We start from the raw sequence: 56,665 nt of genomic DNA on the forward strand, positions 1-56,665 counted from the left end.
CGCCTTCTGCGCATGGCCGCCGCATTCGAAGACACCACGATCGAATACACCCAGCGAGTCCGCAGCCTCATCGGCACGGTACTCGATGGATGACGAAACAATGGCCGTCCGCGGGTTGCCGGCAGACCCCGGTCACCCCGCGACGCCAGCGCCCCACGTCGAATTAACATGGACTGAATCATGATCAAGCCGCCGCCTCAACTCGATCCCATCCGCCTGGAACTGGCAGCCGGACTGTACGACTCGGTGGTGTGGCAACTTGAGGTGTACTGCGATGACACTCAGCGCTATTGCCTCGTAATACAAGACGCGGCAAGGCTGCAAGGCCTCGCCGACCTCATCGCCTGGCAAGCCGATAATTTTCGACGGCGTGCAACGATCATCCGGGCCACCAACCAGATGTACGCCAACTACTTCGCAGGCGAGGTCGCCGTCTGCGACGACGCCGCCGGATTCGAAGCGTCGATGCGTGTGCCACCTGCACCACCGATCCCAGATCGGTCCAGCACCATTGATTTCACGCTGCTCGCACCCGCACGCCAACTACTCGAAGAGGCGCACGGTGTGTTGTCCCGTGGTGGCCAGTCAGAACTCACCGAGTGGGCCGCCGAGCAGGCCCGCGCCTTCTACGCCTGGTGCCATCCGCCGGTCAACTTGTAGCGGACCGGACATTCGCACCTGAGCCGGGCGTGGCTGGCAGCCACCGCTTCGCCTCCATCACCGCGCCATCAACGGCCTTGTCGCCGACCAATCACATGATCCAGATCTTGGCGTGAATCTGTTCGTCGTGGTGTGTAACTTTCCCTGTTGACCTGCGGTTTCTGTCAACGTGGCGTGTACTTGTTGGCCTACCTGCGTGTTTGCGTTGATGCCTTGTAGGTGGGGGGTGCCTCGGAGACCCCCTCGGCGTGCACATGTACACACGCGTTCTGGCCGGCTTTGCCTCACGTAACGGGTAAAACAAATAATTAGCTAAACTAATTACATATATCTACCTGGGGTTTCTTTATAGACCTACCGTGTGGGCAATTTTATGAAGCCAGAGCCGCGCCGAGGCACCCCCCACTTACAAGGCATCTCCGTAAAACCGCTGGTAGGCCGAGAAGTGCACGCCTTGTTGACCATTTACGCAGGTCAACGCGGCGAGAAACCGTGCACACCGAAACGATCGCACCACGAAAAGGTGTGCACATCGCAGCGGCGGAAATGTGCAGCAGTGGCGAGCGGGAACGGTGCGGATCACTCGGTGATTGACCGCTGGAGAGCTGTGTGGCCCGCACGTATCGGCGTGGCGCGCGTCTCAAAGGGCCTCAATCGCCGGAGAGGTCCACACTCCACGGCATGAATGTTGTCGGGCTCGATCTATCGCTGACCGGATCTGGAATCGCGGCCATCGACCCACACACGCGCGAGCTCGCCACCGCGGTGCACTCCTCTGCCCCACCCGCCGACGACAATCTCACCTGCCACACCAGGCGCCACCGCACCCTTGTCGACGGCATTGTCAGGCAGGTCCTCGCATGCGATCCCGTGCTGGTAGTCGTTGAAGGGCTGCAATTTTCGGTAAAGGCAAAAGACAGCTCACTTACCCGGCGCGGATTCCTTTGGTGGGCTGTCATCGAAGCACTCTGTGACGCCGGGGTTCCGGTCCTGGAGGTATCTCCTTCGCAGATCAAGAAGTTCGCAACCGGAAAGGGCAATGCCAGCAAGGCTGAGGTCGTGGCGGCCTACGCGGTCGCGTGGCCGAATGCCGCACATACCCGGGGTGTCGAAGATCGCGCGGATGCCTCATTCGCAGCGGCGCTGGGTGCGGCATGGTTGGGGGTGACGGGTCTACCCCTCCGCAACACAGCAGCGCGTCGACAGGTACTCAAAGGGCTATCGAGGCCGTCGTCGCCCCTGCGGCAACTTCGTATCTCCAATGCCAGCGACACCGCGGCCTAAACCCGGCGTGTTGCCAACGCGCCCCGCGATTCGTCGGTGCAGGTCGCTACCGTCAAGGCCATGTCTGCACCCGCCGCACTGCGGCCTGCCCCAGCCATCGGAGTCGTTGCGTCTTCCGGCGCATTGGCCGCTCCTGTCGGCGTCCCCCAGTTCGGCTCGGTTTCAAATCACCCGACAACGCCGGCGATCTCGGCGGCACCCAGCATTGGCTCAGTTGCCCTGGCGTCAGCTGAAATAGCGCCGCCGTCAGCACCGCTCATCGGTTCTGTCGCTCCGAGCATCTCGCAGCGCATCGCACCCGTGGAAGATCTCTCGCCCGTGCGCCCGCCGTATGAGCCGCCGACCGCGTCCATCCCAAACCCTCCCGCTATTCCCGGAAAGTGGGTACCGCAGTACACCCGCGACAAGAAGAAGTACGTGGTGCCGGGTCTTGAAGACATGCGCCAGACTGCCACTTTCATCCGCGCGACTAGCCACGCCAAGACCCTCGACGACACCACCTCGCTGACCGATTGGCGCCTGCGGGGCACTGTGCTGGGACTGGCGCGTAACCCCGAATTGCTCGACAGCCTGGATGTTGACGGCGCTGAACACATAAGCGAACTCAACTTTGGAAACAAGCTGGCCCTGAGCGGGATAGCCAACAAGGCGATGCGTCGTGTCGGTGGCGATGACGGCAGCGACTTCGGCGACAAGGTGCACGGGTATCTCCAAGTCGTACTTGAAGGTGTAATCACATTCGAGCAGGTGCCCAAGGAAATCCAGCCCTATCTGGCTGTGCTGTTCGCTGCGATGCGCCACCACGGTTTGAGCTTCGTGCAAGGCATGGTCGAACGCACCGTCTTCATCCCATCCACGGGCCTGGTGGGCACGTTCGACTTCTTGGTCCAGGGCGCCAACGGTGAACTGCTCATTGGAGATTTGAAGACCAGTTCATCGATCGACTTCTCCTGGCTGTCGATCGCAATCCAGCTGGCGCAGTATGCGAACGCTCAACTAATACTGTCCTGGAACGGGTCTCATTGGGAGGCGATGCCTCCAGTTTCCAAGGTCTATGCCGTAGTGGCCTCCGTGCCCAAGGATGAACCGTCGCCGATGTGCCGAATCTACGTCGTCGACATGGTGCTGGGTACCGAGATGATGGATACCGCCACGCGCGTCCGAAACATCCATGAGGCGGCTCTTCGGGCGACAAGCAACGCCGCTCTCCTGCAGGACGGCGACGAGTTGATCGCCTGGGCAGCTGGCGATCCGGTGTCGCTCCCCTCTACTCGTGCGATTGCCTGAGGGCGCTGTCTTTGAGTCTGATCCCGTTGGGCATGAGGTATAGCTGACCTCCCCCGCTACCGCTCCTATTCGCGCCGCAGGCACCGATAATCGTCCCCGCCAGCCACCGTGTGCTCGCAGCGGCGCACCTACCGATGCAACAACGTCGGATGGCATAACTCGAAACGAAAGAGGACCAGTGAATTTCGGCAACCCGCCAAACAGCGCCACCGAGGGCGCCAGCAGCCTTGCAGATCATGCGTGGGCCCGGCACATCGACGCGCTGATGCGGGCGGACCGCGCGCCGGGCCCAGACACCGAGATGTACACCTGGCTGGTGTGGCAGTGGTGTCGCTACGGACGCGGGTTGCTGACACCTGACCAGCGCACAGCTCTCGACGCGCTCCCTGAATCCGTACGCAAGCTGCGTCAAGACCCATGGGTGTGCAGGTTTGTTGACCTGGCCGACCGCGAATATGCAGGCCTGCCGCTAGCCGGAGGCCGGCGCACTCCATGGCTGACCTATCAGCGCCGCTTGCAAACGAGCCGAATACTTCCGGCCAGCCGAGCGGCCCTCCTCGAGCGCCTGGACTCGTTCCACTGGAAGCCCGGAGACCACCAGTGGTGGAGCACATTCGAGGAAGTCTCACGGTTCGCGGCACAGCACGGACGCCTGCCCACTCGCCGCGACAACGAACAGCTGGCTAACTGGGTTGCTGTTCAACGGTTCCTGCTGCGGTCTGATCGCCTGCGCTACGACCGCGCCAAGGCGCTGGCTGCCCTTCCAGGCTGGGCCCAGGCGCTGGCGCAAACTCGCTCGCGCAGCCCGTGGGAGCGCCGCTGCGAGCAGCTGAGGGTGTTCATTCAAACCCGCAGGCGCTATCCGTTGCTCGACTCCGCAGATGCCGCAGAAGCTGCGTTGGCGCGTTGGGTCCTCACGCAACGCGAGCAGTACCGCCGGGACGGACTGAGCGCGTACCGGATCAAAATGCTCTCTGCTCTCCCGTTTTGGCGCTGGGGTGCCCGCGAGCAAGCTTGGGACGCACGATTCCGGCGACTGGCGCGCGATGTGCGCCGGAGTCGCTTCGGCCCTGGGCACCCCGACTACACCTGGGTGATCGCCCAGCGGCGGCAGTACCGTATCGGCCGGCTGACGACCGAACAAGCCAACCAGCTGCGGTCACTGAACCTGCTCGGATCACGGCTATCGCTAGCCGCCTGATTCGGCGACAACTCCAATCAGGCCCGGCAGCCTCGCGAGTTGCCGTCCGTTTTGCATGTTTCGATGCCCCGCATCTCAAACACGCATGCCAGAATGCAAGGGACGTGACGCCCCGCTAGAGAGGTCTACGAGCCCATGTGCCGCTCCTATGCCGACTTCGACCCGAACATTCGCGACCATCGCCGATGCAAGATGACTGAGCACAAACGTGCTGCCGCGACCGCCTCTCGACAAGAAAATCGAACCACGATGCGCTGCGTGAGCTCGAACGTGCGCGATGTGCTCGGACCTGCAGGAGCGACTGCCGTAGCGGCGCTGCCACCATCGATGCTGAGCAATCTGATGGTCAGCCTTGAGGCTGTCTCTCCAGGCATCGCCGCTGAACTGCTGCGTTCCCCTTCGGGGGCACTGCGCCGCGTTCCCGGCATGCACAACAACGTTTTCACCGAGGTACGGGAGCGCACAGGAGATGCGTCCGAGAAAATCAACCGCGGCAAATCCGATCCGATGGCCGTCTCCAAAGTGCAACTGGCCTCGGCGTTGTGCGAGCGCGGTCTGATCGTCAATGGCGTGGTGAACAAGTACCCGCTATCAGCCAATGCTGACCCCTTGGAGGCCTCCGCGGAACTCGATCGCATCGATACACGCATCGACGCCATCGCCTGTGGAGCGATCGTGCCGCCTGCTCCAGGCACCAAGTTCGAGGATCTGCCGGCACGGGTGCAGAACTTCTACCGCCGCCACACGCTTGACGAGGTGGCGTCGCTGACGGCTGTGTCCCAACGCATGTCGGACAAGCTGTTTGACGACGTGACGGAGCAGGCGCAGGTGGCCGCCGCTCCCCGCTGCCCCGATCCGATCATCGAACAGATCGGTGGAGATCAGGCTCATGTACTCACCGTTGGTGCGCTGATGGCCCGAGCCGACAGCGGCGACAACGCAGTGCAGATCGCTGATGGTGTGGTCCTGGCCCGCGGTGAGAACGGAAACCTCAGTGTCGCAGTCGATGGACTGCGTCTCTCGGTCGACAGCGACACGCGGGTCAACGAGTTGATCGCCCGCATCCCGGACGTCGACTTCGATCAGTTCACCAGCGTTCCCGCCGGCGGCAACTCCTCCGGGATGAACACGGTGGTGCAGTCGATGATGGTCGGCAAGAGCCCCCGGGCGCTGTCGATGCGACTGGCGGCCAAACGCCGCGTGATCGAACGCACCTTCTTCGGCGACACTCCCATGGGATATGCCATGGGAGCCGACGGTCATGCACACCTGCTCGCGGGAAAGGCACGGGCGCACACAGCTCAACGGCTCGCCTCGCGCCCGCACAGCTCTCGCCACGGTGCAGACGAGTTGGCCCAGACTTCCCGCATCGAGGGCTTCGACGTCGCCCGCAATCTGCGGTTCGCACGTCAGGCTCGAAAACAGTTCGTAGATGCGCTACCCGACACACTTCGCGCAATGCGCGCACCTGAAGCCAAACTCAAGCGCTATGCCGGGCCAGTTACGTCTGAGGACCGTGAGTCCGCGGCCCGGGCGGGCTTCCAGGTGCGGCACCCCTCCAACACCCTGCAAGCTGACTACCCGGCCGCCCGTGCGTCACTGGCGGCCGTCGATTGGAGCGCCGCCACGGCAGTACCGGCTGATCCTCCAGGGCGCGCATTGGCACCGGAGCATATGGACGTGCGTGCCGAGGGCGCGCGAATGGTTGCAGCTGCCAACCAAGTTGCGCGATACGGCCGCAACCCCGAGTTGGTCTCATCGGATGCGCTGGTGGCAGAAGCCAAGCTCGGCCAGGCCTTCGAACTATGGAACATGGCGAGAGCGCGCAACCACGCCCCGCGGGTCCTCACTGCCGCACACCCCGTGCCTGTGTCATACCGAGGCCGCGAAGCCCAGTTCGTCAATGATGTATTCCCCACCGGCGGTGCGTTCACCACCAAGGGCTACACCATGGCTCGTTCCGACGGCGCGGTGCGCGGTGGCTCGGGACGGGTGCGCGTCAAATACCTGACCTCCGACGGAATGCCAGTCGCCGGAGGCGACGTCATCGAGTCCGGGACAACCTTCCGGGTGGTGGACACCTCGGTGGCAGCAGACGGGACGATCGAAGTTCGGGCGGTTGCCGAGCAAGTTGCAGCGAAAATGCAGCAGACGGCGGCCATTAGCCGCAACTGATTCCGGTGCGCGCCACCGCCTCCCCGATCCCGGCCCCGAGAAGCTGTGCGCCGCGGTCGGCGTGTCGCGACAGCTCATATGGCGGACTCTGATTGCGCCGATAGCGTCGTTCCAGACGTCCAGCGCGTGCCACCACAGCACACGCAACCGGGCGCAGACCAGGGAGTTTGCATATGACCAGTATCGAATCGACGCCGCCGCTAGCGGTACCCGAAGGATTCTTCGACGAGATAGCTTCACAGCTTGAATCCGAGTCGGCCGAGGAGATCTCCGAAGTCGTGATCGGCACCTGCATCAGTCGCGGAATCTTGCATCCAGACCTCGAAGATGAACCCGATGACGAACTCCGCGCAGAAGAGATGCGTGAGGTATTCGGGCTTCTGGAGCTGGTGACTGCCGCTGTCGCCGATGGAACGATCGTCCCCAAGCGCGTCCGGTTCGCCGACACCATGGATCCGGAGATGGAGCAGGCTTGGGATGCGTTCACCGAAGCAGCAACAGATTCCGAAGACGCGGAGGCAGTGGCGAAGATGATCGCCAACGGCGCAGTCGAATCCGGTACGGCGACCGCAAGCTGACCTGCCAACTGGAATATCTGTCAAAACATCTGGAGGAGAACAATGGCCTATATCGAGTCGACCTGTGACGGCGTGTGCCCTGAGTGCGGCACTGAGACTGAGATCGTGCACGACATGGAGATATGCCAATTTCCGTGCGGGTGGGAAACGGCTGTTTAGTCATGACCCCGCTGATCATGTTGTGGACCTTAGTGGTAACTGTCGGGCTCCTGTTGATCACCTGGCGCATCGCTGCCGGAATTATGGGCCTCGTACAGACAACGCTAGGAGCCCTCAGCAGCGCCCTGGGTATCACCCGAGATTCGAATCCCTACGAACCGGTGAAAGTCTTTGCCGCTCTTCTCTATTACTTCGGTCATGCCATATGGCTTTGTTTCGCGAGCTTGGTATTCCTTTGGGCAGCAACCAGACCGCTCGCCCCAGGGCAGGTCGGACACGAACTGCTGGATGTGGTGTTGGGGCTCGTTGTGTTCGGCGTTTTGTGGGCAGTCGACAGGAAGCTGTGGCCAGACGTCCACAAGTCCAGGCTCGCAACATGATCAGAGAAATGCGGCGGCCCCTCATCGGCCGCCATGCGCAGAAGGCGCGCAACAATCCGGACTGGAGAGACACAACGCATGGACCCCACTGAACAGCTGACACAGGTTAGCAAGCTCGTCGAGCCGCATCTCACGCGATGGGGGCGCACTGAGATTGGCGATCTCGCAAGGTCGATCCGAGACATCATCAAGGACAAATCATGACCCCGTGTAAGTGCGGGAGCGGTCGAATGAATGCGGCAGGACACCAATCAGGTGCCGCTATGTTCAATGGGCCGTTCTTCCATGACGAGATGACCGCACTCGCTGGGTTTGAGCAAAGCTATGCCGATCGACTCACCGCGATGGGCCGCAAGGCCCCCAAACTTCTCACCGTCGAAGTACCGGTCGAAGACACGCTGCGATGGCTGGGCATCGATCCAGATGCCATAGGCGATCTAATCGAGCGCGTAACAGCACAATTCGCCGATGAGACGTATTCGCAGCGGAGCCCTCATGCCGCTATCACCAGCTCACCGGGTGACTGGAAGGCGTTTCGGTATACGTCGGAGCTCACCGCCTATGCGGTGGCCGGCTGCACCGTCTCATCGGACGGATTCGGCGGTGTCACCGTATCCAGGCCAGAAGGAATGAGCGTAGAGGAGTTCCGTGAACTCAAACTGCGTGTAACCACTTGGTGAGCCCAACCAGATCAGCTCCCATCACCGCCAGACACCCGTCACGTCCCCTAGACCAAAAGGCCAGTTTCAATCGCCCTGGTGCGGGGACGACGCACTCTCCGGCGCCATCACGCAACGTGCGTGATGCCGAACCCCTTGAGGATGTTGGCGGTGGCCCCCAGGATGTCCTCAGCTTGTAGTTGAAGGAACTGTTCGTCGCTCAGCTCGGCCAGGTCAGCACCGCCTGTCATCAGTCGGCGAGAGGACAAGCCCTGGGCCTGCTCGAAGACATTGCGTGCGAATCGGCCGTTGCCTGCCACGTCCAGGACTCGTTGTCCTCGTTGGTCTGTCCCCCACATGATGTCGACGGCCTGTTTGAATTTGTCCTCAACTGAAGGATCGACGGTCCGTCCTTCCTTCTTGGCCATGCCGGTCAAGATGCGCCACATCTCTTCGGGGCTGTAGGTGGTGAAAGACAGCGAGTAGGCGAACCGTGATTTCAGGCCGGGGTTCTCACCCAGGAACCGCTCGATGGGCGCCTCGTACCCGGCGATGATGACGATGATGTCGTCACGGTGGTTATCCATGTATTCAAGCAGCGTGGTCAGCGCCTCTGACCCGAACGGGTCAGTCTGTCCCCCGCGGTTCTGCACGACTTCGTATGCCTCGTCGATGAAGATCACTCCGCCTCGGGCCTCTTTGAGGCGGGCCAGCGTCTTCTGTGCCGACTCGCCTTCCACCTGGCCGACAAGGGCAGCGCGGTTGGCTGAGATCAGCGTGTGGTTTCGGATGACACCCAGGCCGTAGTACAGGCGCACAATCAGATTCGCGATCGTGGTCTTTCCCGTCCCCGGCGGCCCCTTGAAGATCAGGTGCCGCGTCTTGGGTTTGACGTTCATGCCGCGACGGCGTTGCTCGTTCTCGAACATGACCTCCGAGCTCAGCGTGCGCACCTGTTCCTTGATGCCGTCCATGCCGTCCATGGCTTCCAACTCGGCGAGCGCTTCCTTGAGCACTTTCGCGCGGTCTTCTTGTGAGCTCTGCCGTTGGAAATCAGCGATATCGGGCTCAGACTCGCGGTCCCAGTAGCTCTCCCGCGCGGCGATCACTTCTGCGGTAGACACCCGCAACGTGACGCTCTTGTGCTGAATCGCATGCTGCAGCTCGGGCAGCGTCTTGTACTGCATGCCAGCGGACAAGGCTTTCTGCGCGGCTTCTTCATCGCCGGCCGTGCGGTGCGACAAGCCCAGTTGCAATGACGCCCACGCCGAGACCTCCGAAAAGTTCCCGGCGATTGAGTACTGAAGCTTGCTCTGGGCCGCGTCGTGGGATCCGAGATGCGCCAGCGCGGCTCCACTGAACGCGTTGCCCAAAGAGGCAAATACCTGTTCGAGTTCATCGGTGCTCACAGCGGAGGTGAGTGCCGACGCTGCACTGATCAGGTCGTCCCACCGGTCTGTGCGGTAGTAGAGGAGGCACTCGACCGCCGCGATTTCCTTCGCGGTTGTTCCCGCAAGCGCCTTGTTGAACAGCTTCTCGTTGCGAGCTGCCTTCAGCTCATCGAATGCCTCGTCATATTGCTTGTCTTCCACCAGCTGTGAGGCGTATGCGGCGCGAACCTGCCCACGCGTCGCTAGCGGGAAAATCACAGGAACCAGAGGCATCGACCAGTTGATGGTGAATGAATCCTCGACTGATCCTCCGGGGATGCTCGCGATCATTTCATCGAATGTGCCCAGGGCAGCGCGAATCTTGGCGATTGCGCGCGCCTCGGTAGGAACCTGCAAGCGGCTCTGCCGCGAATACGCCAGTGCACGGTGGACGTCGCATTGGTCCGGCCACTCCTCTGCTGCATACGCCAGATCGCGCTCAGCAGCGGCGTGGTTGCCTTGTTCCAGCGAGGCGATGGCGCTGGCGAGGCGCTTCATGGCTTCGGGCTCGATCACGTGTCGCGTTCCTTTCCGGCGATAAACCGCCGTCAGCTGTGAGGTCGCGGCAATGGTGGGGGCAATCAGCCACTAGAAGAGGTGCGCGGCGCGAGAAGCGGCGCCGCTGGAACAGCTGTTGTCGGAAGCTGCCACCGCGGCGCGTCGCTGAAGGCGCCATGCTGATGCGCCATCGCGATTGCGAGCCAGATCAACAGGAGGATCAGCGAATTGCGGCGAAGCCGGCGGGGCGTGGTGAACATCCACAGCAGTCGCATGCTGCGGCCTCTACCTGCCCGCAGCGGGAGTCAAACCGCCGCCATCGGATTCGACAGGGTAGCCCGTGATCACGATCTTGGAAACAGCTGTGGTTTCGTCTACCTTCTTGGGATCCTGCGCGTCATCTGCTTCTCCGATGCCGCCCTTGTTCGGGCCCTTTCCAACCGGTGGCCGCGCACTTCCGGTGATCGTCATCGACATCATCAGAGTCCGCACGTCGGGAAACTTCTGCGTCACGCCCGTTCGAGTCGGAGCAATGTGCTCTTGCGGGTACAACCCGCCGCCCATCCGCCAGCTGACGTCGGTAACCACGCGATGGCGCGACCATTCATCGCGGCCATCGGGTGCAATGTAGTTGAATCCAGGGACGATGGTGATCGAGGTGATCACCACAGGCTTGTTGAATGTGAGGTTTAGGACGTTCAGGTCCAATCCGTTGAGCCGGTTGCACTTCCACGCCCGTGTCTTGTCTCCAGAGAACGGAGCCACCGCATCGGAATCGTTGCCGCAGCTAGTCGACACTGTGGCTGGAACCAGCGTCACTTCCTTCATTGGCGCGGTTGTGTTCTCCACCTGAGGAGGGGGCTCGACAGCATCTGCGGGCTCGGGCGGCTTTCCCCGTCCACCACCTGTGAACGACAGGATGATGACGGATACCAATACCACAGCTGCCAAGGCGATCCCGATCTTCTTGGCAGAGGCTTTGGGATCGACGCGAAGCTGACGCCACTGCCCCGACAAAAACTCGGAGACGCGGGACTTGAGTGAGAGGCCTGGGTCCGGTTCAGGTTCTTCGAAACTCGCTGGAGGCTCCGTGGCGCGGGCAGATGGGGCTGGTGAACGTTCTGTCACGTCCCCCTGCGGCTCGTCGGATTCGGGTGCCTCCGCTGACGCGGGAAGCGACGCCACGAGTTCTTGCGCTTCACCCCATGGCGAGGAGTCCTGTGTACCGGGCGGTTTCGGGCTCCATTCCCATTGAGGAACCGCGCCGACTTCCGGGCCCGCTGCTCCATCGACTTGCTCGCAGTCATCGGCGCCCTGGGTCCCCAAGGTTTCTGCGGGCCCTGCCTGCACGTTGGAGTCGCCGTCACCGTCGGCGCCGGCAAGATCCGGGCTTCCGCCAAGTTCCACCGCGTCTGCACTGCGCGGTTCCGCGACATCCGGCACCCATTGAGCCGCGCTGCTTTCGACCGATCCATCCCCATCGGCGTCGGTGGCGGTGGCGGTGGCGGTGGCGGTGGCGTCCACATCGTCCTCGCGCGTTTCGATCGCAAGATCTCGCTCAACTGCGCCGCGGCTCTGATCATCCTCGATGTCATCGCCGTGAGCGGAATCCAGTAGGTATCGAGCATCAGAGCGGTGCGTGTTCGGCAGCAGCGGAATTCCGCCGTCGTCATCGAATGTCTCGATGACCTGATCGTCAAACTGCTCGGTATGGCCAGGCGCAGGCGCCGCTACCCGCGGCGCCTTCTCTTCGGCGATCTCCTCGTTGACACGGGTCAAGGTGTCTGTAGCTGCCAGGAACGCCGAAATATCAGGCACATCATCGCTTGTCGACAAAGCCACTGCGACTGCTTCAGTGAACCGGCGCGCTTCTTCCTCGGGACGCCGCTGGGCGTTCAACAGCGCACTGGCGATACTCACGTTCGACTCCTCTTCGATCCCCGCGCCGTGAACGGCCGCCCTGCTTGAGCGCGGCTACGGTACGGCCGCACCGGGTGCATGGCCCGGCCACGGCGCGTCCACCGCGGGACAACGCGACAGGTGGCGACACGTACCAAGGAACGAGGACAAGATGCTTTCGACTCTGGGCAAGCTGTTTCACATATCGCAGTGGAAGCCGAAAGCACGCGAACGAGGGCTGGTGTTCGCGATGATCTCCGGCCCGCTGGCACTGATTCTGGTCGTGCTCATGTTGCTCAACACCGCGCGCATCCTGGCGCATCTGCCCAAGCCGGTGGACACCTACAAGGCGATTACCGAGGTGACTCGGGTGCAGAACTACGCCCGGAACTCGTTGTTGCTGTGGTTGGGCGGGTCGAGCTCGGCTCAGGTGGCACTCATGGCGCGATCATCAGCTGCGCAGTCAATCGAACTGTCAAAGGTGCCTTTCGAGGTCCGTTCGATAGACCCATCCGACATCGTGCGCTTTCAGGGAGCGAACGCCGTGGAGTGGCAGGCCACGTTCGCGGTCACCTTCGTGGCCCCGGGATCGAGTTCGGCGCAGATCAACCGCTTTCTGCTCACCGTCCTGGACAAGGATGGGAACTATCAGATGCTGCTGTGGCCGTCGATCGTCAATCCCGATACCCAGCCATTCAAAGTGGCAACCAAGTACACGGTCCCCGTGGAGTCCAACGGCTCTTTGGGGCAGTCCCTCAACCGATTCGTCACGGCCTATCTGACATCTACCGGCGGAGCCACGTCCCTCGGGCAGTACGTATCGTCGAAGTTCTCGGGCTCGGCGATCGCGGATAGCCCATACTCACTTACCGAGATCCAAGAGATCAAGGCATCTGCGGGAAGCCCGGCAGCAGCTAAGGCCGAACCGGGTACCGAACTCAAAGTGCTGGTAAAAGTCAAAGCCTCTGCCTCGCTCGACACTTGGTCGATCATGCACCTGCCTTTGCGGGTAACTCTCGGATCAAACAAGGTCTGGCTCGTCGACGGAATTGATGCCCCAGTTGGCTGGGGCGAAATCACCGGACGCTAACGATGCGAGCAAGAAGTTGCCACCGATCACAAACATAGCTACATTATCTATAGTTACGTTTTGATGCCAGAAAGGAGGGGCGGACACATGGACGAGTTACGCGTATATCTGCGCGATCTGACAAGCGGAGAATGGACCGCTTACGCCCCCGGCACGTGGATCGACCAGTACTTGAACCGGATCGCCGCGGCGATTGAACGGCATGCTGACACAGTCGGCGGATCACTCGCGCTCACCGGTACCCCGGAGCGTGGCCGAATTACCGTGTGCGACGCACAGGATGCGGTGGTGCTGGACTTCGACTGGCAGACGATGACCGTCTCAGCTCAAAAGCACGTGTATCCCTGACTATTAGCCTGCCTGGCATCGGAGTCGATCCTGCAGCGTTACGCCATCAGCAGCTCGCGCAGGCGGTTGATCAGTTCGACTCGTGTGGCGGGCTCAAGGAGTACCCGCGGATCCGCTCCGTCCCAGGGAGCCGACTTCGCGTTCGACTCTCCCGGCCTTCGTGGAATCAAGTGCGCGTGCACATGGCGTTCTCGATTTCCGAGAACCGCCACATTCACCCTCTGCACATTCAGCAGCGACCGAAGGGCCCTGCTTGCCCGCTGTACGTCGGCCATGAACCAGCCAAGCTCGTCCGCCGGCATTTCGTCGAGATGGTCATGATGTTCACGTGCTGTAACCAGCATCCGGCCTGGGAACCGGCCGTCGTCGTAAAGCCCAGCATCACTGGCTGACAACTGCGCAATCGGGAGCCATAGGCCGAACCCGCAGACACCGCATCCGGTCATGTTCAGGTTCATCCTGCGGCAAGCGCCGGTTCGTCGGCTGCTTGTGTGTCATCGTCCTCGGGATCGCTCAGGAACGGGCCGATGTCGCGCAACGACGAGATCTTCTGCACGATCGGGTCTGTGATTCCCTCAGCCACCTGGCTGATTCGCTGCTGAGCTGCTTTGATTCGGCCGAATTCATCTAAACCGATGAACGTGGTGAAGGACTCGAGATTCTCGCGGATCACCTTGTGCATGTGCGGTCCGGTGCTGCAAGCCATGAGGTCGAGCCCACGCACGCCGGCATGGTTGCGGGAGAACTGAGTCGGGGTATGCAACTGCGGCCGGCGCTGGACGCTGTTGGCTTTCAGATCTATCGCGCGCATCGAGCCGTGGTCGATCTGGAAATCGTGCATCGCGTGATGCTGCGCCCCGAATTGGGCCCGCATACGTGCGGTGTCGGTGTTGCGGAACGCAACGGCCACAGTGTCATGCTCACGCGCAGGCATAGGCATGTCAGTAACCGAGAAACCGTGACTCGGAGAGCGTGATGTGTCGTTGGCGACGCGGCCCCAGACGATTGAGTTCCGAGTAAGCCGAACCCACCCAGCTGACGGGACATCGACGAAACGCAGGAACATGGATGTGTCCGACAGCACCCAGAGTGCATTGGGCACATCGAGGTTCGCCCACACTTCGCTGCCCGGGCCGATCACGCCGAACTCGTAGAGATCGACGATCTGCGTAACCAACACCGGCCCGGCCGACGCCGGGGTTCCCGGCCGGATGAAAGCGTGCACGGTGATACCGCTTGCTTGGTTCATGGCGCGCACCGTAGCGCCGCTCAAAGCACGCAGACGCACGCGCCACGACATCGGCATCTGAGCAGATGTCGAATTTGAACCCAGGTTTGATCGCGTATTTGAGCATCGTCTTGAGCGAGTCGTTGAGCCGATACCTGATCCGATTCTTGAGCGCGGTTTTGAGCACAAACGCAATGCCTGCTCCCCCACACATACGCGCACGTTGGGGACGAGATGTGTCGGTGTTCAGCGAGCGGTGATGTTCGTGTCGCGTTCGTCGTATCTGAACGATCCCTTCCACACTGCCGCCGACCCACACCGAAAGGCCTTATTGGCCCGATCCCAAACGGGAAGGCGCTCATGCTCGTACAGACGGCACAGACCATCACCTATCTGGCGGACCTGGAAGATCCAACCAATGACGGGATTGTCCTGACGCTCATCAATTTCGCGATCGGATTTTTCGCGCTGGCCACCATTGGAGTTGGAGGAAAGTTCGCCTTCGACGCTTGGTCTGAGGCCAAAGGCCGGGCCGCTGCTATCAAGGGAATCCGCGAAGTCGGTGTGGGCGTGCTTGCGCTCGAGGTCTTCTACGGCATCGTCTTCGCGCTCGCCAACTACGGATCGAACATCCTGAGCATCATCCCGGGTCTGGGCTGATGGTGCTTTTCGTCCGGGGCGCACACCTCGATGAGACGTCTGCGACAACGGGGCGCGAAGGACGGGTTCGCCTCAGCCGCAGGAGATCTTTGCGGGGACGTGACACGACTTTCCTGTTGTCTTCGACGATGCCCGTTCCCGCCCTGGCGGTGATCTGATGCGTTCCTTCCGGGTATTCAACGACGTCAAAGGTGTACCGATCGTCTGGAAGCTCGGCGGTGTACGCCTGGGTCCGTACGGGCAGATCGCCATATTGCTGCTCGGCGCCTTGTCGGTACCCCTCTCCTTTGTCTCCGTGGTTCTTCCGTTTGTCGTTTTCGGATTCGGATTCCTTGTGGTCGCCGTCTATGCGGTGACTCTCTCGCGCCTCGATGAGAGCGGAGCCCTCTCCGAGCGCACACAGGTGCGTCTCCTGCGAAGAGGACTCAAACACCGCTACTCAGCCAACTTCGACCTCCCAGGCATCTAGGAAAGGACCCACCCGTGGGTGAACACGTTCCGCCGCTGCGTCTTCGCGATCGAAATCTGACCTTCTCCGCAGACGGCAGCGTCTGGTGCAACTACCTGCTGACGGGAATCAACGTCAACAGCTATCAGCCCGATACGGCCACAGCTGCGCAAGACAGCCACGAACTCCTATACGCCGCGCTCTCCCAGATCCCCACCGACGACATCATGATCACCGGGTTCAAGTACCGCAAGAATCCGCTGGACACCATGAACGCCATCACTGGCGGCATCCCCGACTGGGACCCGGTACGCTACCGCTACCTCGGCAGCCTCCTGGACGACCTCTACCGGCGCATGTGTTCCGGAAAGGAGTTCGTCGAATTCGATCGGCTGTACTGGATCGCGATCAGTCAGCCCACGAGCCGGCGGATGACAGAGCGGCTGGTCTCAACCGTGGTAGATGTCGATCCCCTCGAAGGAATGGATTGGGCAGACCTCGAAGAGTTCGAGAAGCACTGCTTCAACTCTCTGCCAATAGAATTCCGGCCACGAAGAGCCACGCCTGAATTCGTCGACTGGGCATTCGAGCGAGCGACGACACGAGGGTTGTCAATCCCCATGCTCCCTCCGCTAGTTGACCCCGACGACCCCAACACTCCGCGGTTCAAGCCCACCGAAAAGGCATACCCCGAAGTCATGTTCGATGAGGCAGCCGAGGCCACCGCGCTGTACTCGACCTATTTGACCGACCTCGAAAACGGACGCAAATACACCCAGAACCTGTCGAAAGTTGACCGTAAACGATCACTATTCAAGCGGTTTCGCACACTCGCGGGCGGCAAGATCATGTCGATCTCCCATCCGAGTAAGCGCACCGCCTCTCTCCCGGACGGGCCGGTGTCGTACCAATCTCTGTTCGGTATCGCCAGGTACCCCGCCCGTTTCGATGAGGCCGTATCGAAGTTCACCTACATCGTCGACCAGGCGATAGACGCTGACGCAGACTTCACCCTGCGCGTGCGGTTTAGCCAGGACCTCGTCGAAACCCGGTCCGTATCGAACACCGAGAAGGACTTGGTCTCCGAAGGCACTGCAAATGCCAGCGACGAGTTCGAAGCGCACGAGTACGACACCAAACGCGCCGAGCTGCGCCGATTCCACACCGCCATCCGGGATGAATCGGGCCCGATCGGCATGCAGATGGCTGCGATTTTCGCGTTCGGCTCTGATGACCTCGATCACCTTCAAAGTCGTGTGTCGGCACTGCAGATGAAGTTCCGCAAGAACGGATACACACCTCTTCTGCCCGTCGGCGGCCAGAAGGACCTGTGGACGATGATGATGCCTGGTTCGCGGCGCACCAAACTCGGCGATGACCTACTGCAGACGTCCACCGCCCATTGGTTTTCCGGAGCGATGCCGCTTCGGCGCAGCTTCGCCGGCGACCCGGTGGGTATGCCGATCGCGATCAACAAAGAGAATGCGCTCGGGCAGATCATCTTGCTCGACATCCTCAATGCCACCAACCAGGGCAACGCGTCGATGGCCTTCACCGGCGCCCAGGGGCGTGGCAAGTCGCATGCCCTGAAACTGATCTTCTTGTTTGTTACCGCCCTGAACCGCTACGCCAGTGTGGTCGACCACTCCCCACACGGTGAATGGGCAGTATTCGCGCTTCAAGTCGCACGGACACAGGTCGTCAACGCCGCGACGGGATTCACCTACGCCGGCTATCGATCGATGGACCCGCTCAAGTGCCTTCCCTCCCCAGAAGCCGAAATCGTCATGCAGGCTCACTACCTGCCGTTGTTCGAAATCGACAGCAAGACGTCGGAGGCGGCCTATTTCGCCAAGATTCTGAACGCGGATTTCCGGAAAGTGCGCGGTATCACCAGCACTCGACGACTCATGGAGTGGCTGGCCACCGCTGGCGAACCGGAGGCGCGGCTGCTGCTGTTCAACTTCGAGCACTGGGCCGCGCTGCCTTACAGCCGCGCGTTCATCGATCCGCCACGCAGAAGCCACGATGACGATGGCTATCCACCATTTGACAACATCGCCGAGCTTGCTCAGCGCATGGAAGACGGAACCACCCCTCACGCCACGGTGTTCCGGACCAACGGCCTTCCTGTGTACCGCGGAAAGAACCCGAAGGGTGCTACCGATCAGAACAAATGGGCCGCGGCGGTCTATGGCTCGATCGCTCGGATGACGGCGTTTCGATTTAGCCAAATTCGAGGTACATGCGTCTTTTTCGCCGACGAGATCAGCTTCTTGAAGGGCAATGAGGACGTCGTGGAACTCCTCATCCGCAGCCCTGACCGCATCGGCCGCAAGGACGGCAACTTCCTGGCCGCCGGATCCCAGCACGCCGATGACTATGACGAGAACTACGCGATGATCGAAAAGAAGGGAGCACTCGGGCAGAAGACCCGGGAGAACGCGATCGCAGCACTGTCGCACATCGATATGCCCGTCCTGGACTCCCTGATCGACATGATCATCAACCAGACGTCACCGCCTGATCCCGACAACCCCAAGATCGTACGTGCCGGCCGCCACGGAGAAGGTTGGTGGAACGACGGAACGATTACCGTGCGGTGCCAGTACTTCCCGATCCTGTCCGCCGTTCTCGCGCGCTTCGCCGACACCACGACCTCCAGGATGATTCGCGAGTCCGACTTGGATGAGCACGGGAGCCTGCGCAGCGCAGCAGCCGGCCGCCACGCGGCCAATGCGGAAGCGGCGTAACACATGGCCTCATTCCTTGACCTGTTCCCCGCCATCGACTCCTTTGGTGCGCGTGCTGCCCGCTACAAGCTGTATTACCTGGGCGGCTACGCGCATCTGGAGTCGTGGATCTTCGGAATGCTCACCGGACTTCTATATGTCGGATACAAATACGCCACAGTCACCGCCAACGGCCTGCTCGGGTTGGTGCTCTCTTCAGGGTCATGGCTTGAGCCGCTGTCACAGGCCTATCAACGTGTCACTGCGCCGCTGTATGCCTTCGCTCCCCCGTGGGCAATCGCCTGCGGAGGGATGGCCGTCGTCGGTTTTTCGGTGATGCTGTCGCGGCCGAAGGCAACCGCGGGCGGCTTCTTCGATAGCGCATCTCTCAACCGGATCCATACCGGTCTGGCGATGATGGCCATGGTCATCATTCTCACGCACGACCCGTTCGCCGCCATCATGAAAGTGCTTGAGGCTGCCAACAGCTTGTCGGTGAGCGGTTCGGCTGCACTGACACACAGCGCCAACGACACCACTATCACCGCCGGGCAGTCCTTGGTGGACAACTCAATACGCACACCCACTATCGCGCTGAACTACGGTGGCGAGTTCAGCGACGATTGCGAGGCGCAGTTTTCTAAGGCTATGCAGGAAGGCCACGCGCTGTCGGAGTCTTCTGGTTGCTTCGTCCAGGGCCAGAACGTTGCGAGCCCGGACACCGCCGGTACAGCGCTGGTGATGTTGTTCCTTCCCGCACTGCCCATGCTGGTGTTCGCGGTTATCGGCGCGTGGAAATACGTTCTGCACCTGACGATGTCCGTCATGTGTGCCGTGGCACTGGCATGGGTGGCCGCCTCCAGCGTGCACAAGCGCCGCGGTTTCGAACAGCTCTCCGAAACCTTCGCCCGGGCCGGTGCCCATCTGCTGATGGCTGTCATCACCTCCGTCGTCGCTGTCGGGTTGCCCTCGCTGGTATCTGGTTTGGCCACAAAGCTGTTGGGGTTGTCCACAGATTCCGATCTTCAGGTGTTCGTGCTGATGGTCTCGATGGGTATCGGGTTCATGGTGTCCACCTATGTCATCTACCGAATCACGTCCAAGCACGGCGCCCTGGTCCGGATACTCAAGGCCGATGCCAATACAACGCTCAACCGCACTCTCGGCATAGACACACGCCCGCTGCAACTGGAGATCAACCGGCTCAATCCGTTCTCGAAGCGATTCGGAGAAAAGGAGGCAGCCTCGGCATTGGCTGCACCGAGCACCGTGCTGGCAAGTAACCCACTGGCCGTTCAGGGAGAGGAAGGTGCGGCAGCGGTGAAGCGACAGCCCAGTGCCAAAGACGCCGCAGACGTCGAGCAACTGCTGGCTCCGGCCGAGTCCGTTGCCGCCGCGGCTGGAGAGCCAGACACCCGGGAGCCGGTGCATGTAGTTCTGCCGCAAACCGTCTCGCAAAATGCCGACAGCCGGACGTGGCAGCAGGCTCTTTCACCGGACCCAGGAGGCGAACCGTGGCCTGCCGACGTGTTCGGGTACTTCGCCTCCCCGCCTCAAGACACAGATCTACGGCGCATTGAAGAAGCCGCACCAGACCATGTTTCTACGCCGGGGACTTCAACAGCACCAGCCGAGCCAGATCGGCCGCTGGTCAACAGCGAGCCTGCCACCGTGGGTACCACAGACCCCGAGCAGACGCACTTGGCCGCCCCACGAACGGCTCCTGCCGAGCAAGTCGCTGACGCGCAAATCGTGCCGGTCCAGGGAAACTTGTTCGCCGACCCCGCGCTCAACGACGCCGCGCGTAGCGCCGCGGCGACTTTCGCAGCGGCGGACAAGCCGCTGGCGGCCAAGCGACTTGGATCTGTTCTGCGCCGCTTCAAAACTCAGGAGCCCATCGACCCAGTACCGTTCAGCACCCCGTCGGTGGAGCACGGTGCAGCCTTGAGCATCCTGACCGAGCAGGAGATGCGCCCTGCGAACACAGCCACCACATCCGAGGCCGCCGCAGATGGCAATCCAGGAAGCGATCAACAGCGGTGGAATCTGCGTAGTCGCCTCGGGATGCGCGGCAAGCAGGAAGAACCGCCTGTCACGTCCCCAGCAGTGGAGCCCGAACTGCCGGCATCAGGTCTTCACGCCGGGCAGAACGTGCATCCCGGCTCTTTCCATGCCCCCATGCCCGATTTCCTGGCAGCTGAGCAGCTAGAAGCTGACATGGAAGAAGCAACAACTACTTTGGCAGCGGCCGGAAAGCTGGTGCGAGTGTCGCTGCCCGCCAATGACAGTCGTCTTGCCCTCAGGCTCACCACCGATCCAGATCGCCGGGTGGTTCCGGTATCGGGACTGGGTTTCGGTGACCCGGTATAGCGCACTCGCGCCGCTAACGGGCGCCTGGCGGCGTACCTGCCAGCATGTCGCCGACCCGTTGAACTCCAAGGAGAAGTTTCGATGAGCACCGGACAGTACAGCCAGGAGCAGCTGCAGCAGTTGCCGAACAAATACCGGAACGCTGAATTCATCGACCGCCCGGCCGGCCCACCCGCGCCCGTGTTCGCCGATGCGCCGGCATGGTCTCCGAGCCCGGAGGCTGTTCAGTCACAATGGAGTCCCGAGGCGCGCACTATGCCCAGCGCCGCGACATACGAGGCGCGAGAATTCCAGCCAGCCGGGCCCGATGACGGTAACCGCAGCGCCCGCCTTGGCGTTCGCGAAGAAGGCCCGCAACAAGGCTGGCGGATGTACCTCAACAAACTGCCAGGGGTGCACCTGCGCAAAGGCGACGACGAAAAGAATTTCGACCGCCGGATCGCACAGATCCGCCGCACATTGGCCCACCCCAAAACCGTTGCGGTGTTGTCCGGAAAAGGTTCGGCGGGTAAGACGATCACGGCGCTCAATCTGGGGGCCACCGTCGCGAAGTACCAGCGAGGCGAGAAAATCGTTGCGGCATCTATCGATCCGCTCGGCAATATCACCGACCGCACACGCGGCGTCAACGATCAGAAACCACGCTCGGTGGTCTCCCTGGCCGCGGACACTGAGTTGCGACGCGACTCCGCAGCGGTCGGCAGTTACCTGCTGACAGACAGCTCTGGGTTGCGAGTGCTTGGCTCGTCGAGTGCCGATGGTGCCACGTTTCTCACCTCAGACAATCTGGAGAAGGCACATTCGACGCTGCGTAACTATTTCCACTTCAACCTCACGGTGCTCGACTTCGGTCTGAACATTGATTCCAGCGTTTACCACACGGGCCTGGCCCTGGCTGACCAACTGATACTTGTCGCTTCGACGACAGCGGACTCGATCGACGAGTTGGACAAGCTCATCGAAACTCTCAAGCGGTTCGGCGGCAAGTACATCGACTTGGTGAAGAACGCGGTGGTGGTGTTCGTTCAAACCATCCCCGGCAAGGGCCACATCGACGTCAACAATGAGCGCACCCGCATCGTGAACACCTACAAGATCCCGGTGGTCACGATTCCGTGGGATGCCCACATCAGCGAAGGCGGCCCAATGAGTTTGGAACTCCTCGACAAGCAGACCCAGCTGCGATACGTCGAGCTCGCCGCGGAGGTGATGACCAAGTTGCCCGACTGAGACAGGCAGACGCGGCCTTTACCGCTCCGACCAGCTCAATGCCCTCCTCTGACAGGCAGGGAACCCACTCCATGAAGGGAACATCATGACCGACACCTACACCGATACGACTGACGCTGCTGTTGATGATCCGGCCACTGTCATCGCTGAGGGCCTGCGCCGACTGGCCGAACTGCGCACATTCCACGAGCAGGCCTTGGCCGACCTCGAGGCGGGCAAGGAAACCGGCCGCCAGCGCGTGGCGGAAGTCCAGGCCGAAGTCGACAATGACACAGCTCGCCTCAACGACATCGTGATCGACGCGGCGAACGAGTTCAATGAAGAGAGCGCGCGCCTGATTGATACCGGCTGGGCTACCCCCAAGGTTCTGGCCGACCGCGGGCTCGGCGCCATTCGCGTGCCCAAGAAGAAGTAACCGGGTGGGCTCGGTGCCCGCCCCATGACCAGCGCCCTTGCGGGGTTCTTCCGCAGGGGCGCTGCTCGTTGGTTATCCAGCGTGATGTCTACAGGATCATTTACCCACCACGATTCGATGTGTGTTGGGGCCAGCCACGTGCCTGCTGCTACGCACGATGGGCCACTGGAACTCCCGACACGTGGAGGTGAGCTCGTACGCGAACTGGCGAATGAGTGCGTAGGTTCCGTTGCTTGGGTACAGCGTGGTGCCCTGGGGGAAGGGGGCTGGCCCATCGAACGTCAGATTCCCCGTCAACCCCATGCCGTACTGCCCTGCCTTCAATACTTTGTAGTGCTCCGGCAGGATTGCGTCGACGTGGGCGCCGCCGTCCTTGTTCGCAACAGCGAGCACGATCTGCCGCCGGGTATAACTGCCTGAGAAGTCTGATGTGTCGCCAGTCTCGGGCGCGGTCCCAGATGGGTGGCATTCGAGCACCACTTCTTCTTTCCACCAGCGGATCAGAGGCATGTCGATCAGCTTCGCGTCTAGCCTTGGCTTCGCGGTGATGGGTTCCGGGCTGGCTAAATCGATTTCAAATCCCACGTAATCGAGCACGTCGTTTCGCTTGCGCGCAGTCGCCCGCATACTCGTTGCGGTGAGCTCCAGATGAGTCAGTAGCGAGGTGCTATTACCGGTGTCATGGAGTATTACTCGCATCGAGGTTGCTAGCCGGAGCGCCTCATCCTCGTAGCCTGCGTCGTAGAGCTTCGCCGAGCGTTCAACGAATCCGATATGGCTACCAAGCAGCTTCTTGTACCGCGCTTCATCGACCATGGCGACGACGTTACCTAGAGCCTGGCTCCAACAATGACCAGTTCTCTGGATGCCTGTCGGAGGTCTTCGTGATTCGCTAAGACTGGTCGCGCCTCACACCGCCTCTGCGGCGCATCGCTCCTAGCTTGCGGCCATGGCACTCACGTACACACTCCTGGTCGACAACGCAGAAAAGTACAGCGACACATTTCCGGACGCCGACGCCCTGGCCGCCGATGCCTCCCATCGAGCCGCAGCGTTCGGTAGCACTGTCGGAGCCAATCAGCTCGCCACCGACATCAAGAACGGATTCACCTCGATTGATCTGCGGCTCTCCCAGCCTGCGGTCACGGTCCAGGTGCGTGCGGCATAGTGCCACGTCCCCGTACAGTTCCCGGCGAACGATTTGGGCTTCTGGTAGTCCTCGCACGTGGACCACGAAGCGATAACAATGCAAATCCGCGATGGGTCTGCAAATGCGATTGCGGCGAAATCGCAATCCGATACGGCAGCAACCTCCGGTCGGGATCCACACGAAGCTGCGGATGCCTTAGACGCAGCTACCGGGAGTCTCGCCGGCGTGATCGTACGTTTGTGAATGGCTGCGCGTTTATCAAAGTTCCGGATCATCCGAGGGCAAACAGGCACACCGGCCGAGTCCGAGAACACATCCTCGTGATGGAGAAGCACCTGGGCCGCCACCTCCTGCCGCTTGAGGAAGTCCATCACAAGAACTCAGATCGGTCTGACAACAAATTGGAGAACCTGGAGCTATGGACACGAAGTCACCCAGCTGGGTCACGAGTGGTCGACAAAGTGGAATGGGCCGCGGAACTACGGCTTCTATACGCCCCGGCCATGCTGAACACGACCTAGTTCGCTTCCCTCCGCATTATCGGAGTCATCCCAGCGGCATCGAGTGCATCGAAGTCACCCGGCTGCTCTGCTACGACACCGGCAATGCCACCAAGTACGTATGGCGCCGCGGCGACAAGGGCAACCCGGCGCAGGATTTGGAGAAGTCGCTCTTCTACCTGGCCGACGCACGCAACAATGTTCCGGAGTGCCGGTACGCCCCGCAACGCGCCGTCGAACTGCTGTACCGGGTTGCTGCCGCCGAGCCCGATCCGGACGCCGCGAAGTTCTACACGGCCGTCGCTGAAATGCAATGGGACGCTGCGGAAGACGCGGTGCGGAAACTGCGCGCCGCGTTTCCTGTCTAGGTCGACTCCACCCGGGTTAACTCAGATACGGCAGCATGGCAATGGTCGGTGCCGCGGATCGGGTGGTCGAACCCTATGCGAATTCCTGGTGGGTCCTCCACCACCGCCTCGATGGTTCCCTCAGCTGGCCTGCGCCGAGGATCCGTCTTCCTTCGCGGAATCGGCCCGACGAGGACTGAGCCCACCACGACGCGGTCACCTATCTTCAGTCCACGCGCCGCCAATTGCTCTGCGACTGTCAGGTTCAGCGCATTTGCGCTCACTTGCTCCACCAATCACCGTGTCTTTTCATACCCCTCGACAGCCTGCGTCAACGCGACGTGCATCGCACTGCCCGGCTTCAGTTCCCGCCCGTTGTCAGCTGTGACCAAGCGCGGCCTTTCGGGGATCGCGGCACTGACTGTCCACCACCGACCACTACGCCGGTCCTCGACGACAAATAGACCAGCGTCCTCACTGATGGTGAGCGTCAACTTCATCGCCTTGGTCATCGACCGGCCCGTTCCTTTCCGATTTCGTTCCACGATCACCCAGAACCGGCACGCTTGTCGAAGCCGCGTGGACCGCGCCCGCACCGTCCCACACCCTGGCGGCAACCACCGTCGATCGTGGTGAGACCTGCTAGCGGAGCTGCGGTCACTTGGACTCCCTTGTCTGGCTCCAGAATTGTGGTCTATGCGAGCTTGCCGCGGCTCTCGCGGCCGCAGCGATCGCATACCGCGTACGGCCACATACGCCCAGAGAACTTCATCTGAGCCCCGGCCAGGGAAAAGGTTCCGAGCGGCTTGGCCTCAAGCCGCTCCTCGATACGCAACGGCGCGTCCGTACCGCAATACTTGCACCAGAGACCAGTGACGCCAGATTCGCTAGTCATTACCTGTCACCACTTCACCCAGCCGAGCCTGTGGCCGTTTCGTGGTAGCGCGAAATGATCTCTGCGAATTCAGGATCGGCCAGCTGCTGAGCAGGCGGCATCTCAATGAATGCGTGGCCGTCGCTAGCCGCTGGCTCAGAACTCCAGCCGAACCAGCCTCGGTCCTTCCCGTAGTAGACGTTCTTACTGCACTGCCACTCCCCCTCGAAGAACCGGAACATGCTGCTTGTCGCGGTGTAGATCCACACACTGTCGATCTCCCCGATACTCAGCCGCGCGCGTACCCGTCGTTCGCGTCCACCATCAGCCATGTTCATGTTCTCCTGTGTCATCTTCTTCTGTGCATTTAGTTGGGCACTCGTTGATTAAGCGCACCAGTGTGCATGTGCGGCGGTCCACTTCGCTGCGCCGAGGTTTTCCTCCGGTTATGTGTAATTGGCGACCAAAAGCCAACCCGCCGGCCGTGTGCAAGTTATCTGCAGAGCCGCCATCGCTTGATCAAGACGGCCATCCCAATCTTCTTCGACACGACGGCGCTCCAGACTCGCGAAATCAACGGCATGCGCGGGATCCAGTGGCTGTACTGATGTTTCGTAGATATGAAGGACGTAGCCACCAATCTCCGAATCGGACATGTAGCCGTGGCCAGATAACTCGATCCCAACATGTTTCAGTGCGGCAAAACGACGCGCGTAATATCCGTCCTTGTCCTGGCCTGTCCTGCTCTCACGGAACCCGCCGACCTCAGACAGAAGCCGCTCCTCGACCAGGTCGTAGTAGCACTGCGCGCGCCAGTCTTCCTCCGCCTCAGGGGAGTTGATCCAAGCTGGCGTCCACTCCGGATAGTCTTCATCATCCGGTAATTCGTTAATATTCCATGGCCCTTGACCCCCGCCCAGGTTGTATCCGTAATGCAGATACGCGTACGGATGACTACCCATGATCTGACTCCTCTCGCGTGGGCGTGCCCTCAGGATCCCCGATTCGCATCGACCTCTCCTGCCTCAATGTCATCAAGCGCACGACGTAACCGGGCGGTCTCACCGTGCCGCCCGTCGAAGGCCAGCACCGTCTCGATGATGTCCGTCGCATCCCAAAACGGGGAGTTGCGGCTGCCGGGCACAGTCTCGTCGCGAACACGAAGTACCTCCATCACCCGCTGCCGAAGCTGGTCCGCGGTGCCCAAGGAACGGCCTGACTCAGGTTGCGGCCTCGGACCGACAGCAGCCACACACCGCGAGCACACCGGGGTCTTCGGATCATCAGCAGCTCGACGAACACGCTCGGGAACATTGGCCCCATCAAGTTTGTACGCATGCCGACCGCACGCAGTGGCTGGTTCATCGCGAATTCCTCCCCGACCCGGGACCAGCGCATGCCAGCGCCTGGACCACGTGATCCCCCACTCGTTCTGCAAGGGGACCAGAGCGGTAGAGCTTCGCGCTTCTGCGTCTATCGCGGCGAGCGCAGCTGTGGCCATATCCCGGTAGGGACTCTGGTCACCTTCCCCAGTCCAGATGTTTGGGTCACCCATCTTGAGCGGGTCCTTGCGCCAGATAGCTTCAGCAGCCGCCTCCACGGCACCAGCTCGCACGGTCGTCACCACTCTCCGCCGCCTCTCATCTCGGTACTCCACACGCCAGCATAACCAATTTCTCTAAAACAGAGAATATTCTGTTTGATGCTCTACCGCTCCGCGTGTCGCGAGGATGCCGAGAACCGGACAAACCCCAGATCACCGGGGCAAGCAGCACCACCAGGGACGTGACATGCTCGACACTTCGAGCCGCGGCCGCCGACCGAAACCCGCGTTACCGAGCCCGAAAATCCGGCTCACCCACTCTCCGACCACAGTCACCACACATCTATGCGCGATGACCTACGAGAATTTCACTTCCCGCAGCATCGTCACCGTCATCACAGGAACCTGCCATGGCAGCAGCGCGCGCGCGACGACGACATCGGCACGGACTACATATTGTTCCATTGCGTACATCGTCACCCACCCACGCGGTCGGCCCGTTTACTGATATTCTCCGTTTTAGAGAACACAGTCTTGCGTTCGCGATGACAACAACAGCCACGGAGGCGGGTGCTCCCGGTTGCGAGCGACATAGTCGGACGCACAAACGGTTCCGGTGAAGGTAACGGAGAACGGAGATAACGGATATGACCATGGTGGAACCTAGCGCCGAGGGGCGAGCCGACTTAGCCGAGTTGGTGTCGGTGTGCGCTCACCACAGCAGCATCCATGACGGCATCAACGTTGAGATCGATGCCCCGGCTGGGACTCGAATCACCGTGCACCTGAACGACGGTGCCGTTGCGGACATTGTTGTTCCGGAATAGGTACGACGATGGGAGACAACGTGAATGGACCTACGGAGGACGAGATCTACGCGGCGATCGCGGTGCTCGCCAACACCGAACGTTACAGCGTCAAGGACAATGAGCTGGATGATTGGATCGCGTGAACGTTCGTTCGGCGAGCGTGTCCGCTAGAGGTACCAACTGACGAAAGGAAACTTGACCGTGAAACACACTTGTGAAAGCTGGGAGGGGGAGATTGCTCCACCCTCTCCCCGCTCTTGGAAGACGGCATGGCTATATACCGCGGCTATTGCACTGGGAATGCTGGTTGCGGCGATAACAGCGTTTTCTGTTGGCGACACGTTCGCCTTCTTCGATGTCACTCTGAGCCCACCTGTGCGTTTAGGCGCTATCTGGCTGTCGCTCATGGCGGGCATTCTCGCGGGCCGAGGAGTCTTTTGGCTGGCAAATGAGTTTGAAGCCAAGCACCGTCGGGCTGCCCGCCGCGACGATGGTCCGCGGTAGGTACGCGCAATGCGGCATTGGATCGAGAAAGGTGATCGCTGTGGGTCCGACTAAGATCGACACGGCCGTGGAGCCCAGAGTGAGTGGCGGCGAGAATGAATACATTCATATCGTCAGCTATTGGGAGTGGCTTGTCGCGGAGGTGTTACGCCGCCGGATACCTCGTTCGCTCTGTGGGGTCGCGTTGATTGAAGACCCAGATCGCCGCCCCACGCAATCGACGGACCCCGTATGCCCTCGATGCGAAGAGCTCGATGCTCGATGCTCGATGAAAAGAAGAGTGGATCGCGCTCCGGATCGGTGGGGTCTAGGTTTGCCGGTATATCGGGTCGGCCCAGGACACCGAGGCCGGGCAGCGTGCCAACGCCGCTGTGAGGCACGATGACTGATCGAGATGTGACTCCGCAAGCAGCGGCGACAGAAAGATGGTCTCGGGTATTGCAGCGGTCTGGGATATCTCGGCTGCGGCCGGGAATCGTAACCGGTGAACAGGTACGCATGGAACTACTTTCGATACTTGATCGTCACGGACCATCCGACACCTCACGAAGCGACCAGGAAGAGACAGCAGTGTGGCGGCGGCGAGTGGAGGACGCGCCAGAGCACGATTTGTGGTTTTGGTTCGTCATGTGGCCGATACAACAAGACAAGAACGAGATGTACGCGGAATGGATTCGCGCGCATCCGCCCGCCCCCTTCCCCAACCCGGCATTCAAGACCAGAACCGACGACATGAATGTGCCGGAGAGGTCAGGCCGCAAGCGGCCCATCGAGGCAATCTCGGGCGAGGAAATCAGAAATCGGCGTGAGGCGTGGCTGCCGCTATTCGTGGGTAAGACCACTGCCGAGATTCAGGGCCAGTATCCCTTTCGGGACATGACGACTCATCCCTCGGTGGAGGTGTGGTCGTGGACGGTTGCGCATCCAGCGCTCGGTATTGGGTGCGGAGATGATGGTCGCTGGGGATTTGAGAACGGACCTTACGAAGTTCCAGCGGAGCTGGGTGACTTGGTGGCTCAGTGGCGCAGGGAGTTCTGGAGGTCGCGGTAACTCCCGATTGCTTATCGACAACACGAAGTCCACTGAAGGTATAGGTAAGCAACACAACAGGAATCGAGGAAGAATGAACACTATGACGACGACTGTGAATACGGTGACCGCCGATGAGGTGTACAACGTCGTAAGCGCCGCTGACTATGGCGACCAGTTCGCGGCGTTTGATCCGGTATCCGGTGCGGTCTACACCGTCTACTGGACAGAATCGGGTGACCTAGTTGGCGAGACCGCTCCAACACTTTTGGACGGTGGTGAATTACAGCGGGATCTCGTTGACTTCGCCCGGTCGCCGCTTCCATTGGTTGTCTGGTTCCCCGCTGGGGAGCCTGAGGGTTGGCAGGACGCGATCGACCGTCTCAGTACCGACGAATAGTCCGGGAACTGTACGACCAAGAAAGACAGGTGATCTGAAGTGAAGAACCTTTGGCGGATGGTTCGGCTGGGCGTAGCCGGAGGAGCGTTGGTGTGCTCGATTCACCTGCTCGCTCGGGTGAATGAGCCGCCGGGTCATGCCGATTGGCTGGTCGCCACCGCCCAGATTCTGGTTTTCGTGCCGGCTGTCGTGATTGTCATAGAGCTTGGAGTGTTCGCACGACCGCTGTTCGTTTGGGCACTGTTCCGACCACGGGGGAACCAAGGCGGTCCGGTAATCGACAAGTCAGAGTCCACCGTCCGCTGAAGGTACGACTAACCAAGACAAGAGGATTGAACAATATGGGCGATCTTGAAGACCATGAACGGACGCTTGAAGCTCTGCGAGAGCAGATGCTCGCACGATTGGACCATCCCGCACGGAGGGAGCAGCCGGGGGCACCGGTTGTCATCCACCTTGACGAGTTCACCACCACCGAATCGGCGGCCACTCCGCAGCATGGCGATAGATCGGACCTGTCTGCGATGACTCAGCTACTCAAGATGGCTCGTGGGCTTCCACTGAGCATGACCGCCTGGCTGCAACGGCCGTCGCGGCGCCGGTTCATCCCAGGTCGCGGACCAGTCTGCCCCGGAAACGGCGGGCATCGGGGGCGACGGCGACCGTCTTAGCGTCAACGCAGTACACGAAGAGCGAAGTCCGATGAAGGTAAGCGATGGGAGCCAATGGATATGGCGATGACGTTGCAGATCGCGTGTGACGACCAAGAGTGCGATGTAACTGATGAGTTCGGCGCGGGCGTGCTTGAAGGCAACGTTGCCGTTGATCTCGACCCAGCCGCCGAGGGGTGGTTCAGCGCTGCTGGCCAAGACTACTGCCCAAAGCACGCACTCAAGTATCGAGCAGAGGGCTAACAGCGGGCCAGTTATTGGTAGGGCTGTTAGAGCTTTCGATATATAGGTGGAAGGGAGCACGGAAATGACAACGAGTGATTGGGAAATGTGCCTCCGGGTTGGCCATCTGGAGATGCTCCCGCTGTATGTCGATGAGACAGGTGCGGAGCTGAGATGTGGCAGGTGCGGCCTCCGTTGGCATGAGTCTCGCAGTGGTGTGACGACCGCCCGATAATCCGCGATAGGTAAGCGAAACCGAAACCACGACAATGGGACTCAGTATGGCGACTACTACCACAGAAACGAATGCTGACGTGCCCCCTCACGCGGCGGGCCGCGAGCTGTTTGACGCTGCTTGCGAGGTGATGCAGCCCGGAAAGGGTTGGGAAGAGTGCGACCGATGGGTGAGGGACATGTGGGACCGAGAGGCTGCACGGGGTATCACCCTTGCGGATGTGCGCGAAGCCAACGAACAAATGTAGTCCGCGTTGGGTAGAGACATCGAGGAGTGTCGGACATTTAGGTGATGATGAGTGATATGACCGACGAGGGCATGCGTGGTCGCCGGGTTGTCCCGGTTTCATTTGTTGATGTGGCGGTATTAGGGCCAGTGCTCTTCCCCCTGGGGTTCGCGGCGCTGGCGGTCGCGGGGTTTGTCCCATTGCTACTGACGAAGGCCTGCCTACTGGCGATCCTTTACTTGCCTGGCGTGGTGGGGCAAGCACTCTTCCTGGGTGCGCTATTGGTCGGTCTGTGGTCGGGGTACCGGTTAGCGCTCTTGGTGTTTAGAACAGGGGCTGTGCTGTTACTGATGTGGTGGAAAGGGATCTCGTGGAGAGACTTTCGCTCCGCTGAGCTCCTGCCGCCGACGTACGGGCAGATCAACACCACCGGATACAAACAGGCCGCTGAGTAGCACTGTTTATGGAGCCCCGACAAGTCCACGGTGAGCACTACCGATCAACAGAAAGGTTCTGGGATGCCAAGCCACCAAGAAGACGGAGAAATCAACTTCCCGCCTGTGCCTCTGGAGCTGTCTGGCCTCCTTATTCGGGCGCAAGATTATGCCAACGCCACTAGGACGACTGTGCAGATCATGCTTCCGGACTTCAAGTACGGCAACACACAGAGCTTCGCGGTCATTCCGGAACATGCCGTGGCCGCCATGGGCGGCTCGCAGCCCATTGAGGGTGCGTAGAAGGGAGACGTAGGGCATGGAACTGGTCATCGAGTTCGGCAATGGTGGCCGCGCGGGGTATGGCAGCATTCACCGCCACGGATGTGTTGATGTCGCCGATCCGTCACCAATCGGCGACGCTGATACTCGTTCAGCAGCAATCGCTCTCGCGGATGAGACCACCTGCTGGGCATCCAACGAAGGTGAGGACCCGGCCGATTACGGCTACAAAATCGCCCCATGTGTGACCTTGCCGGCCCGTTGACATCGGGACCAGAAGATATGGACGACGATGAGTGGTGCGACGACTGCGATTGTGACTGCGCCGGGTGTGCATGTGCCCGCGGCGGAGGCCAGTGCATGGGCTGCGGCTGTGAGCGTTAGTCGCTGGTTCCGGCGCAGAACTGCCCAGCACATAGCCGCGCAACGGCAACACTCCTACAGGACTGATAAGTCGGCGTGTCCTAATCGGTCGCTATGCGGAGAGCGGAACACGTGCGAGCGTCACACCCATGACACACGCCACCGAAGGCGAGCAGCGCCCGCCTAACTCGACCAGCGGCGCACATCGGGACCGAGTCGATGAACGTCCCAGACACGAGCAGCGCCCTTTCCCCGCTGACCGACCAGTGCCCGCGCAGAACAGCAGAACGCTTAATAGTCCGCAGGAAGGTTCCCGGCTTCGGACAATGCGTCGCAGGCCCGTTCGCACTTGACCGCCTATCTCAAGAGCACGGGTTGGCTGTCGCCCGCCCAGCCCGGCCGCGTCGGTGAACTGTGGCGTCATCCGGATACCGAATGGATGATGGCCGTCCCATATGTCCTGGACCGCACCGGAATGGATTGGCGACTAATCGTGGACCGTCTCGCTGCGATCGAGGGCTGTGAGCTCGATGACCTGATCAGCCGCATCGACCGCCAGGCCCAGGCTGCATATTTCGTGCCGGCCCGCATGAAGGTGGACCAAGCCCACTTGGTCAGGTTGGCTAGGCACACGGAGAACGGAGACAAGGTAGGCGGAAATGAAGATGATGGGGGCAAGAATCAGATGACCAAAAATGTTCAAGCAACGTGGATTCCACTCACGTTCCTGCCGTTGCCGCCAGATCGGGTGTTCTCGCGGCTCCTCGCCGCTGGAGCTCTCGAGATTCAACACAACATCCAGCCGGTTCGCGCAGCTGAGCTCAATGACCCCGACCCACTGCTTGTGCAAGAGTACCGAGGAGAAGTCAAGGTAACGGTGTCTGTGTTATGGCCAGACAAACTCGATCACTCCCCTGACGATGTCCTGCGCCACAGGGGATTCTCCCCGTTCCATCGCCGGTAACGGTCCCCGTGTGTGATCAAGCCGTGCAACAGGAATCGAGGAAAAATGAACACTTCGGCTAGCGATGCCGGGCACTTCCACGGGAGTGCGTCGACCGCAATGCTCGCGGATACGGACGTGAACATACTTAGGGCCATCTGGTTTGCGCTTGAGACACAGCGTGTGCCGGATAGTCAGCCACGGCAGGTTAGCCCTCTCGACATGACCGTAGAGGTTTGGATCGGTTCCAAACGTGGCACTAGGAGATTTGGGCCACTACCGATAAGGACCGCTACCGATGACCGATGAATTGCGTCCCGGATTTTGGGTGATCATTCCCTCGGGACGAAAGGGGGTATTGACCGAGCAGAACGCTCAAGGTGCCTGGTATGTCAGGGTATCCGGCGGACGCGGAATTGGGCTGTATCGGGAAGATGAATTAAAGAGGTACTGAGTCCCCTACGGCATACCAAGGAGAATGAACGTGAACCCGAAGAGCCATAGCGCTATCAGAAGTGAATGCGAACACGCAGGCCTCAGTGCGCTTGGACGAAGTATGCGTCTCCTTCCGCGGCGTGTAGAGGCGCGCCGTCTGGAATCACTGCACTGAGGTAGTGCAATGGATATTGTGGGTGCATGGAGAATGCGGCGGATCGCACCGCTGAGATGATTGAGCAGGCCAAGGCCGCGCTCGCGGCGGCTCGGTTTCAGGAAATGCTGGCGCAGAAGACCGCGAAAGTGGTCGCCGGGACCTTGGCGCTGGGCTTGCGGGAGCAGGGTCTCTCCGATACGGCCATCGGAGAAGTTCTCGGGGTTTCGCGTAACCGCGTCTCGAATTTGGTGGACGTCGGGGTGTGGCCGCGCGTGGCCGGTGATGTTCCTCTTTTCCAATGCGAGGAACGCGACGCCATCGAGGCTGGCGTAAGCACGTTGTGTAAACCGCTGGTCGCGCAGGAAACGGGCTGGATCCACACACGAACAGGCCGGGGACAAGACCTGTTGGAAGAGAACAAGGTTCCGCTGCCCTATGCCATTGGCAAGCGACCGGGGTTGTTGGATGCTGAGGCGGCGCAGTTCGATAATCAGAGTTCGGGTGAACGCATTCTTGTGTACACGTTTGAGCGTCATTACGGCGAAATGCTCTACGACTCAAATCTGCGCCAGGACGGCCCCAACGGTATGGGTTACTACCGCATTGCACTGTGCTCGGCGGCCGGCGACAGCCAAGAGCTGCCGTTGGAACTGTTGGGCATTGATATCGGCGCTCTACGTTTCGGCAGTAAATGGCCGAACCCTCGGCACCGCAACGACATCGGCGATGCGTTCCGCAACGCGCTCGCCGCGGTGCGTGGCTACTACGGAATTTGGCCGCTACCGGCGCACATGGAGGACAAGCCCTGACGTGGGCACCCCGGACGCACCGCGTGGCTGCCACTCGATCCGTGACGGTCCTGGCACTGGCGCGGAGCGCCGGGGATGGTGACGGGAAGGGCGCAAGGATGTGTGTCCGACTTGCATAGAACGGTATTCGGCACTCTGCTGGAACATTGATGCTGCGCGGCGGTGTAGGGCCAACTCCTCGGCGCGGCCATCGCGGATGCCCAAGAGCGGTCTCGGTGATGAGCACATATCCACGATCAAGATGACCGTTACCAGGGCGCGTTCCAAGAGACGATCGGTTGCATCCCCACCTGTCTGTCGGGGCATGGTGAGATGGTGACGGACATGAGCCTCCGAGCTGAAGAATACGTTTGGATTCCCGGCCGGTCGCTGGAGCTGTCGTTCTCACAGCTGGTCGATTACATCCGTATTGACGAGCTCAACCCCGCGTACGCGACGGCGCTGTCCGCATATCGGAAGCTTTACGGAGAGCCACTGATTGGCAGTACACGCGCAGTGTTTCTCACCGGTTCCGGACACGTGATCAAGGTGCCGTATTCGATCGAGGGCGAAGGGGCCAATCGCATCGAGAGCCAGCACACGGCGACTGCATCCGATGTTCCGCTGACCCCGACCGAAGCTCTCGTGGAAGCAGATCTGCCAGATGACGTTGTCGCCGCTGACGACGGGAGGACCCTGCTCATCGTCCGGGCGGTCGAAGTTCAACCGGTGCCTGAGGGGTACTCGGGGCACTTACCGGGCTGGGTGGCGAAACTGCCCGATGGCGAGCAGGTTGGCTGGCTGTCTGACGGTTCACTGGTGGCGTTCGACCTCTAGGCTCACTGACCAGATCGCCGCGAAATTCACCGCTCAAGCCTGCGCTCAACTTTGTGTTCAAATACGCGCTTTATCCACAGATCACGGACGCCGGAGGCAGTCACAGTTCCAGATCGGTAAGTTCGACGACCATGGGTGAAGTCGACACCGCGGTGCCAATCCACGCGGCACTGCCCCCGGCTGTCACCCTACGGATCGCCCAAGCCGCCTCGAGCTCGCGATCGGCCGGAACCCAACGCGCCTACGACAGTGCATGGCGCCGTTTCGACACCTGGTGTCAGCGCAACGGCCACCGGGCCCTTCCCGCCAATCCAGCGGTGATTGCGGCTTACCTCGTCGATGCGGCCGACACGCGCAGCCCCAACGGTGAACGGGCCTATGCGCCAGCCACGTTGACCAAATGGGTCGCCGCGATCACTGATCGACACCGGCGCAGCGGATGCACCGCAATCCCCACCGGTCACGAGCTGGTGCGCGCGACGCTGTCCGGTATCCGCCGCGAGTACGCCACCGCCGGCGACCGGCCCCGGATCGTACGTGCCCCGCTGCTCACTGACGACATCGTCACGCTGATCGCCACTGCACACGCGCAGGTGCGAGGCTGGTCCGACGCGGTATATGCCCGCCGTGATTGCGCACTCCTGCTGATCGGATTCGCCGCGGCCTTGCGACGCAGCGAGTTGGTCTCCCTCGGCGGCGCCGACGCAGCCCTGCACGCCCTGGACGGTATGCATTTGACTGTGCGCCAGTCGAAGACCGATCAGGAAGGTGCTGGCAGCGTCCACGCAATCCCCCGCTCCGAGCTGACGGACAGATGCCCACCGTGCGCGTTCCAGCGATGGGCCCAGGTCGTATCGGCTTTCGACCGTGACGGCCGCCGGGGCGTGATCAGACTGCTGGGTGCAGAGATGAGTTTCGACGAGCACGTGTGTCTGCCTGTCACGTCCCCGGCTCTCGATCCCGGGCGGCCGCTGTTCCGATCGATCTGCCGCAACGGGAACCTCTCATCGACGGCGATGTCCGGCGCAGCGGTACACGGCGTCATCCGCCGGCGGGCGATCCGTGCAGGCTTCTCCCCTGCCGCGGTTGAGCGTCTCGGCGGACACAGCCTGCGCGCCGGGTTCGTGACGCAGGCCTTCCGCAACGGATCTGACGCACACGCGATCATGCGACAAAACCCGTCACCGCACGCCGGCCATGGTCGAGCGCTACGCACGCGAGGAAGCCCCGCTCATCGGAAACGCCGTCACCACGTTGGGGCTGTGATCACTGTCGAGCGGTCGGCGCGTGACCGCGCGGTCTGGGCACTGTTCGAAGACTGGTGCGCGGCATGCGGCGCCGAAGCATTTCCAGCTGACTCCGAGACGCTGGCACGGTTCCTCGCGGCGAACCCCGCTGCCCTCGGCACCCAGCAGCGGCGCGTGACAGTCGTCAACGGTGCGCATCGCGACGCCGGCTTCCCATTGCCTGGGCATGCTGAACAGATCCGCTCTCTGCTCTGCGCCCGCCGGGCCGAACGCCTGCAGCTGCGCACCCGCCGCGTGGTCGAAACCGTGCGCGCGCTGCCTACCGCTGGATGGCCGACCCTGCTTTTCGCCCGGCGTGACGCCATGATGCTGGTGCTGGCCACCACCGGTATGACGTTCGAAACTCTGGCGCGGCTGAGCATCGGCGACGTCGCTGCGACACCTGAAGGCAACCTGCACGTTCGCACCGGCGGAAGCAACTACCGGACCCCTGCGGCTCTCCCTGACTCCGGTGTCTTCCCGGCTCAGATCCTCGTCGACTGGATTCGGATCCGTGCCTTGCAGCACCAGAGCCCAAGTACGCGAGTGCTGGCAGCGTTTATCCGCGGCGCCAGCACCGCGGCGATGAAACAACCACCCGCAGAACTACCCCTGTTGACCGCGCTGGATCGATGGGGATCAGCCCCGCTGCACGTATGCCCCATCTCCACTCGGGCAGTCCAGAGCATCGTCGCCGCGCACCTGGACGGGAACGGCCCGGTGCATCGCGCGATCCCGCGACGCGCTACGCACAAGCCGGAACAGAAGGTCGCCGAGCCAGCTGCTTCCGCCCTACTGGACCCACGAAGCTTCGACCGCGGCATCACGGCTCGCCAGCAAGCCGGACAGGCCCTCGCTGACGTGCCAGCGATTCTGGATGAAGTCGAAGATCGCGCGGAGCAGATACTCACCGATCTGCTGCGCCTGCTTGAAAACTAGTGGTTCACGCCAGATTTCCTTCTGCAGCAGCACCGTTGGTGATGGCTCCTATCCGCACCGCGGCGTCTGCCAGTGCGTCGTTGTTCGAGTGCGCGTATGTGGCCAGGGTGAATCGCGCATCGGTGTGGCCAAGCCACGCAGCGATAACAACAGCCGGTACGCCGTCGAGGTGCATGAGGGTGGCGCAGCTGTGGCGGGCATCGTGAAGGCGCACATGCGGAAGACCTGCGTTCTCCAAGGCCGTCGCCCAAGCCACGGTCAGGGTGGTGGGGTACGGAGGGTTTCCGAGATCATCCACCACTACCAGCCCACTGTTCGGCCAAGAGGATCCCATCTGCAACTTAGCCTCGTTCTGGCGCCTACGGGCTCGACGAAGAGCCGCCGTGAGTTCGTCCGGCATCGGCAACACGCGCTTGCTGCTCTCGGTCTTCGGGGCAGCAGTTGTCACTCCGCCCGGCGTCGCCAGACGAGCAGCCCGGATCGTGAGTGTTCCGGCCTCGAAATCGATCCCATCCCATTCCAGCGCGAGTATCTCGCCGCGCCTCAGCCCGAGGAGCGCCAACCGCCATGCGACCCCGTAACAATGCGAGTCGGTACTGGCTAACAGTATCGCCGCTTGTTCAGCCGTGAGCGTGTTGATCTCGGGCTTAACTGTGGGGATGGGTTTCACCAAAGCAGCAACGTTTCGAACAACGATTCCTTCGGCCATCAAGTCTCCGAAGACAGTGCGGGCGCGCGCCAGCATCGGGTTAATACTCGATGCAGACCATTTGGCTCTGGTTTCTTTTCCTTTAAATATCTGAGGGGCGTTCCATGACCCCATTTTGCTTTTTCCATTGAGCAGGTCCTGAACAACGTGTTCAATGTCGCGTTTAGTTATCGCCTGAACAGGTTTCTCGCCCAGAGCGTCGACGAGTGGCCGAAGGCTCGCCACATACGCTGCTCGCGTGTTGGGGCGAATGCGCTGACCGACAAGCCAATCATCGACTGCCCGTTGCAGCGTCAGGTCGCTAGGAGCGATGTACGTCTTCTTGGACAGGCCGCTGGTCACTTCGGAGTGGAACGCGATGGCGTCCCTCACCGTCTTGAAACGTCGCTTGCACTGAAAGCGTTCGCCGTCCGGCCGCGCACCGTGAACCCGCACTTCGTACCGCTTGCCATCCCCTGTGTCTACTGGGGTCACATACTCCGGAAGTCGTGGCATGTGGGGAGTTTGTCAACGGATCCGCATGGACCTTCTGCGGACTGAACGACACGCCGCTGTTGGCGAAAATGATCGCCATAGCAGGTCGTTTTGACCCATTTGCGGGTCATTTTGGGTCAACGTAGAAAAAGCCGACTGCCGCTGCGGAGTAGAAAACATCTGTTGAACTGCGTCTTTCTGGTGGTCCCGGCTGGGTTCGAACCAGCGACCCCTCGCGTGTGAGGCGAGTGCTCTTCCGCTGAGCTACGAGACCGCGTGTTGATCGTTGATGGCTGATCAATCGAGGTGAAAGGCTAGCACGAGACGCCGGAAACACCGCAGTCCGGCCGCCGACGGGCCGCGCACGCAAGGGATTTGTGAATAAACCTTCCGTTCGACTACTGTTTCAACTCGCACCGGGTGACGATCTCATCCGTTGCGCGCGGATGTAGCGCAGTTGGTAGCGCATCACCTTGCCAAGGTGAGGGTCGCGGGTTCGAATCCCGTCATCCGCTCGAAGGGGTAGACAGGCATCCCTAGCGGTGGAGTGGCCGAGTGGTGAGGCAACGGCCTGCAAAGCCGTGCACACGGGTTCGATTCCCGTCTCCACCTCCATAAAGACCCGCGCGATTAGCTCAGCGGGAGAGCGCTTCCCTGACACGGAAGAGGTCACTGGTTCAATCCCAGTATCGCGCACCACAGTTTTTCTCCAGGTCAAAAGACCGCACGATCGCCCATCCTGTACTGGCCATTCAACAGGCAGTTGAAGCATTGTCGCCGGGCCTAGCAGGTAGCTTTACACGTGAATGATCAGATGTAAAAATGCGCACGTGACTGAGGATGCCTCTGTGGCACAGGCCCGCACACTTCTGGCATCGCTCTACGAGCATGTCAGTGAAGTGTCACAAAACATGGCCAAGACAGAGCACCTCATCCGACATACCCCGAAGCACAGCTCAACCCACCGGCATCACCACCGCCGGGCCGCCGCGATGCGCAGAGACCTCTATGAGGCCCACCGCCTCATCGACGGCCTACATCACCGATACCCCGCTACGCGAGACGCGCGGTAGCCCCCTCGGCCGTCACCGCACTCGACAAACTCGCCGTCGCCAACTCCGCGCGGGCACGTCGTTCTACCAACAACGACACAAACTCACGCACACGGCAATCGACGAACTGTGCGTGCGCACCCTGCACCACAGCCGAGACGTGTTCGGGCGACAACCACGAGTACATCGCCATCAGCCGCTGCTGGACCGCCGCCACTAATGCCTGCTCACTCATTCCAGACATGGCATAAGCGTGAGCCACGACACCTGGCCCGTCAACCGGTAGTTCAGATGCCCTTAACCACAGAGCGCCCGCCTCGCCGCTGGGTTGACCTGAGAACAGTTCGCCGTCAGGTGTTCATTTCTCATTGCATCGGGGTGAAGTAGGCATTCACTTTTTCACTCTATCGGTAGCTGAAACATAAAGAATCTGGCGATTTTTGCGGCTTGACCATCTGTCTTTTCCCCACTAGAAATTGCTGGTGCAAGCTCTACGAGTGCAGCTGACTGGTCTGTTCATCGCGGGCGGGTTGTTGGCCGGGTGTGTGGTTCCCGGCGCCGCGAATGTTGGTCAAGGACACGTTGGTTCCGCCGCCGAGATCCTGCCCGATGATGCCCAGATGTCTTCACTTTTGGCGCTCCGGCTCCATTCGGATGCGCGCGTCGAAAGGCTCGACCTCGCGGCAGCGAATGCCCACAGCGCGGATACCCGCACAAGTTCTGTCGAGTGCCTCGGCGTTGCCTCCCCCAGTTGGGGCACCACATTCGCCGAAGCTCCGGTACGTCAGGCGATACGGCAGCAGTGGTCCACACGCTGGAAAATTCGGGGAACCGGTTCGGGAACGACGATAGAGATCCAGATTGTTGAGCTGGATTCTCCGGGCAGTGCCCGAACCTGGTTTACCAACCTGGAGGCCAGCTGGCGGCATTGCCAGGACACGCCGTTCACCACACAAGGCACCGGAACCGGTGCGGCAACCAATGTGGAAATCAAAAATGTTGCGCAGGATCATATTTCATCAGATTTTGTGCATGCGATTGTCACCGAATCGACCGGACCGCAGCATCTGGCGCCACGCCAAACACAACGAGCTGCCATCCAGACATCGCAGTACATCATCGAGGTATCGGTACGCGGACGCACCGACGCCACGAGTGACAAAGCCCAATCCGTGGCCCGCCTGGTCAAGGCCAACGCCACCGCATAAGCCCCCTCCTGCGCTCGTTTTTGCCATCGCACACGGACCAATCGCGACACTCGCGACGTAAGGATCGTGTAAATCGAATAGTTCTGCGGGCACCAAATCCCCTTACTGTTCAGCGATTTCAGCAAGTTCACAGCGATTCTGTGAGCAGCGTCATAGCTGCCGAATTCAACTGACAGTTCTACAGTTTCAACTGTCACAAGGACGTGTCGCTCCCGGGTATCAATTCCACTGCTCCTTCAGCCGCAGAGTGATTGGAGTCCGTCATGCAACCATGCACTGTCCCGAAAGTTCGTTTCCACAATGGTGTGGACATCCCGCAGCTCGGGCTCGGCGTCGCCGCAATCCCCGATGCCGAAGCGGAAACCATTGTCCGGCAAGCACTTGACACCGGATACCGACATATCGACACCGCCACCAGATATGGCAACGAGCGAGGAGTCGGTCTGGGCATCGCCCGCTCGGGCATACCCCGCGAAGACGTCTTCATCACCACGAAGTTGTGGGTAGACGATTTCTGTGATGTGGCGGGCGCTTTCGCGCGCAGCCTCGACATGCTCGGCACCGACTACGTGGATCTGTTCCTGATCCATTGGCCTGCACCGGATCACGGGCAGTATGTGACCGCCTGGCAGCAGATCGTGCAGCTCTATTTGTCCGGCGGCATCCGCGCCATCGGGGTATCCAATTTCGAGCCCGAGCACGTTCACGCCATCGTCGATGCGACCGGCGTACTACCGGTGATCAACCAGGTGGAGTTACACCCGTACTTCCAGCAGCGAAAGTTGCGGCAGTTCAACTCCGATCGGGAAATTGTCACCGAGGCCTGGAGCCCGCTGGCCCAGGGAATCGGCACCACCGAGGACTCCCCACTGGCCGCGCTGGCCGCAAAACACAACAAGACCCCCGCGCAACTCATCCTGCGTTGGCATATCGAATTGGGACACGTGGTGATTCCCAAGACCTGCTCGCCGAGCCGGCTGGCGGAGAATCTTCAGATCTTCGATTTCAGTTTGTCCCCAGAGGATCTCGACGTGTTCGTTCAGTTCGACAAACCCAACGGCCGGCTGGGGACACATCCCAACGAGGGATTCTCGGCGCACCATTCTGAGCGGAGTAGATGGCACCGGGAGCAGCTGGCCAGGCGCGCCGCCTAGCCGTTAGTCGTCACCGGTGGATCGGTCCTTCGGTGTCGCTCAGTGCCCGCCCTGATCCTCCCGAGGTTTCCGCAATGATTTGCGCTGCAATGGATATCGCGGTCTCCTCGGGTGTGCGGGCATTGAGGTCCAGGCCCAGCGGGCTGTGTAAGCGCCGCAACTGATCGTCGGTGACGCCTTCCTCCCGCAGGCGGGCCACCCGCTCGGTGTGGGTGCGGCGCGAGCCCAGCGCGCCGACGAATGCCACCGATGCTGTCGTCAGCGCCGCCGCCAGCATCGGCACATCGAACTTCGGGTCGTGGGTGAGCACGCACACCACGGTGCGCCCGTCGACGCGCCCGGCCGCCACCTCGGCGCGCAGGTATCGATGCGGCCAGTCGACCACCACCTCATGGGCGTACGGGAACTGCGCCGCCGTCGCGAACACCTCACGCGCATCGACGACCGTCACCCGGTAACCCAGTTGGGCTCCCGAGTGGCTCAACGCCCGTACAAAGGCGTTGGCCCCTGCCAGGATCATCCGCGGCGGTACTCCGAACGCCTGCACAAACACGCGTGGCCGCGCCGATTGATCGGGCTCACAGCGATCGGCACCCGCCACCGCGCTGCGCCCCGCCCGCACCAACGACGCGATGGTGCCGTCGATCTGCGGCCACGGCGCCGACTCACCCGGCCGCACCAGAGCCCAATCGGGAATTCCCGACAGTGTGCTCACCAACGCCACCGGCTCCCCCGCCTCGATCAGCGCACGCAGCCGACGTAGCAGCGGCAGTTTGTCGGAGTCCACCCTTTCGGTGACGACTTCGATCTCACCGCCGCAGGTGAGTCCGGGAGCAATACCGTCGTCGACACCGAACCGCTCACTCACACACGGCCCCGCCGCCAGCACGTCGCGCGCGGTCTCGATGACCGCAGCCTCCACGCATCCACCGGACAGCGATCCGATGACCGCCGAATCGGCCGTCACCAGCATCGCCGCACCGGGCTCACGCGGAGCCGCACCACTGACCTCCACGACGCGGGCCAGGGCGACAGCGCCACCGCCCTCGAGCAGGCCGATCAGATCACCGAGCACGTTCCTCATGAGGACGCTCCCGCACCGGATGCGTTGATGGCCTGCCACACGCGTGCCGCATTCATCGGCAGGCGGTGCATCCGAACCCCGACAGCGTCACGGATCGCGTTGGCCAGCGCGGGGGCCACCGGGTTGTACGGGGACTCACTCATCGACTTGGCTCCCAGTGGCCCCAACACGTCATAGGTGTCGGCGAAATAGACCTCGGTATCAGGCAGATCCACCAGTCGCGGAATGTGATAGTTGCGCAGCGCCGTGGTGCTGACAAAGCCGTCCTGCACCAGGATCTCTTCGTAGAGCGAAGAACCGATGGCCTGTGCCACACCGCCTTCCACCTGGCCACGGCACTGCTGCGGGTTGATGACCACCCCCGCGTCGGCGGTCTGAATCGACTGCAGGATGCGCACGGCGCCCGTTCCCGGATGCACGCCGACGCGGAATGCCTGGACGTTGAAGGCGACCGACCGGGGCGTGCCCTCATGGCGGCCCAGTGCGGCTAACGGCTCCGGTGCCGAGCCCGCGATATCGACCAGCCCCAGCAGCTCCCCGCCGATCCGCACGCCGTCGGGCCCCAACACGCACCGCGATTCCGGTACCGCCAACTTCGCCGCGGCAAACCGGATAATCTTGTCGCGCAACAGCTCTGCCGCTCGGTGCACGGCCAGGCCGGCGACGGTGGTGCCGGCCGAGCCGAAGGCACCGGTGTCGTGGCCCACCCCGTCGGTGTCGGCCTGGTGAATGTAGACCTGGCCCGGTGCGCATCCCAGTACCGCAGCCGCGAGCTGCGCGTGCACAGTGGTGGTGCCGTTGCCGAACTCGGCGGAGCCCACGGTAATCCGGTAGCGCCCTTGCTCGTCCAGCTCGGCGCGCGCATCGGCCACATGCCCACGCGGCGGCACGGTCGCGATCATGGCGATGGCCATGCCCTCCCCTACCTTCCACTCCGCAGACAGGGCCGACCCGTTATGGGCCGGATCGGCACCACCGCGAGCCAGCGCGTCCTGCGCGAGGTCCAGACACTGGTCCAGCCCGTAGCTGCCGAACTCCAGGTCGTCTTCCTCGACCTCCCAGCTGACAAACGGGTCTCCCGGGACGATGGCATTGCGGCGCCGGAACTCGAACGGGTCGATGCCGAGTTCACGTGCCAGCTCATCAAGGGCCGATTCGATACCGAACAGCACCTGCCCCAGCCCGTAGCCACGGAACGCACCGGACGGAATGTTGTTGGTGTACACGGCCTGCGCATCGACACGTTTGTTGGCACAGCGGTATTGGGCCATCGACTCGTTACAGCCATGGAACATCACCCCGACGCTATGGTTGCCGTAGGCCCCGGCATCGGAGAGCACATCGACGGCCAGGGCGGTCAGCACCCCGTCGGGTCCGGCCGCGGCGGTCACGTTCACGCGCATGGGGTGACGGCACGGCGCGATGGTGAATTGGTCGGTGCGGCTGAACTCGTAGACCGCGGGCGCCCCGGTGACGCGCACCGCCAGTAGCACCAAGTCTTCGGTGAGCATCTCCTGTTTGGCGCCGAACCCGCCACCCACGCGTGGTGCGAACACCCGAACCTGTTCGCGTGCAAGGCCGAAAACATGACACAGCTCGTCGCGCACCAGGAACGGAACCTGACTGCTGGTGCGCAGCACATAACGCCCGCGCTCGTCCTGCCAGCCCACCGCGCCGTGGGTTTCCAGGTGCACGTGCTGCACCCGCGCCGTCTGCCAGCTGCCGCTGACCACCGCCCCCGATTCCCTGGCCCGGGTCACCGCGGCCCCGACATCACCGACCTCACCGTGCACCTCGGCGACCAGATTGCGTGCGGGATCGGCGATCCTGGCGCCAGGCCCCTTTTCCCCATGCACCATGTGTGCGCCGGGCTGCTGCGCCAGCTCTGGATCGAAGATCGCCGGCAGTACCTCGTACTCGATGTCGATGTGCTCAAGCGCCCGGTGCGCGATGGTCGGCGAGTCCGCCACCACCGCGGCGACGCGCTGTCCCGCGAACCGCAGTACACGGTCGAAAATCAGTGTGTCGTCGGGGTCGTCGGTGCGCTCGTGATGGCGTGCGGTGGAGAACGGCACACCTGGGTCGTCGCGATAACACAGCACCGCGCGCACCCCCGGCACGTCGCGGGCCTTCCGGGTGTCGATCCGGGTGATACGGGCCGACGGGTGCGGGCTGCCCAGCACCGCGATATGTCCCACCCCGGCGGGCAGCTGGTCCATGGTGTACGGCTCGGTGCCGGTCACCACCCTCGCCGCTGCAGGGGCACTGACGACCCCGTGCGGGGGCGCCGCACCGCAGATGGCGGCGCGAATAGGCCGGTAACCGGTGCACCGGCACAGGTTGCCTTTCAACGCATTTCCCAGATCTTCGGTCTGGTCCTCGGTGAGTGTGGCCGCCGTCAACACCATTCCCGCGGTGCAGAATCCGCATTGGAATCCGGCATGGCCGATGAAGCCGCGCTGCATGGGATGCAGGTCGTGCTCGTCCCCGAGGCCACGCACGGTGAGAATCTCGGCATCGGTGACGCGATGTGCGGGCACGATGCACGAATGTTGCGATGCCCCGTCCACCAGCACCGTGCAGGCACCGCAATCACCTGCGTCGCAACCCTTTTTGACCTCGGTGTGACCGTGCTCGCGCAGGAAGGTGCGCAGGCACTGCCCGGGTCGGGGGCTGGTGTCGATGATGTGACCGTTGACCTTCACGGGCGACCTCCGGTCAGCTCGTCAGCGACCTCGCGGGCCAGTTGGGAGGTGACCGCGCGCCGCCAATCCGCGGTGCCGTGAGCATCGGTATGGAACTGCGCGCCCGGGATGGCCGCCGCAGCCCGCGCGACACGTTCCGGTTCAGCGGGAACCCGCAGCACGATTGGCTTACGCGTTGCGGCCGAGACCCCGAGCACGATGTCGCGGCCGTCCAGGCGCCCGGTCACCAATGCACCGGAGCGCCCCAGCGCCGAGTACGCGACCTTGCGCAGCGTAGTCCGTTGCGTGAGCGCCGCGGCGGGAAAGATGATGGCACGCAACACATCACCGGGACGCAATACGGTCGTGTTGATATCGGTCACGAAATCGGTAACGGCGCAGCGTTCGTCGGTTCCGTCGCGGCGCCAGATGAGTAGCTCGGCATCCAGGGCAGCGCACAGCGAGATCATCGCCCCTGCGGGCAGGGCGAGGCAGATGTTGCCGCCGACCGTCGCGGCGCGCCAGATCTTGAAGGAGGCCAGCAGGGCACGCGCGCACTGCCCGAAAAGGACGGTGGCCTGCCATTCGGGGGGATATGAGGCAGTGACCAGTCGTTCGATGCTGCAGGTAGCCGCGACCTGCAGGCCCTCGTCGGTCACCACCAGGTCCGGCCAGCGCATACCGGCGAGGTCGACCAAACGCCGCAACCCCGGCTGCGGCTGACTCATCAGCCACGTGCCGCCCGCCAGCACGCCGTCCTGCGTCCCGAGACCGCCCAGATCAGCGCGGTCCCGCGGAATCAGCACCGAGTCGATGGTGTGCAAGTCCATCAGCGCACCCTGCCCATCAATCCATGATGCGCCGCCTGCACCGCGGCCGCGATCCGATCGGTGTCCACCGTCAGCATCTGCCCGTCCCTGACGACGGACCGGCCGCCCACCCACGAACATTTCACGGGCGGTACCTCACCCAGCACCAATGCAGCCACCGGATCATCGATTCCGCGGTGCCCCAGCGTGCGCAGGTCCCACAACACCAGGTCGGCGTACTTACCAACCTCTATAGAGCCGATCTCGTCGGCACGGCCAAGGAGGCGGGCCCCTCCCAACGTCGCCAGCTCCAGCGCGGTGCGCGTGCTCAGCGCCGTGGGCCCTCCGACCGCGCGGGCGAACAGCAGCGCCTGGTGCGCCTCCTCCAGCATCCGCCCCGACTCATTGGAAGCAGCGCCGTCCACGCCCAGACCCACCGGTACCCCGGCCGCCAGCAGCTCCCGGGTACGGGCGATACCGGCGCCCAGGCGCCCGTTGGAGGTCGGGCAGTGCGCGATTCCGGTTCCCGTGCCGGCCAGCCGGGCGATGGCCGCGTCGTCGAAGTGAATACCGTGCGCGAACCACACATCGGGTCCCAGCCAGCCCAGCTCGTCCATGTAGTCCAGGGGGCTGCAGCCAAACCGCTGGGCACAGTAGTCGGTCTCGTCCTGGGTCTCGGCCAGGTGAGTGTGCATCCGGACACCGCGCTCGCGGGCCAACACCGCCGTCTGCCGCAACAGCTCGGTTGTCACCGAGAACGGCGAGCAGGGGGCCAGCCCGATGCGCACCATCGATCCGGGTGCCGGGTCATGCCAGCGTTCGACGGCCGCGGCGCTGGCCTCCAGGGCGGTGTCGATCGACTCCACCAGATCATCGGGCGGCAGGCCGCCGGCCGACTGCCCCAGGTCCATCGACCCGCGTGTCGGGTCGAACCGCAGGCCGACCTCCCGCGCCGCCTCGATCTCGGCTTCCAGCAGATCACCTGCACCCGAAGGAAACACGTAGTGGTGATCGGTGGTGGTGGTACATCCCGACAATGCCAGCCAACTCAACGCACCCTGCGCCGCCACATGCAGACCATCGGCGTCGATGCCCGCCCACACCGGATACAGGGCGCTAAGCCATTGGAAGAGAGTGTGATCGGCGGCAAGCCCGCGGGTGATCCATTGATAAAGGTGGTGGTGCGTGTTGACCAGCCCGGGTGTGAGCAGACAGCCACGACCATCCACATGTTCGATGCCCGGCAGCGCCTGCCAGGGGTTCAGCTGACCGGCGTCCAGTATCGCGGCGATCAGATTGCCGTCGATGACCACAGTCGCGCTATCGAGCTCACGACCGTCGCGATCCACGGTGGCCACGAATACATTCTCGATCAACGTAATTGGACTCATCGGCGGGACCTGCCGGTGACCCTTGGGCTGCGGACCTGACGTGCGATGTGCACTATGGTGCGATGGACCCGATTGCCGCCACCGTCTACCGCGGGCATATCTTCCACATCGCGGGCTCCCCCGGCGTCGCCGATGCCGCTGCACACCTGCAGTCGATCCCCGATGGCGTGCTGGCGGTCAGCTCCGACGGTGTGATCGCATACTGCGGCACCTATACCGAACTGCCGCAGGCATACTCCGCGTGGCCGGTGCACGATCATCGCCCCGGTTTCCTGCTTCCGGGCTTCGTCGATACCCACATGCACTTCCCGCAGACCTACTGCACCGATTCTTATGGCGGCGGCCAACTGCTGGAGTGGCTGCAGCGCTGCATCTTTCCGGCAGAGGCCAGTTTGGCCGATCCGGTGCTCGCCCAGCACATCGCCGAAGCCTTTTGCCGGCGCCGCATCGCCGTCGGCACCACGGCCGCGATGGTGATGGGCTCGGCGTTCCCCGACGCGCAGGCTGCCTTGTTCACGGCCACACGCACCGCGGGCTTGCGGATGGTCAGCGGACGCGGCGTGCAAACCACCGGGCCCGACAGCGCCGCGCCGCTGCTCACCACCACCGAGCGCGCAATCCAGCTCTGTGCCGACGAAATCGAGCGCTGGCATGGCAGCCCGCTCACCGACGTGGCGCTGGTGCCCCGGTTCTCGTTGTCTGTCACGGCCGATACCCTCGCGGCGCTTGGCGAGCTGTACGACGGGGTGCGCGGCAGCGGCGTCTACTTCCATTCCCACCTCAACGAGAACGCCCGGCCCGGCACCGGTGAGGTGGACGTCACTCTCTCCACGTTCGGGGTGCGCAGCTATCTGGATACCTATGACGGTCATTTCCTGCCCGGCTCCCGCAAGGGCGGCTCAACCCTGTTGGGCCGCAGGAGCATCCTGGCGCACGCCGTGCATTGCCAGGATGCCGAACTTGCACGCATGGCCGAAACCGGTTCCTCCATAGCACATTGCCCTACCTCACAACTGTTCCTGGGCTCCGGGACCATGCCGTGGCGCCGGACCGTCGAAAGCGGAGTCACCATCGCTCTGGGCACCGATGTGGGCGGTGGCGATGAATGGCTGATGACGCGTGTACTGAACGACTGCTTCAAAGTCCATATGTCCGAACCGGCGTCGACCGCGGTGTCCCTGCATCCCGCCGAGCTGTTGTTCACCGCCACCCTTGCCGGGGCCCGCGCGCTGGACCGCGAGGAAACGTTTGGCAACTTGGACGAAGGCAAGGACGCGGACTTCCTGATCATCGATCCACACCGATGGGAACCGTTGGCCGACACCCTCTTCCGTGGCGTCCGGTCTGACGATGAGCAGTTGGCCACCGAACAGCTGCTGTTCCGGCTGCTGATGGGGCTACGCGAACCAGCCATCAGCTCGGTGCGGGTGCGTGGGCGCGATATCACCGGCTACCTCGACCGCGACTGCTAAACCAGCCAGGCCAGATGCGGGTCCCAGGCCGGCCCGGCCTCCGGAGCGTCGTCGCGGGCCACGATGGCCTGGATGAGCCCGTACGGACGGTCGTCTGCGTGGAAAACCTCGTTGGGGTTCTCCAGCCCGAACGGTGACAGGTCGTACACGAAGTGGTGCTTGTTAGGCGCCGAGAGCCGAACCTCGGCGATCAGCGGATACACCTCCAGAATCGCCTTGCCGATCTCGTACAGCGTCTGCTGCAGGGCCAGCGAATGCACGGTGGCGAAGCGCTCCAGAATGATCCGCTTGACCCCCAGATACGTCTCATCCCAGTCGATATCGGTACCGACAAAGCGCCATTTGGCCACCAGCGAGGTGGCCATCACCCGGTCACTGGTGGGCTGCAGAATCGTGTACTTGTCCTCGAGGAAATCGTGAAACTCCGAACCCGTCGACTTCAGCACGACCAGGTCTTTGAGACCACCGATCACCCAGCTCCGCTGCGCCGCACCCACACCGTCAACGGTGATCTCCGCGGTACGCACCTCCTGCCCCTTGCGAACCCAACTGTGGTCATGCTCGCGCCCGTCGACAACGACTCTCTCCCAGGAATATTCGTCGATCTCGATCCGCGCACCGGTCACCGGTTCGTACTCGTCCACAAAGTGATGCGCCAAGTCCAGGCCGTATCGCTCGATGGTCTCTATGCCCTTCTCCTTGGCGTAGGCATAGATGGTCTGCTTCTGGCTGTCGGTGGGCAGCACCTTGCGCTGATCGCCGTCTGTGTAGGCGGCGGCGAAATCCCCACGCAGCGCGCTGCCAACGTTGAGGTCCTTGATCTCATGACGCGGGCTGTCGCGATAGATCCTGACTACCCGATTCTCGGCCTTGCCGTACTGATTGCCTCCGAGGACGATTGCCACTGGTGCGTTTCCTTTCTCAGCTGCCGCGATAGGTGGAGTAGGCGTACGGGCTCAGCAGCAACGGGACATGCAGATGCCCACCACCGTCCGCCTGGAAACTGATGATCACTTCCGGGTAGAAACCCTCGATCCCGTTGTCGGTGAACCAGGTGCCGGTGTCGAAGACCAGCCGGTACCGCCCAGCGGCCAGCGCCGCACCAGTAAGGTCAGCGATCCTGCCGTCGGAATCTGTTGTGCCGTTGGCAAGCTCGGTGCCCGTGCCGTCGAGAAGCGTCACCGGCACGCCCCGCGCCGGTCGCCCGGATACCGCGTCCAGCACATGGGTACTCAAACCCGTCACAATCCACCTTCCGTCTCGACGTCATCGGCATGCCTGCCCGCCGGACCCAGCATCCGCTCCAGGCGGCTGCGATTGATCTTTCCCAATTCCATTCTCATCACCCGGCGCTCGTGCTGCGGGTCGTTCTTGAGCCGCTCCTGAAGAATCGCCAGTAGCTCCTCGGCGGGCCTACTATTCGCAAAGACCAGGTACACGTAGCCGAACCGCTCCTCATACTCGGCATTGCCTTCCCGTAGACGCTCCAGTACCGCGGCGTCGGCACCGGTGACCCCCGACTGCTCGCGGCGCGACGCCGCGTTATCGGCCCGCTCCCCGATCCGTGGGTGCCCGTCGAGTGCCTCGTCCACATCCGCGTCGGTCAGCTCGGCCAAAATCAGATCTGCCCGGTGGTACAGCGCGTCCTCATCGCGGAATGGCCGGCCTGCAGCGACCCGCACTGCCCATATCCGCGACGCGCAGCACTCGTAGAGCCAGTGGATCGCCTGGCCGTCGCTGAGCTCGTTGAAACTCTCGATCCCCCGCCAATCAACGCGCCGCATGGAAGTCCTCGAAGCGCCCGAAGCGGGCCGTCGTGATGGGGTTGGCGTCGGCCACCAGATCATCGAACCGGTAGTTGGCGATCTTGGCGATCTCAATGAGGGCGAACGACCGCTCGCTGGTCGTGGAGTTCTCCATGCGGCTCCACCCATTGCGCAGCACCCGCTCATAGCGCTCGGTCTCGCGCGCGCAGATCACCAGCGGAAAACCGAAATGCTCGCGATAGGCGTTGGCCAGGCTCACCACGTTGTTCAGCTCGCCCTCGTCGAGAGTCTGCAAAATGGTGTGGTCGACGGCCGTCATCTCTCCAGCTTCGTCCTCGGCGCCCAAATCGGGGAACGATCTGATCAGTTCAAGCTGTTCCTCGTCACTACCGGTGAGCATCGCCTCCTGGAAAGCGCTGCGTAGATCGTGTGCGTCGGCGAAGGGACGCTGGCGGTAGGCACGATCGACAACCCAGTGCACGTCTTGGACAAGTGCGCCGAAGGTGCGACGGAACTCTTCCAACGTCATCTCGTTGACCTGTGCGAGCCGGATGGCGCCGCCGCCCGCGACCGCAATACCCCGGCTGCCGGTGTGGAAGAACAACAGATTCAAGGCGATCGCGGTGATAGCGCCCATGGTGATACCGGTGCTGAACGGGATCTGCAGCAGGCCCGGCACGGCCTGATCGATTCCCGGCAATGCGGGAACCTGAACTTCACGTCCGTGATCCAGCACGGTCGACGGGCCCGATGATTGGGAGAACTGTACGTACATCCCCATGGCCAGTGAGGTACTGGCGATGATCAGGTTGCGGTGGTCGTTGAAGTCGACCTTGCCGAGTGTCTGGATGCCGACCACAGCCACCGTCGCGAACAGTGTCATCGCGGCCCCGCCCAGCACCGGGGCGGGGATGGACTCCACGACCTTGGCGGTCTTGGGCAGCACGCCCAACACCATCATGATCACCCCGGCGGCCGCTACTACCCAACGACTCTTGACCCCGGTCAGGCGCACCAGACCGACATTCTCCGAGAACGCCGTGTACGGGAATGAGTTGAAGGTGCCGCCGATCATGGTGGCGATGCCGTCGGCACGCACGGTGGCGGCGATATCCGCCCCGCGCACCCGCTTGCCGACGATCTCGGCGGTCGCGAAGACCGCCCCGGTGGATTCGACGGCCGTCACCATCAGCACCACGATCAGAGACACCACCGCGATGACGTCGAAACGCGGTGCGCCGAAAGCAAATGGCGAGGTGAATCCGATCCAGCCCGCCTCGCCCACCCGGGTGAAATCGGTGTCACCGGCGAGCCAGGCAATGGCGGTACCGGCGATCAACCCGAGCAACACCGCGATGGTGCTCCAGAAGCCACGAAAGAACCTCTGCATCAACACGATCAGCACGATGGTGCCCGCCGCGTACATCAGCCAGCGCCCGTTGCCGGGATCGTGCGCGGCCACCGGGCTGTGCGGGTTGCGGACAGCGTCGCCGATGCCCACCGGTAACAGCGATACCCCGATGATCGTGATGACCGAGCCGGTCACGATGGGCGGGAAGAAGCGGATGAGGCGGGCGAAGAACGGGGCGATGAGGAAGGTGAACGCACCTGCGGCAATGACGGCGCCGTAGACGGTGAGCAGCCCGACCCGGCCGCCGCCATGGTCATTGGCGATCTTGATCACCGGGGCCAGGGTGGCGAAGGTGACCCCTTGCAGCAGCGGCAGGCGCACACCGATCTTCCAGAACCCGACCGCCTGCAAAATGGAGGCGATACCGCACGTGAACAGGTCAGCGGTGATCAGCATGGTCAGCGCCTCGGCGTCCAGGTCGATGGCGCGCGCGATGAGCAGGGGCACCAGCACCGCGCCGGCATAGAACGCGATCACATGCTGAATGCCCAGCGTGACGAGCTTGCCCGCGGACGGCACCTCATCGACGGGATGGACTCTCCTCATCGCGGAACCTCCCTGGTCTCGGTGCGTACCCGCCGGCCGCGCAAGCGACGCTAGGGCCAGCGTGTTGCGGCCAGGTTGCCGGGTGTCTATATTTTGCCGACCGGTCAATCCGCTACGTATCGACGATCACATCCAATTGCCCTGCGGCAGAGACTATCGCCGACTCCAAGCGGTCATGGTGCGTGCTCGCCACCGCGAGCAGGGCCTCGGTATCGCGCCTTGCCACCGCTGTGATCATCGCCTCATGGTCGGCATGCAGCTGCAGTTGATCCGACGCCGATACCGTCCGCATCACCTGAAACGGCTCCGTCAGATTCCAGGTGGCCTCGAACATGTGCAACAGGCGATGCATACCGCAAGGGGTCACCAGGGCGCGGTGAAAACGTCGGGAGTGCAGGTGAAAGGCCCGTGCATCACCCTCGACGGTCGCCTGTTGCAGCAGCTCGTGTTCCGCCAGCGCTCGATCCAGGTCCTCCGAGGTTGCCAGCGCTGCGGCCTGTGCCAGCGCGGCACGCTCGAGAACGCCTCGGGTGAAATAGATCTCACGAAGTTCCGGCAGCGTGAGCTGAGCCACCCGGTATCCGCCATTGGCCCGATGATTGACAAGTCCTTCGGCGACAAGGGTCTTGAGCGCTTCCCGCACCGGGATCGGGCTGATCTGGTACGTGTCGGCCACCTCGTTGATGGGGATCATCGAGCCCGGCGGCGCCGCACCGTCCAGGATGGCCCGCCGCAGCCCGTCGAGCACGCTCGTCTGGTCATGCCCGGACCGGTTGGCACGCAGCTCGTTGATCAGCCTCCGGTAGCGGAACGTACGTGACATTCGCCCTCCATCGCCGTCGTCTCACACCCGATCTTCCCAGCGCTCGCGCCGGGCCGCCATCGCTGGCGACACAGAGTTAACGCGAACGTTTCATGACGCGGTGCACTGTGACAACGCCACACCCCGCACCCTACGCGGGCGACGTACCCTGTGGGCCATGCGGATACGCGTCATCAATCCCAATACCACCGAGGCCATGACGAAGGCCATCGGCGTGGTGGCAGAGTCGGCGGCCTGGCCGGGAACCAGCATCACCGCCGTCAACCCGGCGATGGGGCCGGTATCGATAGAGAGTCATTACGACGAGGCGTTGAGTGTGCCCGGTGTGCTGGCCGAAATCCGCCGCGCCGAAATCGAAGGCGCCGACGGGTATGTACTCGCATGCTTCGGCGATCCCGGCCTCGATGCGGCCCGGGAACTTGCCACCGGTCCGGTGCTCGGTATCGCCGAGGCCGCCATGCACATGGCCAGTCACCTGGGCCGGGGGTTCAGTGTGGTCACCACGCTGGAACGCACCGCCGGGCGCGCCTGGGATCTGGCCGAACGCTATGGGATGTCACGTTTCTGCCGGGGCGTGCACGGTTGCGATATCGCGGTGCTCGACTTGGAAACCAATCCCCAGACCAAGGACATTCTCATAGAACTATGCCGCCGCGCGGCCCGCGACGACGGCAGCGAGGTGATCGTGCTGGGCTGCGCGGGAATGGCCGGACTGTGCCGGGATATCTCGGCAGAGATCGGACTCCCGGTAATCGACGGCGTGGCGGCCGCGGTGAACCTGGTGCAATCGTTGGTGTCGATGGGCCTGCGTAAATCCGGGCACGGCGAGTTCGCCGCGCCACCGTTCAAACCCTATGCCGGACTATTGGATTCGTTCGGTTCGATACCGGCGGGGTGAATCCGGCGCCAATGCTCGGCGATGTCGAGTCGTCTGGCGATCCACACCCCCTCATGAGCTTGTACGTGGTCGAGAAACCGCTCGAGCGCAACGGTGCGCGCCGGCCGACCCACCAGCCGGCAATGTAAACCCACCGACAGCATCTTCGGGCTGCCCGTCTCCCCCTCGGCGTACAGACAATCGAAGGCATCACGCAGATGGGTGAAAAATTGTTCCCCACTGGGGAATCCGGCCGGTGAGGCGAACCGCATGTCATTCGTGTCCAGGGTGTAGGGCACCACCAGGTGGTCGATCACACCGCCGTGGGCGGGCACCCGAACCCAGTACGGCAGATCATCGGCGTACGAGTCGGAGTCGTAGGTGAACCCCCCGTGCTCGACCACTAGCTGCCGGGTCTGTGGGGAGTCTCGCCCCGTGTACCACCCCAGAGGCGCAGCGCCGGTGAGATCGCGCACGATCTGAACCGCCTGCGCCATGTGCTCACGTTCGATATCCGGCGACACCAACTGATAGGACTGCCAGCGCAGCCCGTGACAGGCAATCTCGTGCCCGAGCTCACCGAACGCGGCCACCGCCTCCGGATTGCGCTGCAACGCCCGCGCCACCGCGAAGACGGTCAACGGCAGGCCACGGCGCTCGAAGACCCTCAAGACGCGCCAGAGACCGGCCCGTGAGCCGTATTCGTACAGCGATTCCATGCTCATGTGCCGGTTGGGGAATGCCTCGGCCGGGACCATCTCCGAGAGAAAAGTCTCCGAGCCCGCCGAGCCATCCAGGACGTTGTTTTCCGCGCCCTCTTCGTAGTTGAGCACGAACTGCACCGCGATCCGCGCCTCGCCGGGCCAGCGCGGGTGTGGCGGCGTGCGCCCGTAACCCACCATGTCGCGGGGTGTCGCCTGTCCAGCCTCGTTATGAGCCATCGTGCGCACGATAGTAGGCGGCCCGATTCACCGCATCGAATCACGTTCCGGTGGATCGATTCTGATCCGGGAAAATATTGTTTCCGCGCAACACGGCGGCAACACCGGCCGCTTAGTTTCGGGTGTCACCAGCTTTCCTGGCTGGTCGACATTCGGAGGAGGTTGTGTGAGCGGCACACTCACGGCTGAGGCCATCGCCCCCACCGGCGGACACGGTGCTGCCGGGGAAAGTGTGATCAAGCCCGGCTACGACCCGGCGTTGACCAATGGCGACCTGGCGCCGCTGCGGACTCAGAATTGGACCAGCTACAACTTCTTTGCGTTCTGGATGTCCGACGTACACAGTGTCGGCGGCTACGTCTTTGCGGGAAGTCTTTTCGCGCTGGGAATCTCAGCATCGCAGGTGCTACTCGCACTGCTGGTCGGCATCGTGGCAGTGTACTGGCTGTGCAACCTGGTGGCGCGCCCTTCGCAACAGACCGGCGTGCCCTACCCGGTGACCACGCGCATCGCGTTCGGAGTGCGCGGCGCCAATCTTCCGGCCGTGATCCGCGGACTC

At 62.3% G+C, this 56,665-nt stretch carries 58 protein-coding genes, 4 tRNA genes and 1 pseudogene (2 of these 63 cut by a window edge); 40 read left to right on the forward strand and 23 right to left on the reverse strand.

Annotated features, from left to right (window positions below; all coding sequences use genetic code 11):
• The 9 genes from AOT87_RS11840 to AOT87_RS11880 form a co-directional block, all read left to right on the forward strand.
• On the forward strand, positions 1-93 hold the final stretch of the coding sequence (locus AOT87_RS11840) for a hypothetical protein (protein WP_079522305.1). Its footprint begins 447 nt before the window's first position; 93 of the gene's 540 nt are visible here — the last part of the coding sequence; its start codon lies off the left edge, out of view; its stop codon occupies positions 91-93.
• Positions 94-180: 87 nt separating this feature from the next.
• On the forward strand, positions 181-660 hold the full coding sequence (locus AOT87_RS11845) for a hypothetical protein (RefSeq protein WP_052538854.1): 480 nt from the start codon (positions 181-183) through the stop codon (positions 658-660).
• A 681-nt stretch (positions 661-1,341) separates the two neighbouring features.
• Positions 1,342-1,944 carry a crossover junction endodeoxyribonuclease RuvC gene (locus AOT87_RS11850; protein WP_057969962.1) on the forward strand — a complete coding sequence of 201 codons (603 nt, stop codon included), beginning with the start codon at positions 1,342-1,344 and terminating at the stop codon, positions 1,942-1,944.
• 60 nt (positions 1,945-2,004) lie between these two features.
• On the forward strand, positions 2,005-3,231 hold the full coding sequence (locus AOT87_RS11855; protein WP_236741606.1) for a hypothetical protein: 1,227 nt from the start codon (positions 2,005-2,007) through the stop codon (positions 3,229-3,231).
• 178 nt (positions 3,232-3,409) lie between these two features.
• A complete protein-coding gene (locus tag AOT87_RS11860) occupies positions 3,410-4,432 on the forward strand; it encodes a helicase associated domain-containing protein (protein ID WP_057969964.1) in 1,023 nt (340 codons plus the stop codon).
• A gap of 249 nt (positions 4,433-4,681) precedes the next feature.
• Positions 4,682-6,607, forward strand: a complete 1,926-nt coding sequence (locus AOT87_RS11865) for a hypothetical protein (RefSeq protein ID WP_237085125.1) — start codon at positions 4,682-4,684, stop codon at positions 6,605-6,607.
• Between the two features lie 173 nt (positions 6,608-6,780).
• Positions 6,781-7,185: a hypothetical protein gene (locus tag AOT87_RS11870; protein WP_057969966.1), complete on the forward strand. Its 405-nt coding sequence runs from the start codon at positions 6,781-6,783 to the stop codon at positions 7,183-7,185.
• 161 nt (positions 7,186-7,346) lie between these two features.
• The gene (locus tag AOT87_RS11875; protein ID WP_049233312.1) at positions 7,347-7,724 is read left to right on the forward strand and encodes a hypothetical protein; all 378 of its coding nucleotides are present in this window, start codon (positions 7,347-7,349) and stop codon (positions 7,722-7,724) included.
• Between the two features lie 263 nt (positions 7,725-7,987).
• A complete protein-coding gene (locus AOT87_RS11880; protein WP_057969967.1) occupies positions 7,988-8,404 on the forward strand; it encodes a hypothetical protein in 417 nt (138 codons plus the stop codon).
• A gap of 107 nt (positions 8,405-8,511) precedes the next feature.
• Here AOT87_RS11880 and AOT87_RS11885 read toward each other — a convergent pair whose 3' ends face one another.
• On the reverse strand, positions 8,512-10,329 hold the full coding sequence (locus AOT87_RS11885; RefSeq protein ID WP_057969968.1) for an AAA family ATPase: 1,818 nt from the start codon (positions 10,327-10,329) through the stop codon (positions 8,512-8,514).
• 267 nt (positions 10,330-10,596) lie between these two features.
• Positions 10,597-12,231, reverse strand: a complete 1,635-nt coding sequence (locus AOT87_RS11895; RefSeq protein WP_057969969.1) for a hypothetical protein — start codon at positions 12,229-12,231, stop codon at positions 10,597-10,599.
• Between the two features lie 151 nt (positions 12,232-12,382).
• On the opposite strand from AOT87_RS11895, the gene AOT87_RS11900 reads away from it, so the two are divergent.
• Positions 12,383-13,300, forward strand: a complete 918-nt coding sequence (locus AOT87_RS11900) for a conjugal transfer protein (RefSeq protein WP_005100982.1) — start codon at positions 12,383-12,385, stop codon at positions 13,298-13,300.
• A gap of 87 nt (positions 13,301-13,387) precedes the next feature.
• Entirely contained in the window at positions 13,388-13,648 is a 261-nt protein-coding gene (locus AOT87_RS11905; protein WP_049233324.1) for a hypothetical protein, read from the forward strand.
• Between the two features lie 38 nt (positions 13,649-13,686).
• Here the strand turns inward: AOT87_RS11905 and AOT87_RS11910 are convergent, their stop codons facing one another.
• Together AOT87_RS11910 and AOT87_RS11915 are read right to left on the reverse strand one after the other, a co-directional pair.
• On the reverse strand, positions 13,687-14,094 hold the full coding sequence (locus tag AOT87_RS11910) for an HIT family protein (RefSeq protein ID WP_237085123.1): 408 nt from the start codon (positions 14,092-14,094) through the stop codon (positions 13,687-13,689).
• Between the two features lie 8 nt (positions 14,095-14,102).
• Positions 14,103-14,897 (reverse strand): hypothetical protein, encoded by a 795-nt coding sequence (locus AOT87_RS11915; RefSeq protein WP_234714716.1) that lies wholly within the window; start codon positions 14,895-14,897, stop codon positions 14,103-14,105.
• Between the two features lie 339 nt (positions 14,898-15,236).
• Here AOT87_RS11915 and AOT87_RS11920 point away from each other — a divergent pair, with 339 nt between their 5' ends.
• The 6 genes from AOT87_RS11920 to AOT87_RS11945 all read left to right on the forward strand — a co-directional run bounded on the left by AOT87_RS11920 (position 15,237) and on the right by AOT87_RS11945 (position 22,731).
• Positions 15,237-15,536 (forward strand): hypothetical protein, encoded by a 300-nt coding sequence (locus tag AOT87_RS11920; protein ID WP_005102238.1) that lies wholly within the window; start codon positions 15,237-15,239, stop codon positions 15,534-15,536.
• A 157-nt stretch (positions 15,537-15,693) separates the two neighbouring features.
• Complete coding sequence (locus tag AOT87_RS11925) at positions 15,694-16,005, forward strand: hypothetical protein (protein ID WP_005100308.1); 312 nt, start codon at positions 15,694-15,696, stop codon at positions 16,003-16,005.
• 14 nt (positions 16,006-16,019) lie between these two features.
• Positions 16,020-18,737: an AAA family ATPase gene (locus AOT87_RS11930; RefSeq protein WP_052583239.1), complete on the forward strand. Its 2,718-nt coding sequence runs from the start codon at positions 16,020-16,022 to the stop codon at positions 18,735-18,737.
• Positions 18,738-18,740: 3 nt separating this feature from the next.
• Positions 18,741-21,086, forward strand: a complete 2,346-nt coding sequence (locus tag AOT87_RS11935) for a hypothetical protein (protein ID WP_057969970.1) — start codon at positions 18,741-18,743, stop codon at positions 21,084-21,086.
• 81 nt (positions 21,087-21,167) lie between these two features.
• A complete protein-coding gene (locus AOT87_RS11940; protein WP_057969971.1) occupies positions 21,168-22,316 on the forward strand; it encodes an AAA family ATPase in 1,149 nt (382 codons plus the stop codon).
• Positions 22,317-22,401: 85 nt separating this feature from the next.
• Positions 22,402-22,731, forward strand: coding sequence for a hypothetical protein (locus AOT87_RS11945; RefSeq protein WP_005100940.1), 330 nt, complete (start codon positions 22,402-22,404; stop codon positions 22,729-22,731).
• Between the two features lie 96 nt (positions 22,732-22,827).
• On the opposite strand, the gene AOT87_RS11950 is transcribed toward AOT87_RS11945, so the two are convergent.
• The gene (locus AOT87_RS11950) at positions 22,828-23,547 is read right to left on the reverse strand and encodes a hypothetical protein (RefSeq protein WP_005102476.1); all 720 of its coding nucleotides are present in this window, start codon (positions 23,545-23,547) and stop codon (positions 22,828-22,830) included.
• 133 nt (positions 23,548-23,680) lie between these two features.
• Between AOT87_RS11950 and AOT87_RS11955 the strand changes: the two genes are divergently transcribed.
• On the forward strand, positions 23,681-23,899 hold the full coding sequence (locus AOT87_RS11955; protein ID WP_005101113.1) for a hypothetical protein: 219 nt from the start codon (positions 23,681-23,683) through the stop codon (positions 23,897-23,899).
• Between the two features lie 400 nt (positions 23,900-24,299).
• A complete protein-coding gene (locus AOT87_RS11960; RefSeq protein WP_240483283.1) occupies positions 24,300-24,749 on the forward strand; it encodes a DUF3310 domain-containing protein in 450 nt (149 codons plus the stop codon).
• A 275-nt stretch (positions 24,750-25,024) separates the two neighbouring features.
• Here AOT87_RS11960 and AOT87_RS11965 read toward each other — a convergent pair whose 3' ends face one another.
• The 5 genes from AOT87_RS11965 to AOT87_RS29340 form a co-directional block, all read right to left on the reverse strand.
• Entirely contained in the window at positions 25,025-25,240 is a 216-nt protein-coding gene (locus tag AOT87_RS11965) for a hypothetical protein (RefSeq protein WP_052583235.1), read from the reverse strand.
• Positions 25,241-25,422: 182 nt separating this feature from the next.
• Positions 25,423-25,623 carry a hypothetical protein gene (locus tag AOT87_RS11970; protein WP_057969973.1) on the reverse strand — a complete coding sequence of 67 codons (201 nt, stop codon included), beginning with the start codon at positions 25,621-25,623 and terminating at the stop codon, positions 25,423-25,425.
• 14 nt (positions 25,624-25,637) lie between these two features.
• A complete protein-coding gene (locus tag AOT87_RS11975) occupies positions 25,638-25,934 on the reverse strand; it encodes a hypothetical protein (protein ID WP_237085124.1) in 297 nt (98 codons plus the stop codon).
• A gap of 114 nt (positions 25,935-26,048) precedes the next feature.
• Entirely contained in the window at positions 26,049-26,564 is a 516-nt protein-coding gene (locus tag AOT87_RS11980) for a hypothetical protein (RefSeq protein WP_057969974.1), read from the reverse strand.
• A 29-nt stretch (positions 26,565-26,593) separates the two neighbouring features.
• Positions 26,594-26,809 carry a hypothetical protein gene (locus AOT87_RS29340; protein ID WP_240483284.1) on the reverse strand — a complete coding sequence of 72 codons (216 nt, stop codon included), beginning with the start codon at positions 26,807-26,809 and terminating at the stop codon, positions 26,594-26,596.
• 989 nt (positions 26,810-27,798) lie between these two features.
• Between AOT87_RS29340 and AOT87_RS28815 the strand changes: the two genes are divergently transcribed.
• From AOT87_RS28815 to AOT87_RS12065, 13 genes and pseudogenes are all read left to right on the forward strand, one after another.
• Positions 27,799-27,972 carry a hypothetical protein gene (locus AOT87_RS28815; protein WP_157859010.1) on the forward strand — a complete coding sequence of 58 codons (174 nt, stop codon included), beginning with the start codon at positions 27,799-27,801 and terminating at the stop codon, positions 27,970-27,972.
• Positions 27,973-29,085: 1,113 nt separating this feature from the next.
• On the forward strand, positions 29,086-29,508 hold the full coding sequence (locus AOT87_RS11995; RefSeq protein WP_131727295.1) for a hypothetical protein: 423 nt from the start codon (positions 29,086-29,088) through the stop codon (positions 29,506-29,508).
• 82 nt (positions 29,509-29,590) lie between these two features.
• Complete coding sequence (locus tag AOT87_RS12000; protein ID WP_054429874.1) at positions 29,591-29,887, forward strand: hypothetical protein; 297 nt, start codon at positions 29,591-29,593, stop codon at positions 29,885-29,887.
• A 39-nt stretch (positions 29,888-29,926) separates the two neighbouring features.
• Positions 29,927-30,193 carry a hypothetical protein gene (locus tag AOT87_RS12005; protein ID WP_005102197.1) on the forward strand — a complete coding sequence of 89 codons (267 nt, stop codon included), beginning with the start codon at positions 29,927-29,929 and terminating at the stop codon, positions 30,191-30,193.
• A gap of 35 nt (positions 30,194-30,228) precedes the next feature.
• A complete protein-coding gene (locus tag AOT87_RS28680) occupies positions 30,229-30,558 on the forward strand; it encodes a hypothetical protein (RefSeq protein ID WP_131727294.1) in 330 nt (109 codons plus the stop codon).
• A gap of 66 nt (positions 30,559-30,624) precedes the next feature.
• Entirely contained in the window at positions 30,625-30,801 is a 177-nt protein-coding gene (locus tag AOT87_RS28820) for a hypothetical protein (RefSeq protein ID WP_157859011.1), read from the forward strand.
• A 508-nt stretch (positions 30,802-31,309) separates the two neighbouring features.
• The gene (locus AOT87_RS12025) at positions 31,310-31,696 is read left to right on the forward strand and encodes a hypothetical protein (protein WP_234714713.1); all 387 of its coding nucleotides are present in this window, start codon (positions 31,310-31,312) and stop codon (positions 31,694-31,696) included.
• Positions 31,697-31,994: 298 nt separating this feature from the next.
• A complete protein-coding gene (locus AOT87_RS12035) occupies positions 31,995-32,222 on the forward strand; it encodes a hypothetical protein (RefSeq protein ID WP_057969978.1) in 228 nt (75 codons plus the stop codon).
• 447 nt (positions 32,223-32,669) lie between these two features.
• Positions 32,670-33,284: a hypothetical protein gene (locus AOT87_RS29345; protein ID WP_237085126.1), complete on the forward strand. Its 615-nt coding sequence runs from the start codon at positions 32,670-32,672 to the stop codon at positions 33,282-33,284.
• Positions 33,285-33,899: 615 nt separating this feature from the next.
• Positions 33,900-34,664, forward strand: a complete 765-nt coding sequence (locus tag AOT87_RS12050) for a hypothetical protein (RefSeq protein WP_057969979.1) — start codon at positions 33,900-33,902, stop codon at positions 34,662-34,664.
• A 324-nt stretch (positions 34,665-34,988) separates the two neighbouring features.
• The gene (locus AOT87_RS12055; RefSeq protein ID WP_057969984.1) at positions 34,989-35,480 is read left to right on the forward strand and encodes a hypothetical protein; all 492 of its coding nucleotides are present in this window, start codon (positions 34,989-34,991) and stop codon (positions 35,478-35,480) included.
• A gap of 131 nt (positions 35,481-35,611) precedes the next feature.
• Positions 35,612-36,746: pseudogene (locus tag AOT87_RS12060) on the forward strand (site-specific integrase).
• Positions 36,743-37,705 (forward strand): hypothetical protein, encoded by a 963-nt coding sequence (locus AOT87_RS12065; protein WP_057969980.1) that lies wholly within the window; start codon positions 36,743-36,745, stop codon positions 37,703-37,705. The pseudogene AOT87_RS12060 and the gene AOT87_RS12065 overlap by 4 nt, the downstream one beginning before the upstream one ends.
• A 4-nt stretch (positions 37,706-37,709) precedes the next feature.
• On the opposite strand, the gene AOT87_RS12070 is transcribed toward AOT87_RS12065, so the two are convergent.
• Both AOT87_RS12070 and AOT87_RS12075 read right to left on the reverse strand, forming a co-directional pair.
• Positions 37,710-38,849 (reverse strand): site-specific integrase, encoded by a 1,140-nt coding sequence (locus tag AOT87_RS12070; protein ID WP_057969985.1) that lies wholly within the window; start codon positions 38,847-38,849, stop codon positions 37,710-37,712.
• A gap of 238 nt (positions 38,850-39,087) precedes the next feature.
• Positions 39,088-39,162, reverse strand: a tRNA-Val gene (locus tag AOT87_RS12075).
• Between the two features lie 168 nt (positions 39,163-39,330).
• Between AOT87_RS12075 and AOT87_RS12080 the strand changes: the two genes are divergently transcribed.
• The 3 genes from AOT87_RS12080 to AOT87_RS12090 all read left to right on the forward strand — a co-directional run bounded on the left by AOT87_RS12080 (position 39,331) and on the right by AOT87_RS12090 (position 39,587).
• Positions 39,331-39,403, forward strand: a tRNA-Gly gene (locus AOT87_RS12080).
• Positions 39,404-39,429: 26 nt separating this feature from the next.
• A tRNA-Cys gene (locus AOT87_RS12085) sits at positions 39,430-39,503 on the forward strand.
• 9 nt (positions 39,504-39,512) lie between these two features.
• Positions 39,513-39,587, forward strand: a tRNA-Val gene (locus tag AOT87_RS12090).
• A gap of 354 nt (positions 39,588-39,941) precedes the next feature.
• On the opposite strand, the gene AOT87_RS12095 is transcribed toward AOT87_RS12090, so the two are convergent.
• Positions 39,942-40,184 (reverse strand): hypothetical protein, encoded by a 243-nt coding sequence (locus tag AOT87_RS12095; protein WP_057968612.1) that lies wholly within the window; start codon positions 40,182-40,184, stop codon positions 39,942-39,944.
• A gap of 238 nt (positions 40,185-40,422) precedes the next feature.
• On the opposite strand from AOT87_RS12095, the gene AOT87_RS12100 reads away from it, so the two are divergent.
• Both AOT87_RS12100 and AOT87_RS12105 read left to right on the forward strand, forming a co-directional pair.
• Positions 40,423-41,148 carry a sensor domain-containing protein gene (locus AOT87_RS12100; RefSeq protein WP_131727293.1) on the forward strand — a complete coding sequence of 242 codons (726 nt, stop codon included), beginning with the start codon at positions 40,423-40,425 and terminating at the stop codon, positions 41,146-41,148.
• 263 nt (positions 41,149-41,411) lie between these two features.
• A complete protein-coding gene (locus AOT87_RS12105; RefSeq protein WP_057968614.1) occupies positions 41,412-42,302 on the forward strand; it encodes an aldo/keto reductase in 891 nt (296 codons plus the stop codon).
• A 10-nt stretch (positions 42,303-42,312) separates the two neighbouring features.
• Here the strand turns inward: AOT87_RS12105 and AOT87_RS12110 are convergent, their stop codons facing one another.
• From AOT87_RS12110 to AOT87_RS12125, 4 genes are read right to left on the reverse strand one after another with little or no spacing between them, the layout of a single operon-like run.
• Positions 42,313-43,386: an XdhC/CoxI family protein gene (locus AOT87_RS12110; RefSeq protein WP_057968615.1), complete on the reverse strand. Its 1,074-nt coding sequence runs from the start codon at positions 43,384-43,386 to the stop codon at positions 42,313-42,315.
• Positions 43,383-46,091 (reverse strand): molybdopterin cofactor-binding domain-containing protein, encoded by a 2,709-nt coding sequence (locus AOT87_RS12115; RefSeq protein ID WP_057968616.1) that lies wholly within the window; start codon positions 46,089-46,091, stop codon positions 43,383-43,385. Before AOT87_RS12115 ends, AOT87_RS12110 begins: the two co-directional genes overlap by 4 nt.
• Positions 46,088-46,900 carry an FAD binding domain-containing protein gene (locus AOT87_RS12120; protein WP_057968617.1) on the reverse strand — a complete coding sequence of 271 codons (813 nt, stop codon included), beginning with the start codon at positions 46,898-46,900 and terminating at the stop codon, positions 46,088-46,090. Before AOT87_RS12120 ends, AOT87_RS12115 begins: the two co-directional genes overlap by 4 nt.
• The gene (locus AOT87_RS12125) at positions 46,900-48,270 is read right to left on the reverse strand and encodes an 8-oxoguanine deaminase (protein ID WP_057968618.1); all 1,371 of its coding nucleotides are present in this window, start codon (positions 48,268-48,270) and stop codon (positions 46,900-46,902) included. Before AOT87_RS12125 ends, AOT87_RS12120 begins: the two co-directional genes overlap by 1 nt.
• Before the next feature lie 62 nt (positions 48,271-48,332).
• On the opposite strand from AOT87_RS12125, the gene AOT87_RS12130 reads away from it, so the two are divergent.
• The gene (locus tag AOT87_RS12130; protein ID WP_057968619.1) at positions 48,333-49,742 is read left to right on the forward strand and encodes an amidohydrolase family protein; all 1,410 of its coding nucleotides are present in this window, start codon (positions 48,333-48,335) and stop codon (positions 49,740-49,742) included.
• Here the strand turns inward: AOT87_RS12130 and pucL are convergent.
• The 5 genes from pucL to AOT87_RS12155 form a co-directional block, all read right to left on the reverse strand.
• Positions 49,739-50,647 (reverse strand): factor-independent urate hydroxylase, encoded by a 909-nt coding sequence (gene pucL, locus AOT87_RS12135; protein ID WP_057968620.1) that lies wholly within the window; start codon positions 50,645-50,647, stop codon positions 49,739-49,741. The two genes, AOT87_RS12130 and pucL, sit on opposite strands and share 4 nt — an antisense overlap.
• 16 nt (positions 50,648-50,663) lie before the next feature.
• Positions 50,664-50,987, reverse strand: a complete 324-nt coding sequence (gene uraH, locus AOT87_RS12140; RefSeq protein ID WP_057968621.1) for a hydroxyisourate hydrolase — start codon at positions 50,985-50,987, stop codon at positions 50,664-50,666.
• Positions 50,984-51,526 (reverse strand): 2-oxo-4-hydroxy-4-carboxy-5-ureidoimidazoline decarboxylase, encoded by a 543-nt coding sequence (gene uraD, locus AOT87_RS12145; protein ID WP_057968622.1) that lies wholly within the window; start codon positions 51,524-51,526, stop codon positions 50,984-50,986. Before uraD ends, uraH begins: the two co-directional genes overlap by 4 nt.
• Positions 51,513-53,465, reverse strand: coding sequence for a solute carrier family 23 protein (locus tag AOT87_RS12150; RefSeq protein WP_057968623.1), 1,953 nt, complete (start codon positions 53,463-53,465; stop codon positions 51,513-51,515). The genes uraD and AOT87_RS12150 overlap by 14 nt, the downstream gene beginning before the upstream one ends.
• Before the next feature lie 112 nt (positions 53,466-53,577).
• The gene (locus AOT87_RS12155; protein WP_030093719.1) at positions 53,578-54,288 is read right to left on the reverse strand and encodes a GntR family transcriptional regulator; all 711 of its coding nucleotides are present in this window, start codon (positions 54,286-54,288) and stop codon (positions 53,578-53,580) included.
• Between the two features lie 157 nt (positions 54,289-54,445).
• Between AOT87_RS12155 and AOT87_RS12160 the strand changes: the two genes are divergently transcribed.
• Entirely contained in the window at positions 54,446-55,186 is a 741-nt protein-coding gene (locus AOT87_RS12160) for an aspartate/glutamate racemase family protein (RefSeq protein WP_057968624.1), read from the forward strand.
• Here AOT87_RS12160 and puuE read toward each other — a convergent pair.
• Positions 55,141-56,067 carry an allantoinase PuuE gene (gene puuE, locus AOT87_RS12165; protein ID WP_057968631.1) on the reverse strand — a complete coding sequence of 309 codons (927 nt, stop codon included), beginning with the start codon at positions 56,065-56,067 and terminating at the stop codon, positions 55,141-55,143. The genes AOT87_RS12160 and puuE overlap by 46 nt on opposite strands.
• A gap of 40 nt (positions 56,068-56,107) precedes the next feature.
• On the opposite strand from puuE, the gene AOT87_RS12170 reads away from it, so the two are divergent.
• Positions 56,108-56,665: the 5' end (the start) of an NCS1 family nucleobase:cation symporter-1 gene (locus tag AOT87_RS12170; protein ID WP_046254003.1), read on the forward strand. It continues 1,125 nt past the right edge of the window; only the first 558 of its 1,683 coding nucleotides appear in the window; its start codon is at positions 56,108-56,110; its stop codon lies off the right edge, out of view.

Source organism: Mycobacteroides sp. H003 (genome assembly GCF_001440135.1).
Lineage (GTDB): Bacteria > Actinomycetota > Actinomycetes > Mycobacteriales > Mycobacteriaceae > Mycobacterium > Mycobacterium gwanakae.

What these genes read in the sequence shown, in the direction of transcription:
- AOT87_RS11845 (WP_052538854.1), top strand. Translation starts at nt 181, where the DNA reads ATGATCAAGCCGCCGCCTCAACTCGATCCCATCCGCCTGGAACTGGCA.
- AOT87_RS11850 (WP_057969962.1), top strand. Translation starts at nt 1,342, where the DNA reads ATGAATGTTGTCGGGCTCGATCTATCGCTGACCGGATCTGGAATCGCG.
- AOT87_RS11855 (WP_236741606.1), top strand. Translation starts at nt 2,005, where the DNA reads ATGTCTGCACCCGCCGCACTGCGGCCTGCCCCAGCCATCGGAGTCGTT.
- AOT87_RS11865 (WP_237085125.1), top strand. Translation starts at nt 4,682, where the DNA reads ATGCGCTGCGTGAGCTCGAACGTGCGCGATGTGCTCGGACCTGCAGGA.
- AOT87_RS11870 (WP_057969966.1), top strand. Translation starts at nt 6,781, where the DNA reads ATGACCAGTATCGAATCGACGCCGCCGCTAGCGGTACCCGAAGGATTC.
- AOT87_RS11875 (WP_049233312.1), top strand. Translation starts at nt 7,347, where the DNA reads ATGACCCCGCTGATCATGTTGTGGACCTTAGTGGTAACTGTCGGGCTC.
- AOT87_RS11880 (WP_057969967.1), top strand. Translation starts at nt 7,988, where the DNA reads ATGTTCAATGGGCCGTTCTTCCATGACGAGATGACCGCACTCGCTGGG.
- AOT87_RS11900 (WP_005100982.1), top strand. Translation starts at nt 12,383, where the DNA reads ATGCTTTCGACTCTGGGCAAGCTGTTTCACATATCGCAGTGGAAGCCG.
- AOT87_RS11905 (WP_049233324.1), top strand. Translation starts at nt 13,388, where the DNA reads ATGGACGAGTTACGCGTATATCTGCGCGATCTGACAAGCGGAGAATGG.
- AOT87_RS11910 (WP_237085123.1), bottom strand. Translation starts at nt 14,094, where the DNA reads ATGACCGGATGCGGTGTCTGCGGGTTCGGCCTATGGCTCCCGATTGCG.
- AOT87_RS11915 (WP_234714716.1), bottom strand. Translation starts at nt 14,897, where the DNA reads ATGAACCAAGCAAGCGGTATCACCGTGCACGCTTTCATCCGGCCGGGA.
- AOT87_RS11920 (WP_005102238.1), top strand. Translation starts at nt 15,237, where the DNA reads ATGCTCGTACAGACGGCACAGACCATCACCTATCTGGCGGACCTGGAA.
- AOT87_RS11925 (WP_005100308.1), top strand. Translation starts at nt 15,694, where the DNA reads ATGCGTTCCTTCCGGGTATTCAACGACGTCAAAGGTGTACCGATCGTC.
- AOT87_RS11935 (WP_057969970.1), top strand. Translation starts at nt 18,741, where the DNA reads ATGGCCTCATTCCTTGACCTGTTCCCCGCCATCGACTCCTTTGGTGCG.
- AOT87_RS11940 (WP_057969971.1), top strand. Translation starts at nt 21,168, where the DNA reads ATGAGCACCGGACAGTACAGCCAGGAGCAGCTGCAGCAGTTGCCGAAC.
- AOT87_RS11945 (WP_005100940.1), top strand. Translation starts at nt 22,402, where the DNA reads ATGACCGACACCTACACCGATACGACTGACGCTGCTGTTGATGATCCG.
- AOT87_RS11950 (WP_005102476.1), bottom strand. Translation starts at nt 23,547, where the DNA reads ATGGTCGATGAAGCGCGGTACAAGAAGCTGCTTGGTAGCCATATCGGA.
- AOT87_RS11955 (WP_005101113.1), top strand. Translation starts at nt 23,681, where the DNA reads ATGGCACTCACGTACACACTCCTGGTCGACAACGCAGAAAAGTACAGC.
- AOT87_RS11960 (WP_240483283.1), top strand. Translation starts at nt 24,300, where the DNA reads ATGGACACGAAGTCACCCAGCTGGGTCACGAGTGGTCGACAAAGTGGA.
- AOT87_RS11965 (WP_052583235.1), bottom strand. Translation starts at nt 25,240, where the DNA reads ATGACCAAGGCGATGAAGTTGACGCTCACCATCAGTGAGGACGCTGGT.
- AOT87_RS11970 (WP_057969973.1), bottom strand. Translation starts at nt 25,623, where the DNA reads ATGACTAGCGAATCTGGCGTCACTGGTCTCTGGTGCAAGTATTGCGGT.
- AOT87_RS11975 (WP_237085124.1), bottom strand. Translation starts at nt 25,934, where the DNA reads ATGGCTGATGGTGGACGCGAACGACGGGTACGCGCGCGGCTGAGTATC.
- AOT87_RS11980 (WP_057969974.1), bottom strand. Translation starts at nt 26,564, where the DNA reads ATGGGTAGTCATCCGTACGCGTATCTGCATTACGGATACAACCTGGGC.
- AOT87_RS28815 (WP_157859010.1), top strand. Translation starts at nt 27,799, where the DNA reads ATGGTGGAACCTAGCGCCGAGGGGCGAGCCGACTTAGCCGAGTTGGTG.
- AOT87_RS11995 (WP_131727295.1), top strand. Translation starts at nt 29,086, where the DNA reads ATGTGGCCGATACAACAAGACAAGAACGAGATGTACGCGGAATGGATT.
- AOT87_RS12000 (WP_054429874.1), top strand. Translation starts at nt 29,591, where the DNA reads ATGACGACGACTGTGAATACGGTGACCGCCGATGAGGTGTACAACGTC.
- AOT87_RS28680 (WP_131727294.1), top strand. Translation starts at nt 30,229, where the DNA reads ATGGGCGATCTTGAAGACCATGAACGGACGCTTGAAGCTCTGCGAGAG.
- AOT87_RS28820 (WP_157859011.1), top strand. Translation starts at nt 30,625, where the DNA reads ATGACGTTGCAGATCGCGTGTGACGACCAAGAGTGCGATGTAACTGAT.
- AOT87_RS12025 (WP_234714713.1), top strand. Translation starts at nt 31,310, where the DNA reads ATGAGTGATATGACCGACGAGGGCATGCGTGGTCGCCGGGTTGTCCCG.
- AOT87_RS12035 (WP_057969978.1), top strand. Translation starts at nt 31,995, where the DNA reads ATGGAACTGGTCATCGAGTTCGGCAATGGTGGCCGCGCGGGGTATGGC.
- AOT87_RS12050 (WP_057969979.1), top strand. Translation starts at nt 33,900, where the DNA reads ATGGAGAATGCGGCGGATCGCACCGCTGAGATGATTGAGCAGGCCAAG.
- AOT87_RS12055 (WP_057969984.1), top strand. Translation starts at nt 34,989, where the DNA reads ATGAGCCTCCGAGCTGAAGAATACGTTTGGATTCCCGGCCGGTCGCTG.
- AOT87_RS12095 (WP_057968612.1), bottom strand. Translation starts at nt 40,184, where the DNA reads ATGTCTGGAATGAGTGAGCAGGCATTAGTGGCGGCGGTCCAGCAGCGG.
- AOT87_RS12105 (WP_057968614.1), top strand. Translation starts at nt 41,412, where the DNA reads ATGCAACCATGCACTGTCCCGAAAGTTCGTTTCCACAATGGTGTGGAC.
- AOT87_RS12110 (WP_057968615.1), bottom strand. Translation starts at nt 43,386, where the DNA reads ATGAGGAACGTGCTCGGTGATCTGATCGGCCTGCTCGAGGGCGGTGGC.
- AOT87_RS12120 (WP_057968617.1), bottom strand. Translation starts at nt 46,900, where the DNA reads ATGGACTTGCACACCATCGACTCGGTGCTGATTCCGCGGGACCGCGCT.
- AOT87_RS12125 (WP_057968618.1), bottom strand. Translation starts at nt 48,270, where the DNA reads ATGAGTCCAATTACGTTGATCGAGAATGTATTCGTGGCCACCGTGGAT.
- AOT87_RS12130 (WP_057968619.1), top strand. Translation starts at nt 48,333, where the DNA reads ATGGACCCGATTGCCGCCACCGTCTACCGCGGGCATATCTTCCACATC.
- uraD (WP_057968622.1), bottom strand. Translation starts at nt 51,526, where the DNA reads ATGCGGCGCGTTGATTGGCGGGGGATCGAGAGTTTCAACGAGCTCAGC.
- AOT87_RS12150 (WP_057968623.1), bottom strand. Translation starts at nt 53,465, where the DNA reads ATGAGGAGAGTCCATCCCGTCGATGAGGTGCCGTCCGCGGGCAAGCTC.
- AOT87_RS12155 (WP_030093719.1), bottom strand. Translation starts at nt 54,288, where the DNA reads ATGTCACGTACGTTCCGCTACCGGAGGCTGATCAACGAGCTGCGTGCC.
- AOT87_RS12160 (WP_057968624.1), top strand. Translation starts at nt 54,446, where the DNA reads ATGCGGATACGCGTCATCAATCCCAATACCACCGAGGCCATGACGAAG.
- puuE (WP_057968631.1), bottom strand. Translation starts at nt 56,067, where the DNA reads ATGGTGGGTTACGGGCGCACGCCGCCACACCCGCGCTGGCCCGGCGAG.